This window comes from Acidithiobacillus caldus ATCC 51756 (assembly GCF_000175575.2).
In the GTDB taxonomy this organism is placed as follows: domain Bacteria; phylum Pseudomonadota; class Gammaproteobacteria; order Acidithiobacillales; family Acidithiobacillaceae; genus Acidithiobacillus_A; species Acidithiobacillus_A caldus.
On sequence record NZ_CP005986.1, the window covers coordinates 2,598,050 to 2,655,070 of the forward strand.

At 62.3% G+C, this 57,021-nt stretch carries 54 protein-coding genes and 1 pseudogene (2 of these 55 only partly in view); 12 read left to right on the forward strand and 43 right to left on the reverse strand.

What is annotated here, in order from left to right; translation table 11 throughout:
• The 3 genes and pseudogenes from rpmA to proB all read left to right on the forward strand — a co-directional run.
• Positions 1–253, forward strand: partial view of a 50S ribosomal protein L27 gene (gene rpmA / locus ACAty_RS12700; protein WP_004867503.1) — the 3' portion only. 8 nt of this gene lie to the left of the window's left edge; 253 of the gene's 261 nt are visible here — the last part of the coding sequence; its start codon lies beyond the left edge, outside the window; it ends in the stop codon at positions 251–253.
• 69 nt (positions 254–322) lie between these two features.
• Positions 323–1,445, forward strand: a pseudogene (gene cgtA / locus ACAty_RS12705) (Obg family GTPase CgtA).
• On the forward strand, positions 1,442–2,575 hold the full coding sequence (gene proB, locus ACAty_RS12710; RefSeq protein WP_004867508.1) for a glutamate 5-kinase: 1,134 nt from the start codon (positions 1,442–1,444) through the stop codon (positions 2,573–2,575). Before cgtA ends, proB begins: the two are co-directional and overlap by 4 nt.
• An 83-nt stretch (positions 2,576–2,658) precedes the next feature.
• Here the strand turns inward: proB and ACAty_RS12715 are convergent, their stop codons facing one another.
• The 7 genes from ACAty_RS12715 to ACAty_RS12740 form a co-directional block, all read right to left on the reverse strand.
• Entirely contained in the window at positions 2,659–3,891 is a 1,233-nt protein-coding gene (locus tag ACAty_RS12715; protein WP_038472323.1) for an OmpA family protein, read from the reverse strand.
• Between the two features lie 307 nt (positions 3,892–4,198).
• Entirely contained in the window at positions 4,199–5,041 is an 843-nt protein-coding gene (gene speE, locus ACAty_RS12720) for a polyamine aminopropyltransferase (RefSeq protein WP_004869222.1), read from the reverse strand.
• 99 nt (positions 5,042–5,140) lie between these two features.
• Positions 5,141–5,542 carry an adenosylmethionine decarboxylase gene (gene speD, locus ACAty_RS12725; RefSeq protein ID WP_004869224.1) on the reverse strand — a complete coding sequence of 134 codons (402 nt, stop codon included), beginning with the start codon at positions 5,540–5,542 and terminating at the stop codon, positions 5,141–5,143.
• Positions 5,543–5,779: 237 nt separating this feature from the next.
• Positions 5,780–7,045 (reverse strand): diaminopimelate decarboxylase, encoded by a 1,266-nt coding sequence (lysA, locus tag ACAty_RS12730; protein WP_004869226.1) that lies wholly within the window; start codon positions 7,043–7,045, stop codon positions 5,780–5,782.
• Complete coding sequence (gene lptM, locus ACAty_RS15965; RefSeq protein ID WP_004869228.1) at positions 7,042–7,197, reverse strand: LPS translocon maturation chaperone LptM; 156 nt, start codon at positions 7,195–7,197, stop codon at positions 7,042–7,044. The genes lysA and lptM overlap by 4 nt, the downstream gene beginning before the upstream one ends.
• A complete protein-coding gene (gene argH, locus ACAty_RS12735) occupies positions 7,194–8,585 on the reverse strand; it encodes an argininosuccinate lyase (RefSeq protein WP_004869230.1) in 1,392 nt (463 codons plus the stop codon). Before argH ends, lptM begins: the two co-directional genes overlap by 4 nt.
• A 55-nt stretch (positions 8,586–8,640) precedes the next feature.
• Complete coding sequence (locus ACAty_RS12740) at positions 8,641–9,240, reverse strand: cytochrome b/b6 domain-containing protein (RefSeq protein ID WP_004869232.1); 600 nt, start codon at positions 9,238–9,240, stop codon at positions 8,641–8,643.
• Between the two features lie 141 nt (positions 9,241–9,381).
• Between ACAty_RS12740 and ACAty_RS12745 the strand changes: the two genes are divergently transcribed.
• Positions 9,382–9,693: a hypothetical protein gene (locus ACAty_RS12745; RefSeq protein WP_004869234.1), complete on the forward strand. Its 312-nt coding sequence runs from the start codon at positions 9,382–9,384 to the stop codon at positions 9,691–9,693.
• Positions 9,694–9,719: 26 nt separating this feature from the next.
• Here ACAty_RS12745 and ACAty_RS12750 read toward each other — a convergent pair whose 3' ends face one another.
• The 3 genes from ACAty_RS12750 to ACAty_RS12760 are packed head-to-tail and all read right to left on the reverse strand — an operon-like array spanning position 9,720 to position 11,762.
• A complete protein-coding gene (locus ACAty_RS12750; RefSeq protein ID WP_004869236.1) occupies positions 9,720–10,652 on the reverse strand; it encodes a homoserine kinase in 933 nt (310 codons plus the stop codon).
• A gap of 31 nt (positions 10,653–10,683) precedes the next feature.
• Positions 10,684–11,025, reverse strand: coding sequence for a DUF2782 domain-containing protein (locus tag ACAty_RS12755; RefSeq protein ID WP_004869238.1), 342 nt, complete (start codon positions 11,023–11,025; stop codon positions 10,684–10,686).
• Positions 11,026–11,042: 17 nt separating this feature from the next.
• Positions 11,043–11,762 carry an LOG family protein gene (locus tag ACAty_RS12760; protein WP_004869241.1) on the reverse strand — a complete coding sequence of 240 codons (720 nt, stop codon included), beginning with the start codon at positions 11,760–11,762 and terminating at the stop codon, positions 11,043–11,045.
• 65 nt (positions 11,763–11,827) lie between these two features.
• Here ACAty_RS12760 and polA point away from each other — a divergent pair, with 65 nt between their 5' ends.
• Complete coding sequence (polA, locus tag ACAty_RS12765) at positions 11,828–14,512, forward strand: DNA polymerase I (protein WP_004869244.1); 2,685 nt, start codon at positions 11,828–11,830, stop codon at positions 14,510–14,512.
• A 6-nt stretch (positions 14,513–14,518) separates the two neighbouring features.
• Here the strand turns inward: polA and kch are convergent, their stop codons facing one another.
• Together kch and yihA are read right to left on the reverse strand one after the other, a co-directional pair.
• The gene (kch, locus tag ACAty_RS12770) at positions 14,519–15,787 is read right to left on the reverse strand and encodes a voltage-gated potassium channel protein (RefSeq protein ID WP_004869246.1); all 1,269 of its coding nucleotides are present in this window, start codon (positions 15,785–15,787) and stop codon (positions 14,519–14,521) included.
• A gap of 4 nt (positions 15,788–15,791) precedes the next feature.
• The gene (gene yihA, locus ACAty_RS12775; RefSeq protein ID WP_004869248.1) at positions 15,792–16,535 is read right to left on the reverse strand and encodes a ribosome biogenesis GTP-binding protein YihA/YsxC; all 744 of its coding nucleotides are present in this window, start codon (positions 16,533–16,535) and stop codon (positions 15,792–15,794) included.
• Positions 16,536–16,656: 121 nt separating this feature from the next.
• Between yihA and ACAty_RS12780 the strand changes: the two genes are divergently transcribed.
• Positions 16,657–18,516 (forward strand): cytochrome c biogenesis protein ResB, encoded by a 1,860-nt coding sequence (locus ACAty_RS12780; RefSeq protein ID WP_004869250.1) that lies wholly within the window; start codon positions 16,657–16,659, stop codon positions 18,514–18,516.
• Entirely contained in the window at positions 18,506–19,681 is a 1,176-nt protein-coding gene (ccsB, locus tag ACAty_RS12785) for a c-type cytochrome biogenesis protein CcsB (protein WP_004869252.1), read from the forward strand. Before ACAty_RS12780 ends, ccsB begins: the two co-directional genes overlap by 11 nt.
• 80 nt (positions 19,682–19,761) lie before the next feature.
• Here the strand turns inward: ccsB and ACAty_RS12790 are convergent, their stop codons facing one another.
• Positions 19,762–20,985, reverse strand: coding sequence for an MFS transporter (locus ACAty_RS12790; protein WP_004869254.1), 1,224 nt, complete (start codon positions 20,983–20,985; stop codon positions 19,762–19,764).
• Between the two features lie 41 nt (positions 20,986–21,026).
• Positions 21,027–21,419, reverse strand: a complete 393-nt coding sequence (panD, locus tag ACAty_RS12795) for an aspartate 1-decarboxylase (RefSeq protein WP_004869255.1) — start codon at positions 21,417–21,419, stop codon at positions 21,027–21,029.
• 229 nt (positions 21,420–21,648) lie between these two features.
• Between panD and ACAty_RS12800 the strand changes: the two genes are divergently transcribed.
• Genes ACAty_RS12800 through ACAty_RS12810 form a run of 3 tightly spaced genes read left to right on the forward strand, consistent with a single transcriptional unit; the run spans position 21,649 to position 26,316 of the window.
• Positions 21,649–23,940, forward strand: coding sequence for a plasma-membrane proton-efflux P-type ATPase (locus tag ACAty_RS12800; protein WP_004869261.1), 2,292 nt, complete (start codon positions 21,649–21,651; stop codon positions 23,938–23,940).
• A gap of 20 nt (positions 23,941–23,960) precedes the next feature.
• Positions 23,961–24,869, forward strand: coding sequence for an SMP-30/gluconolactonase/LRE family protein (locus ACAty_RS12805; protein ID WP_004869263.1), 909 nt, complete (start codon positions 23,961–23,963; stop codon positions 24,867–24,869).
• Complete coding sequence (locus ACAty_RS12810) at positions 24,862–26,316, forward strand: gluconokinase (RefSeq protein ID WP_004869265.1); 1,455 nt, start codon at positions 24,862–24,864, stop codon at positions 26,314–26,316. Before ACAty_RS12805 ends, ACAty_RS12810 begins: the two co-directional genes overlap by 8 nt.
• A 15-nt stretch (positions 26,317–26,331) precedes the next feature.
• Here ACAty_RS12810 and ACAty_RS12815 read toward each other — a convergent pair whose 3' ends face one another.
• Positions 26,332–27,729, reverse strand: coding sequence for a sugar porter family MFS transporter (locus tag ACAty_RS12815; protein ID WP_004869267.1), 1,398 nt, complete (start codon positions 27,727–27,729; stop codon positions 26,332–26,334).
• A gap of 611 nt (positions 27,730–28,340) precedes the next feature.
• On the opposite strand from ACAty_RS12815, the gene ettA reads away from it, so the two are divergent.
• Positions 28,341–30,008: an energy-dependent translational throttle protein EttA gene (gene ettA, locus ACAty_RS12825; RefSeq protein WP_004869268.1), complete on the forward strand. Its 1,668-nt coding sequence runs from the start codon at positions 28,341–28,343 to the stop codon at positions 30,006–30,008.
• 118 nt (positions 30,009–30,126) lie between these two features.
• On the opposite strand, the gene ACAty_RS12830 is transcribed toward ettA, so the two are convergent.
• The 3 genes from ACAty_RS12830 to ACAty_RS15555 form a co-directional block, all read right to left on the reverse strand.
• Positions 30,127–30,567 (reverse strand): hypothetical protein, encoded by a 441-nt coding sequence (locus ACAty_RS12830; protein WP_141738415.1) that lies wholly within the window; start codon positions 30,565–30,567, stop codon positions 30,127–30,129.
• A 98-nt stretch (positions 30,568–30,665) separates the two neighbouring features.
• Positions 30,666–31,406 (reverse strand): hypothetical protein, encoded by a 741-nt coding sequence (locus ACAty_RS12835; protein WP_004869271.1) that lies wholly within the window; start codon positions 31,404–31,406, stop codon positions 30,666–30,668.
• Between the two features lie 96 nt (positions 31,407–31,502).
• Entirely contained in the window at positions 31,503–31,856 is a 354-nt protein-coding gene (locus ACAty_RS15555; RefSeq protein WP_077272888.1) for a lysozyme inhibitor LprI family protein, read from the reverse strand.
• Between the two features lie 95 nt (positions 31,857–31,951).
• On the opposite strand from ACAty_RS15555, the gene ACAty_RS12845 reads away from it, so the two are divergent.
• The gene (locus ACAty_RS12845; protein WP_038472333.1) at positions 31,952–33,007 is read left to right on the forward strand and encodes an IS5-like element ISAtc5 family transposase; all 1,056 of its coding nucleotides are present in this window, start codon (positions 31,952–31,954) and stop codon (positions 33,005–33,007) included.
• Positions 33,008–33,141: 134 nt separating this feature from the next.
• Here ACAty_RS12845 and ACAty_RS12850 read toward each other — a convergent pair whose 3' ends face one another.
• The 25 genes from ACAty_RS12850 to ACAty_RS12970 all read right to left on the reverse strand — a co-directional run.
• On the reverse strand, positions 33,142–33,852 hold the full coding sequence (locus tag ACAty_RS12850; protein ID WP_004867526.1) for a hypothetical protein: 711 nt from the start codon (positions 33,850–33,852) through the stop codon (positions 33,142–33,144).
• Positions 33,853–34,465: 613 nt separating this feature from the next.
• On the reverse strand, positions 34,466–35,482 hold the full coding sequence (locus tag ACAty_RS12855) for a hypothetical protein (RefSeq protein ID WP_004867533.1): 1,017 nt from the start codon (positions 35,480–35,482) through the stop codon (positions 34,466–34,468).
• A gap of 158 nt (positions 35,483–35,640) precedes the next feature.
• Complete coding sequence (locus tag ACAty_RS12860) at positions 35,641–36,159, reverse strand: hypothetical protein (RefSeq protein ID WP_004867536.1); 519 nt, start codon at positions 36,157–36,159, stop codon at positions 35,641–35,643.
• A 79-nt stretch (positions 36,160–36,238) separates the two neighbouring features.
• The gene (locus ACAty_RS12865; RefSeq protein ID WP_004867540.1) at positions 36,239–37,234 is read right to left on the reverse strand and encodes a lysozyme inhibitor LprI family protein; all 996 of its coding nucleotides are present in this window, start codon (positions 37,232–37,234) and stop codon (positions 36,239–36,241) included.
• 26 nt (positions 37,235–37,260) lie between these two features.
• Positions 37,261–38,181, reverse strand: coding sequence for a pesticin C-terminus-like muramidase (locus ACAty_RS12870; RefSeq protein WP_004867543.1), 921 nt, complete (start codon positions 38,179–38,181; stop codon positions 37,261–37,263).
• A gap of 734 nt (positions 38,182–38,915) precedes the next feature.
• Positions 38,916–39,434 (reverse strand): hypothetical protein, encoded by a 519-nt coding sequence (locus tag ACAty_RS12875; RefSeq protein ID WP_004867548.1) that lies wholly within the window; start codon positions 39,432–39,434, stop codon positions 38,916–38,918.
• Between the two features lie 13 nt (positions 39,435–39,447).
• Positions 39,448–40,518: a hypothetical protein gene (locus ACAty_RS16240; RefSeq protein ID WP_004867551.1), complete on the reverse strand. Its 1,071-nt coding sequence runs from the start codon at positions 40,516–40,518 to the stop codon at positions 39,448–39,450.
• Positions 40,515–41,507, reverse strand: a complete 993-nt coding sequence (locus ACAty_RS14970) for a M23 family metallopeptidase (RefSeq protein WP_051620819.1) — start codon at positions 41,505–41,507, stop codon at positions 40,515–40,517. The genes ACAty_RS16240 and ACAty_RS14970 overlap by 4 nt, the downstream gene beginning before the upstream one ends.
• 121 nt (positions 41,508–41,628) lie before the next feature.
• Positions 41,629–42,420 (reverse strand): hypothetical protein, encoded by a 792-nt coding sequence (locus ACAty_RS12890; protein WP_038472340.1) that lies wholly within the window; start codon positions 42,418–42,420, stop codon positions 41,629–41,631.
• Entirely contained in the window at positions 42,417–43,259 is an 843-nt protein-coding gene (locus ACAty_RS12895; RefSeq protein ID WP_038472342.1) for a hypothetical protein, read from the reverse strand. Before ACAty_RS12895 ends, ACAty_RS12890 begins: the two co-directional genes overlap by 4 nt.
• An 8-nt stretch (positions 43,260–43,267) precedes the next feature.
• Entirely contained in the window at positions 43,268–43,762 is a 495-nt protein-coding gene (locus tag ACAty_RS12900; RefSeq protein ID WP_038472344.1) for a M23 family metallopeptidase, read from the reverse strand.
• Positions 43,763–43,927: 165 nt separating this feature from the next.
• A complete protein-coding gene (locus ACAty_RS15975; RefSeq protein WP_141738370.1) occupies positions 43,928–44,473 on the reverse strand; it encodes a hypothetical protein in 546 nt (181 codons plus the stop codon).
• 335 nt (positions 44,474–44,808) lie between these two features.
• Entirely contained in the window at positions 44,809–45,732 is a 924-nt protein-coding gene (locus ACAty_RS12910; protein ID WP_038472349.1) for a lysozyme inhibitor LprI family protein, read from the reverse strand.
• Between the two features lie 15 nt (positions 45,733–45,747).
• Positions 45,748–47,004 (reverse strand): pesticin C-terminus-like muramidase, encoded by a 1,257-nt coding sequence (locus ACAty_RS14975; protein ID WP_051620821.1) that lies wholly within the window; start codon positions 47,002–47,004, stop codon positions 45,748–45,750.
• Positions 47,005–47,051: 47 nt separating this feature from the next.
• Positions 47,052–47,990 carry a TadE family protein gene (locus ACAty_RS12920; protein WP_004869281.1) on the reverse strand — a complete coding sequence of 313 codons (939 nt, stop codon included), beginning with the start codon at positions 47,988–47,990 and terminating at the stop codon, positions 47,052–47,054.
• 42 nt (positions 47,991–48,032) lie between these two features.
• Positions 48,033–48,419, reverse strand: a complete 387-nt coding sequence (locus tag ACAty_RS12925; RefSeq protein WP_004869283.1) for a DUF192 domain-containing protein — start codon at positions 48,417–48,419, stop codon at positions 48,033–48,035.
• On the reverse strand, positions 48,416–49,429 hold the full coding sequence (locus ACAty_RS12930; RefSeq protein WP_004869284.1) for a type II secretion system F family protein: 1,014 nt from the start codon (positions 49,427–49,429) through the stop codon (positions 48,416–48,418). The genes ACAty_RS12925 and ACAty_RS12930 overlap by 4 nt, the downstream gene beginning before the upstream one ends.
• 1 nt (position 49,430) lies before the next feature.
• Positions 49,431–50,285 (reverse strand): type II secretion system F family protein, encoded by an 855-nt coding sequence (locus tag ACAty_RS12935; protein WP_004869286.1) that lies wholly within the window; start codon positions 50,283–50,285, stop codon positions 49,431–49,433.
• Entirely contained in the window at positions 50,272–51,996 is a 1,725-nt protein-coding gene (locus ACAty_RS12940; protein ID WP_004869288.1) for an ATPase, T2SS/T4P/T4SS family, read from the reverse strand. Before ACAty_RS12940 ends, ACAty_RS12935 begins: the two co-directional genes overlap by 14 nt.
• Positions 51,997–51,999: 3 nt before the next feature.
• Complete coding sequence (locus ACAty_RS12945; protein ID WP_004869290.1) at positions 52,000–53,508, reverse strand: type II and III secretion system protein family protein; 1,509 nt, start codon at positions 53,506–53,508, stop codon at positions 52,000–52,002.
• Between the two features lie 21 nt (positions 53,509–53,529).
• Positions 53,530–54,789: a Flp pilus assembly protein CpaB gene (cpaB, locus tag ACAty_RS12950; RefSeq protein WP_004869292.1), complete on the reverse strand. Its 1,260-nt coding sequence runs from the start codon at positions 54,787–54,789 to the stop codon at positions 53,530–53,532.
• A gap of 13 nt (positions 54,790–54,802) precedes the next feature.
• Positions 54,803–55,042 (reverse strand): hypothetical protein, encoded by a 240-nt coding sequence (locus ACAty_RS12955; RefSeq protein ID WP_004869294.1) that lies wholly within the window; start codon positions 55,040–55,042, stop codon positions 54,803–54,805.
• Positions 55,043–55,058: 16 nt separating this feature from the next.
• The gene (locus ACAty_RS12960) at positions 55,059–55,703 is read right to left on the reverse strand and encodes a hypothetical protein (RefSeq protein ID WP_004869296.1); all 645 of its coding nucleotides are present in this window, start codon (positions 55,701–55,703) and stop codon (positions 55,059–55,061) included.
• 22 nt (positions 55,704–55,725) lie between these two features.
• On the reverse strand, positions 55,726–56,670 hold the full coding sequence (locus tag ACAty_RS12965) for a hypothetical protein (protein WP_070114484.1): 945 nt from the start codon (positions 56,668–56,670) through the stop codon (positions 55,726–55,728).
• A 9-nt stretch (positions 56,671–56,679) separates the two neighbouring features.
• Positions 56,680–57,021 carry the final stretch of a hypothetical protein gene (locus ACAty_RS12970; protein ID WP_004869298.1) on the reverse strand. The gene runs 1,017 nt beyond the window's last position, so 342 of the gene's 1,359 nt are visible here — the last part of the coding sequence; its start codon lies beyond the right edge, outside the window — the gene reads right to left on this strand; the stop codon is at positions 56,680–56,682.

A 57,021-nucleotide genomic window follows, 5' to 3' on the forward strand; every position in this document is an offset into this window, starting at 1 on the left:
CAAGAAGGCAGGCGGATCTTCCCGCAACGGCCGCGACTCCGAATCAAAACGTCTGGGTATCAAGCGCTTTGGTGGCCAGGCCGTGATCGGCGGCAACATCATCGTGCGCCAGCGCGGCACCCAGTTTCATCCCGGGGCCAATGTCGGTATCGGCAGGGACCATACCCTCTTCGCCCTGAGCGACGGGATCGTTCAGTTCGAGCGCAAAGGCCCGCGCCATGTGCGCACGGTCAGTGTCGTCCGGGCGGACTGAGGCACCAGCCCCAAGCAAAGCCCATCACGCGGGACCCCGCCCCAGCTCACCGCGGGGCGGGGTTTTCTTATGAAATTCATTGACGAAGTGCGGATATTCGTGGCCGCCGGCAAAGGTGGTCACGGGGCAGTGAGTTTTCGTCGCGAAAAATTCATTCCCTTCGGCGGTCCCGATGGCGGCGACGGAGGACGCGGTGGCGACGTTTACCTCATCGCCCGGGAAAACCTCAATACCCTGATCGATTTTCGCTATCAGCGTCGCTACCGCGCCGAGAACGGCCACGGCGGTGCGGGCCGGCAGATGACCGGACGGGCGGGTAAGGATCTGGAGATTGCCGTACCCGTCGGCACCCTGGTCTTTGACGAGGACACCCGAGAACTCCTGGGCGACCTGCACAGCCCGGGTCAACGCCTCCTGGTCTGTCGCGGAGGGGCGCGGAGGGCACGGTAACCTCTGGTATAAATCCAGCGTCAATCGCGCTCCACGTCAACACGAACTGGGCGGGGCCGCGGAAGAGCGGCAGTTGCGCCTGGAACTTCGCCTGCTGGCCGACGTAGGGCTTCTGGGCTTTCCCAATGCCGGTAAGAGTACCCTGATCCGTGCCGTCAGCGCTGCCCGGCCCAAGGTGGCCGACTACCCCTTCACCACCCTACGCCCGCACCTGGGCGTCGTGCGTCTGGCCCTCGAGGCATCCTTCGTCATCGCCGACATTCCGGGCCTCATACCGGGTGCCGCCGAGGGGGCTGGTCTTGGCACCCGCTTTCTGAAGCATCTGAGCCGCACCCGTCTCCTCCTGCACGTTCTCGATATGGCACCGCCCGATCCCGATACGGATCCGGTCATGCAGTTTCATGAGCTCGAGGAAGAACTACGGCGCTATAGCCCGGCTTTGGCGCAGCGGCCGCGTTGGCTGGTGGTGAACAAGGCCGACCTGATGGAACCGGCAGCGGCCGAAGCGCAGTTTCGCTCCATCCTTCGCCGTCTGGACTGGCAAGGGCCCGCCTTCCTCATCTCCGCGGCGACGGGTTTTGGCTGCGCCGAACTCGTCCAACGGATCGGACGCGCCCTGCCCGAGCTGCCGCCGGCACCGGAGCCCAGTCGGGAGGTGGACTGGGGCGATGCCGACGAGGGCGAGAACGCCGAGTACGTCCTGGAAGACGCAGACTGGGACGACTGGGAAGCGGAACCATGAACGGACCGCGGACCGTGGGTCACCGCTGGGTGGTGAAGATCGGCAGCAGTCTCCTGACGAACAACGGTCTAGGCCTCGACAGCGCGGCCATTGCACAGTGGGTGCAGCAACTGCTGGTGCTGCACCGCGCCGGTCTGGAGCTGATATTGGTCTCCTCCGGCGCCGTCGCCGCCGGCATGGAACGCCTGGGCTGGACGCAACGTCCGGAGCGGCTGCACGAGCTGCAAGCCGCGGCCAGCATCGGGCAGGCCGCGCTGATCCAAACCTATCAAGACTTCCTCCATAAAGGCTCCGTCGTGGGGGCCCAGGTGCTCCTTACCCACGACGATCTGCGGGACCGGCAACGCCACCTGGCGGCCCGCGCCACCTTACGCACCCTCCTGGACATGCGGGTCCTGCCCATCATCAACGAAAACGACGCCGTCACCAGCAGCGAGCTGCGTTTTGGCGACAACGACACCCTGGCGGCCATGGTCAGCAATCTGCTGGAGGCGGATCTGCTGGTCATCCTCACGGATCAGGAAGGACTGTACGACGCCGATCCCCGCCGTCACCCCGACGCCCGCCTGTTGACTGAGGTCAGGGCCGGCGATCCTGCCCTTTTGGCGATGGCCGGTGGCGCGGGCACCGGTGTCGGCAGCGGCGGCATGCGCACCAAGGTCCTGGCCGCGGAACGGGCCGCCCGCTCCGGCACCGCAACCATCGTCTGCGCCGGGCGCCAGGAGAACGTACTCTTGCGCCTCTGGGCGGGCGAAGCCCTGGGTACCTATTTCCACCCCGCCCTGCCCAAACTTGCGGCCCGTAAACGCTGGTTGGCCGGGCAGCTGCGGCCCCGTGGCACCTTGCATCTGGACGCTGGCGCCGCCCGGGTCTTGCTGGAAAAAGGTTCCAGCCTCCTGCCCGTGGGGGTGCGCGCGGCCGAAGGAGATTTCCGTCGCGGCGATCTCGTCTGTTGCCTCGATCCCGAAGGCCAGGAAGTCGCCCGCGGCCTCATCAACTTCGACCTCGCCGAGGTCCGTCGGCGCCTTGGCAAAACGAGCGACGCCATCAAAGCCGAATTCGGCAACCTGGACGAGCCCGAACTCATCCACCGCGACAACCTCGTCCTAACCGCAACACGCAGCCAGTAAAGACCTCCACGCTCGCGTCCAGCCAGTGCGTACATTCCTAGACCGTCGGGCTGGGGGCAGCCCGAGCCGCCCCCCGACCCCGCCTAGCGGAAGAGTCCGTGCACCAGGCTGCGCACTCCGGAGCGGACTTCGTACTCCAGCTGGTCCTTGGCCGCGTAGCCCGCCTGGTTGGCGAGATCGCCGGCGGGATTGGGCACAGAGGCGCCAGTACCCTGCCGTGATCCTTGCATCTGCGGGACGCCGTTGTTGGCTGCGGCGGGGGCGGATGCGGGGACCAGGGAAAGCTGACCGGGAGCGGCGGCCCCTGGCGCGGTGCTGCTCGTCGCGGGGACAAAGCCGGGAGTGAGATTGACGACCTCAACGCGGCGATTCTTGGCGCGCCCGGCATCGGTGGCATTGTCCGCCACAGGCTGAGTCGCCCCGAGACCGCGTGTAGCAATACGGCTGGCGTCGATGCCCTGGGCCACGAGGGCTGCCTTCACGGCATTGGCGCGCGCCTCGGAGAGCTTTTGGTTGAAATCGGTCCCGCCAATGTTGTCCGTGTGCCCATCCAGGCCAATGAAGAGCTGCGGATTCTGGCGCATGGTCTGGGCGAGTTCGCCGACGGTTTTCAGGGCGTCGGGACGGAGGGTGGCCTTGTTGTAATCAAAGGGCAGGTGCATGTCGAACTTGCCCGGGCCCTGAAGAGCCGCGGTCATGCCGGCGCTGTCCACGGGCGTGAGGTTGGTGGTGACGAGCCCGGTCTGCATGGGCTTGGTCTGCACCGCAAATAAGCGCGTGCTGCCGTCCGTGAGGTTGATGAACACCACGGTGCGCACGCCATTGGGGGCGCGGTGCTCGGCCGTTAGGGCGCGAGCGGTATTGAGCCACTCATAGACGGTCTGTTCTCGATTATCCGTGGTACCAGCGGCGTTGACCGTGGTACCGCGCCACACCTCCACCTTGGGCAAACCGCTACCGATGCAGTTACCCGCCGACGCCGAACACTCCCAGCGGACCTTGAAGCCGGCATTCTGGAGCGCCTGGCGGAAATTGCTCATCATCTCCAGGGAGGAGCGTCCTTTGGGGTTGTAGTATTCGATATAGGTCACCTCTCCTTCCAGGTGCTCCGTATACGCGCGCCAGTTCTTCTCCGATTCGATCTTTCGGATGGGGATGTTGACTTCGTCAAAGGCCGAATGGCCGTAGGTTTCCATCTGCATCCCGGGATAACGGCTCAGGAAGGGCAGATCGGCGCCGGGCTCCCGGGCGAAGGCGGTAGTGGTCCCAAGGCTCAGAAAAAGTGTGGTGAGCAAGACAAACAGTAATCTCGGCATGGTACGCTCCTGAGTGTGCGATTGAGTGCGGAGGAGCGCACCAGCGTGGGCCAGCCCGAGGGGCTTGATGCGGACCTGCAGGAAAGGGGTCCCGGCGTGCACTCCGGACTCGGCCGGGACTCACCAGGCACCCCTCTGCTACCCACGGCCCGCGCACTCGGGACGCTGGACACGGCGACGCTCCTCTCCACTGAGGTGGATGTATGCGGACCAAAGGCCCGACGCTCAAGAGTATAGCCGACGATTGTTACACTATTATGACAGTCTCTGCCACGCGCCAGGGTCAACGGCCGCGTGGCCCATTCCATCAGGCTGAGGGTAGGAGGAAGGCGGGGGGAACCTGTGCGGCGGCGTGCAGATCGGCGTGATAGTAACGCAGCCCCGTCATGGCCTCGGCATCCTTGCGCCGGAAACTGTCGAGGGCAAGCCCGCGCCGCCCCAAGGTCGCGCTCCACCAGCCGGAGGGATAACAGAATTGTGGAAAGTACAGGCTATTGACGGCATCGAAGCCGGCCGCACCCATCCGCTCCTGGCATTGCCGAATCAACGGGGCGTGCAAGAGTGGCGACTCCGTCTGGGCAACGAGAATCCCAGGTTCCCCCAGGGCCCGCAGGCAGGCGCTGTAAAACTCCTCGGAGAAGAGGCCGGCGGCAGGCCCTACGGGGTCCGTAGAGTCGACGATAATCACGTCATAACTCCCCGCTACGGCCCTGCCCACCCAAGCGATGCCATCCTCAAAGAAAAAGTGGGCGCGCGGATCGTCGTTCTTGGCGCAAAGCTCCGGAAAAAACCGTTCGGCCACGCGGGTGACGCGTTCGTCCAGTTCCACCTGATCCACCCGCTCCACCTCCGGGTGACGCAGAACCTCGCGCAGCGTACCGCAGTCGCCGCCGCCGATGATGAGCACGCGAGCGGGCTTGGGGTGGCTGAACAGGGCGGGGTGACTCATCATCTCGTGGTAAAGAAAATTATCGCGATCGGTGAGCATGACCAGGCCATCCAGGGTCATGAGGGTGCCGAAATGCTCGGTCTCGAAAATCTCGATTTCCTGATATGGGCTCTGCTCACGATGCAGAACGCCGGTGACCTTCAGGCTCAGGGCGGCTCCGTGCTCCTCGTAACGTTCGCTGTACCAAAGTTCTGTGCGCATGGGGACTCCTCGTGGTGGCAGACGGCAACGATTGTGCGCAGCCCAGCGGAAAAAGAAAAGGCGGCCCACGGGGGACCGCCTGGATTCAATGGGTAAAGGTCAGGCGCAGAGTTGCGGCTTGACCCGCAGCTCATGGGCCGGAACGCCCATCATTTCCACCTGTCCGCGCTTCATCTCCATGGTGGAGACCTGCGCGGCACCAAAGGCCTCCTTGAGAAAACTCAAGGCATCCTCGGGCTGTATCACGTCACCGCAGGTAAAGACGTCTACCGCGGCATAACCGTACTCCGGCCAGGTGTGAATGGCCAGATGGGATTCGGCGACGATGACGGCGCCACTCACCCCATAGGGTGAAAAATGGTGAAAGGTCTGCGTCACGATGGTGCAGTTGGCTCGCCGAGCGGCCTCCAGCATGGCGTCCGTGACAAACTCAACATCCGACAAGGTACTGCTGTCGCATCCATAGAAGTCCGCGACGATTTGATGTCCCAATGAGCGCATCGGTGCCCCCCCTAACTAGCAAAAAAAGGTTAAGAAGCAGCTCCCGTGCACCCCCAGACAGTACGTGGTTTTATGCCCTACCTTGCTGGAACCGTCTAATCGCTCCCAGTCTTTTAAGGACTGACCCCCTTGTAGCTGCTTTCGGTGCCGTGGAAACAGAGCGGCCCACTATACACTTTTTGCACCCCGATGCAAGGGGATTGACCAAGGCCAATTCATGCCACCTGAGTGGATCGCTCAGGCGCAGGGCTCTTCGGCGGCCCACAGCTCACCCAGGGTCTCGCGGCGACGAATGACGCGGGCGTCGGTGCCGTGTACCAGGATCTCTGCCGCCCGCGGGCGACTGTTGTACTGGCTGCTCATGGCAAAACCGTAGGCGCCGGCACCGAGGATGGCCAGGACCTCACCCTCCCGAAGATCTGCCGGCAGGGGCCGCGCCTTGGCAAAGAAGTCGCCACTCTCACAAACGGGCCCAACCACGTCCATCGGTGCCTGCGCCGCCGCCCGCCGCTCGAGCGGCCAGATCTCGTGCCAGGCACCGTAAAGGCTGGGGCGCAGGAGATCGTTCATGGCCGCATCGACGACGCAAAAGGCCCGATTGCCATTGTACTTGCGGTACTCCACCCGGGTCAGGAGGGCGCCGGCATTACCCACCAGCGCCCGCCCCAGTTCCACCACCCGACGCACGGGCAGATCCCCCAGGGCCGCATCCAGGATGGCAGCGTAGTCGGCGGGCGTGGGCGCCTGCTCGTCGTGGTAGCGGATGCCGACTCCGCCGCCAAGATCCAGATGCTGCAGGTGGATGCCTTGGCGCCCGAGGGCTTCATAAAGCTGGACGACGCGCCGCGCCGCCTCAGCAATGGGTGCCAGGTCCAGCAGTTGCGAGCCGATATGGCAGGCTACGCCCAAGACCTCCAGATGGCGACTGCGGGCTGCGCGCTCATAAAGCAGCGGGGCTTCGGCCATGGGGATGCCGAACTTCGTTTCGCGCAGACCCGTAGCGATGTATGGGTGCGTCGAGGCCTCCACATCGGGATTGACGCGCATGGCAATGGGTGCGCGGCAACCCAGTTCCGCCGCCACCTGCTCGATGCGCGCAAGCTCCGCCGGGGACTCCACATTGAGGCAGTAGATCTCCGCCTCCAGTGCCCGTCGAATCTCGTCCCGACTCTTGCCGACGCCAGAAAATACGACGCGGGTGGGATCGCCACCGGCGCGCAGGACCCGGGCAAGCTCACCGCCCGAGACGATGTCGAAGCCCGCCCCCCACCTTGCCAGACGGTTCAGGATACTGAGATTGGCGTTGGCCTTCACCGCATAGCAGAGCGTGGTCTGCGGCCCAAGGGCGTGGGTGAAGGCGTGAAAGCGCTGGCGCAGATAACTTTCGGAGTAGACGTATGTGGGCGTGGCATAGCGCTCGGCAAGATCTGCCAGGGACAGGTCCTCGACACAGAGCTGCCCCCCCCCATGCAGAAGCTGCCGATAGTGAAAAGGGAAAGTCACGACGCCGCCGAGTGACTGGGGGATGCCGGATGCGCCGTATGTGGACTGGGCGTCGGCGGCAGCTGCAAAGGTGTTTTCCGGCCACAGCCGGCAAGCCCCAGCAACAGGCTCGACACCAGCAAAAAGCGTAGGAATGGGAGATCGCGCCTCACCGTCGCGCCTCCTGCTCCAGACGCTGCCGGGCCCGCGCGATGGCTGCACGCACCTGCGCCGGTGCCGTGCCTCCCAGATGGTTGCGGGCTGCCACGGAGCCCTCCAGACTGAGCACCTCCAGGGCCGTGGCGTCGATGGCCGGCGATATCGCCTCGAGGTCCGCCAGGGACAGCTGCTCCAGACCAACGCCCCGCTCCTGCGCGAGGCGCACGGCGCGGCCAACGACGGCGTGGGCGTCGCGAAAGGGCACCCCGCGTCGCACCAGGTAGTCGGCCAGATCCGTGGCTGTCGCAAAGCCCTCCAAGGCCGCCGCCCGCATCCGCTCCGGCCTTGTCTGCAGGCCCGGCAACATGCGCACCAAAAGAGCGAGGCTCATTTCCACCTCGTCCACGGCCGTAAAGAAAATCGCCTTGTCCTCCTGGTTGTCGCGATTGTAGGCCAGTGCCTGAGCCTTCATGAGTATCAGGAGCGCCACCAGTTGCCCCATCACCTTACCGCTTTTGCCGCGGATCAACTCGGCCACATCCGGATTCTTTTTCTGCGGCATGATGCTCGATCCGGTGCAGAAAGCGTCGGGCAAGTCGATGAAGGCGACGTTCGTGGACATCCAGTAGACCAGCTCCTCGGCCAAACGCGACAGATGCACCGCCAGGATACCCAGATCCGCTGCCACTTCCAGCAGAAAATCGCGGTCGGAAACGGCATCGAGACTGTTTTCGGCAAGGTGATCGAAACCCAGCTGCCGCGCCACATCCCAGCGATCGATGGGAAAGGTGGTACCCGCGAGGGCCGCCGCCCCCAGGGGCAGGACATTGACCCGTCGCCGCGCGTCGGCCAGGCGATCGCTGTCGCGCCGGAACATCTCCACGTAGGCCATGCAGTGGTGACCGAAGGTAATGGGCTGGGCCACCTGTAGGTGAGTCAGTCCCGGCAGGATGGTGTCGGCCTCGCGGCTGGCGAGATCCACCAGGACCCATTGCAGATCGTACAGGAGTGCGCGCAATCGATCGATGGCGCTGCGGACATAGAGGCGCATGTCGGTGGCCACCTGATCGTTGCGCGAGCGCCCCGTGTGCAGTTTCTTGCCCACATCGCCGATGAGCTCGATGAGGCGGCTTTCCACGTGCATGTGGATGTCTTCGAGCCGGTCCGTGAAGGGCAAGCTTCCGGCGGCAATCTCTTCCTCGATGCGCCGCAGACCGTGGACGATGGCACTGGCCTCGACCTCCGTCAGCACGCCCACCCGCGCCAGCATGCGTGCATGGGCGATGGACGCCTGAATGTCCTCGCGAAAGAGCCGCTGGTCCACGGCTATGGACGCCGTGAATTGCTCCACGAGGGCATCGGTTGCAGCGGCAAAGCGGCCACCCCAGAGTTTCTCGGTCATGATGGACTCCTGTTCAACGCCGCGACTATAGCGAAAAGCCTCACCCCAACGCCAGTCACCAGAGCCGGAAGATGCTCCAGATGGGTTCGCGCCGCAGGGCATGGAGGAGCGTCATGGCGACGTGCCCACACCAGTAGATCCAGACCACGAGATTACCCAGTTTATGCAGGGGTACGAGGGTTTCCAGAGCACGGCCGGGCAAGGCGCCGCCCTGGGGCAGGAAAAAGTAGATGGCAGAACCCGTCAGCGCCATCCAGGTAATGGCCAGAAGCCCCAGCCCGTGCACCAGCGCGGCCAAACCCGGGCGCGGTCCACCGCCGGGCAGCCTTCCCCGGGCAAGGGCAGCGAGATCGGCGAGCACGGGCTGCCAGGGGCCGCTCCAGGGAAAGAACTGGCGGCGAATACGGCGGTCACTGGCGATCCAGAGCCACTGCCAGAGGATGAAGAGGGCAGTCATCAGACCGATCCAGGCATGGGCGTTGAAGAGCAGACCGCCGAGACTGCCATAGTCGGCATGCTCCCACTGCGGTGTCATCCACAAAGACGACCAGATCTGCCAGGTCACGCCAAAGGCGATCCCGGCGTGCAACCAGCGGGCCTCTCTGGGCCAGGCAGGCGGCGGTATCTGCGTGGAATCCTCATCACCCTGCACCATGACCACTCCTATCCATGTGCTGTCCTCACGTCCCATAAAACTCCAGGTCCGACACGGTGGTGCCATCCGTACGCCGCCCTTGGCAAGGTTGGCGATGCGCGCTATAAACATACCCATGAATCTGAATTTTTGGGAGCGGGCATGATCTGGCTGTACTTGGCAAATACCCTCCTCGTCTGCGCCATCGTCCTCGCCGTTCTCTTCCCCAGCGCCACCCGCAGGTTGCTCATCCACCTCGGCCTGTGGTCCAGACTGCAAACCATCGACACACGCCGCTTCGCACTGGCCGTGGAGCGCCTCGGTATCTTTCTCATGGTCGCCGCATTGGCGCTTTTTGCTTCCATCCTGAGCGGCAGTCACCCGGCCGACTGGTCCTTGCCGGCAGCGGAGGGGTTGTTCTTTGGCGTGGCCCTATTTCTGGCCGGCTACTGGTCGCGCCCACCTTCCCCCTGAGCGCGTGCAGAGCTGCCAGACCGCGATCAGCAAAACTCCCGCCGGCATGCCAGGATGCGCCGGTACTCCTCCGGATCGCGGCACTCCGTCATCGCCCCCGGGCGCGGAAAGTGGCGGGCCTCCAGACGTAACAGCCAAAAACGCAGGGCCGCTGCGCGCATGTAGGGAAACCACAAACCGTGCTCTGCGCGTTCGATGGGACGGATTTCTGCATAGGCGCGCCAAAGCGTTGCGGCCCGGTGCTTGTCCAGACTACCGTCGGTGAGGGAACACCAGGCATTGGCCAGGATCGCCAGATCGTAAAGCCAGGCATCATCGCCGGCGTAGTAGAAATCGATCACACCGGATATGGCATCGTCCTGAAAGAGGACGTTGTCCGGAAAGAGATCGGCGTGGATGACTCCCCCGGGGACTTTATCCCGGGGCCAAGCCTTCTGCGCTTCCAACTCCTCCACCAGCAGGGCACGCTCTGCCGGGCTCAGCTTGGGGCTGAGACGCCGTGCGGTGTGCTGACACCAGAACCAGCCGGCCGGGTTCGGGTGGCGCTCGGCAAAATCGGCACCAGCCAGGTGCATTCGCGCCAGCAGGGCGCCAGCCGCCGCTACCTCACTATCGCTCGGACGGCGTTGGACGATAGACGCACCCGGCAGACAGTGGACGATGGCCGCCGGTTTGTCGCAGAGCTCGCGGAGAATCGTGCCATCGCGGGCGTGCACCGGCGCCGGGCAGGGAATACCCCGTTGGCTCAGCCATTCCGTGACGTGCAGGTAGTAGGGAATCTCGGCCGCGGGTAGGCGCTCGAAGAGGGTAAGGACATAACGACCGGAATCGGTCTGCAGAAAGAAATTGCTGTTTTCCGTGCCGGCACCGATCCCCTCCAGAGCCTTCGGGACCCCCAGGTCGTAGTGGGACAGAAACTCGGCCAGGGCCGGTGCGGAAACATCGGTGTAGACGGACATGGGCCCCCAAAATCAGTGCAGATGCCGTGCGTCACCAGCGAAAAATGACCCAATGGGGCACGCTCAGGTCGTTGATGTCCTTCTGGGGCACCTGGGTGAATTCGCCGCTGCCGCTCTTGTCCACCAGATAATAGGGTGGGAAGGGCTTGGGCGGGATGACCTTGATCATATACACCCGTCCGTTGACCTTGTACTCCTCGATTTGGGAGCCTTTGGGGACCTTGAGCTTGGCCTCTGGACCCGTCGCGGTGGACGGTGCGAGATTGGGGAGGTCCAACTTGTGGATGTTTTCGGCAGCGCTTTCCGCCGCCCAGGTGTTGCCGCTGACGGCTGCCAGACTGGCGATGAGTACGGACCACAGGATGCGTTTCATGAAGGGATTCCTCGCGCCTAGAGGTTGAGTAATGCTTCCGCCTCGGCGGCGGAAGGGGCAAAACCGCGCTTCTCGTAGTGATCAAAGATGGCCGCGACCACGGCGTCGGCATCGTCGATGACGGTAACCAGATCGAGATCCTCGGCGTTGATGGTGCCACCGGCGAGCAGGACATCCCGCCACCACTGAATGAGGCCATTCCAGAAACTGGACTCCACCAGGATGATGGGCATACGCCGGGTCTTGCCCGTCTGTACCAGGGTCAGACATTCGGCCAATTCGTCCAGGGTGCCAAAGCCGCCGGGCATGACCACGTAGGCGGCCGCATACTTCATGAACATGACCTTGCGCGAGTAGAAATGCTCGAAGGACAGGGAAATATCCTGGTACGGATTGCTGTGCTGCTCGTGGGGCAGCTCGATATTGAGCCCGATGCTGTAGCCCGTGCCACGGAAGGCCCCCTTGTTGGCCGCCTCCATGACCCCCGGCCCGCCGCCGCTGATGACCGAAAAGCCGGCGTTGGAGAGCTTGGTGGCGATTTCCTGGGTCTTGCGATACCAGGGATGCTCCGGATCGATGCGGGCGGACCCGAAGATGCTGACACAAGGCTCCACGGCCGCCAGCTTCTCGTAACCGCGCACGAACTCGGCCATGATCTGGAAGATTTTCCAGGCTTCGCGGGTGAGGCGACTTTCGCCACCGTCGCGTAAACGTTCCGTCTCCAGGTGAGGGCGCATGCTGACTTCCGTGTCCAAGAATGGGGCTTTCCCGTATTATGTTACAAATTCTAGGAGATGTCCCGATGCCCACTGCGCCACGCATCCTGGTGGATGCCTCGAGCTTTCTCTATCGTGCCTTCCACGCCCTGCCCGATCTGCGCGCGCCCGATGGCCTGCCCACGGGGGCCATCCTGGGGGTGGCCAACATGCTGCGGCGGCTGCAGCGGGAGTATCCCCAGAGCGAGATCATCGTCGTCTTCGATGCCCCGGGCAAGACCTTCCGCGATGCCCTCTTTGATCAGTACAAGGCGCAGCGTCCGCCCATGCCCGAGGAGATGCGTGCCCAGGTGGAATTACTCCACCAGTGGGTGCGCGCCATGGGACTACGACTTCTGGTCGTTCCCGGCGTCGAGGCTGACGATGTCATCGGCACCCTCGCCCGGGCAACACCGGTCCAGACACCCGTCATCATCGCCACTGGCGACAAGGATCTGACCCAGCTCGTGGACGAGCACACCACCCTCATGGACACCATGAAGGGAACCCGCACCGATCTTGCCGAGGTGCGGGCCCGCTTTGGGGTCGAGCCAACCCAGATTGCCGACTATCTGGCCCTGGTGGGCGACAAGGTGGACAACATTCCGGGCGTGCCCGGAGCCGGGCCCAAGACCGTTGCCAAGTGGCTGCAGCAGTATGGGGACCTGGATGGGATCCTCGCCCATGGGCAGGAAATACCCGGCAAGGTGGGAGAATCCCTCCGTGCCGTTGCCGAGATCCTGCCGCGTAGCCGCGAACTGGCCCGTATCCGCTGCGATGTGGAGATCCCTCCCGCAGAGGCCACGCCGCCCGACCCCGCCACCTTGCGGCGCCTGGCCGAACGCCTCGGTTTCCAGCAATGGTTGAAGGATCTGCCCGAGCCGTCCGGACCCTCTACCCCCAGCGCGGATCCCGTGCGACGCGAGAACTACCGCGCCATCGTCCACCGTGAGGAGCTGGCCCGGCTCCTCGCCACCCTGGAGCAGACCGAGCGCGTCGCCATCGATACGGAAACCAGCTCCCTGGACCCCCACGCCGCAGAGCTGGTGGGCTTCTCCCTGGCCTGGTTCGAAGGCGATCGGACTCGGGCCGTCTACGTGCCCCTGGGCCACCGTGAAGGCAAACAGATCCCAAGGGATGTGGCACTGGCCCTCCTGGGCCCCTGGCTCGAGGACGGCAGCAAGGCCAAGCTCGCCCAGAATGCCAAGTTCGACTGGCAGATTTTTTGGGCCCAGGGCTTGCGACCACGTGGACTTGCGCGCGATACCCTGCTGGAGAGCTATGTCCTGGACAGCACGGCGGCCCACGACCTCGACAGCCTGGCGGAGCGCTACCTGCAGCACCGCAATATCTCCTACGCCGAGCTGACGGGCAAAGGCCGGCAGGCGCGCAGCTTTGCCGCCGTCGATATCGCCAGCGCCACGGCCTACGCCGCCGAGGATGCCGAGGTCTGCCTGCGGGTGGACGCCCAGATGTGGCCGCAGATCCGCCGACACGAGGGTCTCGCCCGGGTCTTTCGCGACATCGAGATGCCCCTGGTGGAGGTTCTGGCACGCATGGAGTGGGCGGGCGTACGCATCGACGTGGATGTCCTGAAAAGGCTGAGCGAGGAGCTCGACACCCGCATGGCCACCGTCGAGTCCGAGGCCTTCGCCGCCGCCGGACAGCGCTTCAACCTCAACTCCCCCAAGCAGATCCAGACCATCCTTTTCGACAAGATGGGCCTGCCCGTCCTCAAAAAAACCCCGGGAGGCCAGCCCTCCACCAACGAGGACGTCCTGGCGGAACTGGCCAAACAGGCCGATCTGCCGCGCCTCATCCTCGACTACCGCGGCCTGGCCAAGCTCAAGAACACCTACGCCGACGCCCTACCGCAGATGATCCAGGAGCGCACTGGTCGCGTGCACACCCATTATCACCAAGCAGTGGCCGCCACTGGACGCCTGTCCTCCAGCGATCCCAACCTGCAGAACATCCCGGTCCGCAGCGATCTCGGCCGGCGTATCCGCCAGGCTTTCGTGGCCGAGCCCGGGCACCTGCTGATCAGCGCCGATTACTCCCAGATCGAGCTGCGCATCATGGCCCACCTGTCCGGCGACGCCGGCCTGCGCCAGGCCTTTGCTCGGGGCCTCGACATTCACCGGGCCACCGCGGCAGAGGTCTTTGCCATTCCCCTGGAGCAGGTGACTCCCGAACAGCGACGCGCCGCCAAAGCCATCAATTTTGGCCTCATCTACGGCCAGACGCCCTATGGGCTGGCACAACAGCTCGGCGTCGGCCAAGGGGAGGCCAAGGCCTACATGGAACGCTATTTCGAACGCTACCCCGGGGTCCGGGAATACATGGAAAACACCCGCCGCCTTGCCCGCCAGCAAGGCTATGTGGAGACCCTGTTCGGGCGCCGCCTGTATCTACCGGAAATCCGCTCCCAGAATCCGGCGCGGCGCAATTATGCCGAGCGCGCGGCCATCAACGCCCCCATGCAGGGAACGGCGGCAGACCTCATCAAGCTCGCCATGATCGCCGTGGACGCCTGGCTTCTGGCGCAGACGGACCACGGTCGGATGCTGCTGCAGGTGCACGACGAGCTGATCCTGGAGGTCCCGGAAAAGGCGGTGGATGCGGCTTGCCAGATGCTGCGGGAGAAGATGGAAGGGGTGGCGGAACTGGCCGTTCCACTCACCGTGGGCCTCGGGGTGGGCGCCAATTGGGACGCCGCCCACGGCGACTGACGCGGTTCAACCTTTCTTGCCGCCGTTATCCGTCTCACCACTGCTGAAACGGAACATCCGCATCACGGCATCGCTGTCCAGGGTTTCGCCGTTGAGGGCCATGGCCAAAAGCTCCCCACCCATCACCTGAGGGGCGATGATCATGTCCGGTTGCACCCGCCGCACCCGGCCGAGGTTCTTGCTGTCGTTCACCGCAGCGACGGTCTTGGCATTGCCCTCCAACTCCTTGACGGCAAGCACGACAAAGGCGTTTTCGGAGTCGTCGGCGCGCAGGGCGAGCACGGCGATGGCATTTTCCGCCCCGGCACTGCGCAGCACCTCGGTATCGGCGGCATCGCCAAGGATCAGGTCGTCGCTTTGATAGATGGAATCCTCTGGGGGATGGCCAACGATGACCACCACCGGCAGCTGGCGACTTTTCAACTCGCGGTAACTGTTTCGAGACAGGGGGGTATCGCCGACGATGATGTAGTGGTTCTTGCGGATCATGGGTCGAGCCTCTCCTTTCAGGGCGGCCTGCAGGCGGTTGTGCACGGCCGGAACGATGATGGCGGACAATGAGGTGGCAAAGACGGTGATGCCCAGGACGATGAGGGATACCACAAAAATCCGGGCTTCGGGAGTGATGGGGACGATATCGCCGTAGCCCACCGTGGACATGGTCACCACAGAGTAGTAGAGGGCCGTGAGCAGGCTGTGGATGGGCGGCTTGAAATCGGCCCCCAGAATATAGGCACCAAAGACCCCATAACCGATGACCAGCACCGCGCCGGTCAGCGCGAACAGGGTTCCCGTGGCCAGACTGCTGTAACTAAAGTGTTTGCGGAAAAGCCACAGCATGGCCATGAGCAAGGCATTGTAATAGAGCAGCAGGGTCGGATGGCTGGGGTGGCGAAAAAGCCCATAGCTCAGGATGGCCCCCGTGAGCACCAGCACCAGCACCCAGGCAAAGCGGGAGCGGAACAGAAGTCCCACGGACATGATCAGGAGTACGATCCCGGCGGCACCTACGGGGATACCGCGGAAGGCATCCAGAAGGAAGCTCTGGGACATGTGCGCGAGACTGCCGTTGTAGCGCAGACCCAGGATATGCTCCAGCGCCGGCAGGATGTTGAGGATACCCAGAAGACCGACGGCTGCAGCGATGGGCCAGTGCGGATACCAGAGCGACAGGTGCAGGCGATTGGCCCAGCGGCTTTGGCGGCTGCGCCAACGAACCCGCCAATCGGGGCGCAGGACGTGCCAGGGATGTTTATGATTGAACTTTACAGTCATGTTGCTACTCAAAGCCCGCAGTTGTAGCGTTGCGGTCCTGGCTTTTTCCTCCCTGGCCAGGTCCCGAGCCCTCCCCTCCCTTTGAGGGCTCTGACTTGGCCCCGGTCTCCACCGGGGTCTCTTTTTCGTAGGTTCGGGCGAGCAGCCAATGCAACTCCTCGAGACCCAGTCCCGATTGCGTCGAAAAACACTGCAGGCCCACTCCCTCGAGGGCCGGGTTGCGGCGGGCCTGGGCCAGCGCGTGTAGCGCCGCACCGCGGCTGAGTTTGTCGGCCTTGTTCAGGAGGGCGTGCACCGGTCGCCCACAGTGCCGGGCAAAATCCAGCAGAGCAAGATCGTGGGACCCCAGCGGATGGCGGATGTCCATCACCAGTAGCAACAGACGCAGACTGGTACGGCGGCGCAGGTAGTCCTCCAGCAAATCCCCCCAGGACAGGCGCAGCGCGTCAGGCACCTTGGCGTAACCGTAGCCTGGCAGATCCATGAGCCTTTGCCCGGGATCCAGATCGAACACATTGATGGCTTGGGTGCGTCCCGGCGTCCGGCTGACGCGGGCAAGACCACCGTGACCGGTGAGCAGATTGAGCACGGACGATTTACCGACATTGGAGCGGCCGGCAATGGCCACTTCGGCCCCATCGTCCGCCGGCAGTTGGTCCATGCGGGTCACGCTCGTACTAAAGCGCGCCCGCCGCAGCGGCGAAAAGCGGAAGGCTTTGGCCATATCCTTGGGATTGGTACGTTCCATGCTTAGAGCATAGTCGTCGGCGCTTGTCACTGGCAATCGCGGATGTTCGGATTCGGGACTTGTGCCAGGGGGCGCGGCCTCCTAGACTGGCCGACGTTGCGCTACAAAAGGGGAGGGGATTTTGCAAGCGCAGACCGATATGATGATGCGACAACGCTCGCCGTGGCGGTTGCTCGGTTCCTTTTTGGGGTCCATGCGTCTGGCCGTGAGCCTGCTGGTCTTGCTGGCCATTGCCTCCATCATTGGCACCATCCTCAGCCAACAGCAGCCCTACAGCAACTACGCCGTGCAGTTTGGTCCCTTCTGGTTTGCGGTATTCCGCACCTTGGGGCTCTACGACGTCTACCGCACCGCCTGGTACACCGGCATCGTCGCCTTTCTGGTGCTGTCCACCGCCACCTGTGTCACCCGCAATACGCCCCGGATGTTGCGCGATATCCGCGAGTTTCCCCTGCGTCAGCGCGAGAATGCCCTACGGGCCCAGCCCCACGTTCTGGAGATGGTGTCGGCACAGGACCGCGACGCGCTGACCGAGCGCCTCGCCACCCTGCTACGGGCCTCGGGTTTTCGTCCTCGCCTGCTGGAAGAGGGCGACTCCCAGTACCTGGCGGCGCGCAAGGGCAAGTACCACCGCCTCGGCTACTTCCTCACCCACATTGCCATCATCGTCATCTGTGCTGCCGCCCTCTACAACGCCGACATTCCCGTCAAGTGGGCGGAACTCACCGGCAGTCTGCGCCCAGCCACGGATTTCGATCTGCCCCTGTCCAAGATTCCGGCCTCTGCCTTCATGCCCGTCCACAACCCGGCGTACCGCGGCATCATCACCCTTCCCGAGGGACAGACGGCCGACGCCGTGTTCGAACTGGCGGGTAACGGCTACCTGGTCCAGCCACTACCCTTTCGCATCCACCTGAAAGCCTTCCACATCCAGTATTACTCCACCGGCATGCCCAAGGACTTCGTTTCCGACGTCGTCCTCTACAGCCCCCAAGGGAAGGTGCTCAAGGAAGGGGCCATCCGCGTCAACCACCCCATGTCCTACGATGGGGTGGACATCTATCAGTCGAGTTTCAGCGACGGCGGTTCCCTGCTCACCATGCGCTCCTACCTGCTGGGGGCAGCCGATGGTCACAGCGGCGAACTGCAGGGCCGGGTGGGACAGACCCTGAAAGCGGGCAACTCCGGCTATTCGGTGCAGCTGAAAAACTTCGACCTCTACAACATCGTCCCGCGCAGCGCCGTGGGCGAACCGCGCGACCCCAGGCATCCCACCGTCAATCTGGGCCCGAGCTTCACCTATGTGGTGCACGATCCGCAGGGCGGCGGAGCGGAGATGAAGACCTACATGCAGCCCATAACCCGCGATGGCCAGGGATTCTTCGTGCAGGGTTACCGACGCAGCCTTGGCGATGCCTACCAGTATGTCTACATACCTACGGGGCCGGCGGGCAGTATCCATCTGTTCATGGCCTACCTTGCCGCACTGCAACAGGCCGCCAAGGAAGGGGCAAACGCCTCACCGGCGCTTTTTTCGGCGGTCTTTGATCGGGTGGCTGCCCGCGCCGCGCCCGAGTGGACAGCCGCCCAAAAGGAGCGCTTCGTCGAGGCCAGTCTCCAGGCCCTGGCGAGTCTGCACGACTACCCCGTACCCTTTGTCCTGACCCTGTCGCAGTTCGATCATCGCTGGGCAGCGGGCCTGCAGGTGACCAAGTGGCCTGGCACCACGCTGATCTACTGGGGCTGCGTGGCCTTGGTGCTGGGCATCTTCATCCTTTTTTATCTGCCCCAGCAAAAAGTCTGGGCGCAGATCCAGCGGCGTGCCGATGGCAGCAGCAAACTACTGCTGGGCGCCGGTACCGATCGTAACCGTCTCGACTTTGCCCGACAGTTTGCGGGGTGGCGCGCCGCACTGGAAGCTGCCGGTGCCCAGCCCATTTCCGCTCGCGAAACCCATGAGGAGGTTCACCATGGCCCATAGTCCCGTGGAAAGCTATGCCCTGCCGTCGTCGCCCCAGCCCCGATCCTGGACCGCCATCCTGCGCCAAGAGGCACCCTGGGTCGGCGCCCTGACCCTGGCCGCTTTGGCGATCCTGCTGCGCTACGGCCACGACTTCGGCTACTGGCAGTACGTCGTCCTTGCCAGCTGGTACGCCGGACTGCTCACCGCCGGAATAGCCTGGCGCCCCCTGCAGTGGGCGACCATCGCGGCAGTCTTACCCGCCCTACTTGCCGTCTGGCTCTACAGTGACGGCCAGACGCCCGCCGACAATCTACTCCTGCGCTACGTACTGCAGGGGGTGGCAGCGGTCTACTGGATGTCGCTGGCACTATTGGCAGCGACGGCGACCTACCTGGCCTATGTGGTAACGGCGCGGGAAACCTTGGGACGCCTGGCATCGGCATTGACCTGGGTGGGTGTGGTCTTTGGCTTCATTGGTCTTGGGGTGCGCTGGCGCGAGACCTATCTGGGCCATCCCGACTGGGGGCACATCCCCGTCAGTAACCTCTGGGAGGTCATGGTGCTCTTCTGCGCCTCCACGGCCTTGTTCTGGCTGTACTACGAACAGCGCAATCGGGCCCGCGCCCTGGGGGCCTTCGTGATGCCGCTGGTGGCCATGGGTGTCGGCTTTCTGCTGTGGCTGACCCTGGCGCAGCACATGGATCGGATCGAACCACTCATCCCTGCCCTGCAGAGTTTCTGGATGAAGCTGCACGTGCCGATGATGTTCGTGGGCTATGCCAACTTCACCATCGCGAGCCTGGTGGGCCTAGCCTACCTCCTCACCCAGCGTTCGCAACGGCGGGGTGGCAGCTTGGCCCGCGTCCTGCCCAGCCTCGAGGTGCAGGATGAGGTCATGTACAAGGCCATTGCCCTGGGTTTTCTTTTCTTTACCGTCGCCACCATTCTTGGCGCCGTCTGGGCCGCCCGGGCCTGGGGTGGCTTCTGGTCCTGGGATCCAAAGGAAACCTGGGCACTCATCGTCTGGCTCAACTATGCCGGCTACCTGCACGCGCGGGTGGTGAAAGGCTGGCACGGCCGCAGCATGGCCTGGTGGTCTTTCATGAGCCTGTGGGTGGTGAGCTTCTGTTTCCTCGGCGTCAACCTGTTCCTGTCGGGCCTACACTCCTACGGCAAACTCTGAGGGAAAGTACCATTACGGGAGCAGGCCTCACCGGCTAAAAGCACTATCCGGCAAGGTTTGGGATGTGACGCGAGGCAGGATCAGCTGCTGGAGCCAGTTTTACGGCCATATTTCCGAAAGAAACGCTGGAACAGGAGGAGGTAGCTCCCTTGCAGGGCCGCCGCGAGCCAAAAAGGCCAAGACAGCAGGCCGGCCTCGAAGAAGAGACCGGCAATGCTGGGGCCGATGGCCCGGGGGGCTTGGACGGAGAGGCTGTTGACGGTAGCCGCAAGTCCTCGGTGATGAGCGTCCACCAGTCCCAGGAAGAGGGCCTGTCGTGACCCGATACTGCCCTGGTTGAGGGCGGCGCGGAGAATGTAGCAGGCAATGGCAAGCCAGAAGGTGGGCATCCAGGGAATGGCCAGAAGCAGGAGCAGACCGGCAAGTCGCATACCGACGACGGTATCGATCATGCCAAAGCGGTCCACCAGACGGATGCCCAGCAGGGAAAGAAGGGCAGCACTCAGGAAGGCCAGGGCCATACCGCCACCGATGGCTGCCGGCCCGACGCCGAAGCGCAGATGGAACCAGTAGGCCATGAGCGGGCCGACCATACCGATGCCAAGCCCATTGAGGCTATTGACGCCAGCAAAACCCAGGAGCACCCGCCAGGGGCGAGGCTTCGGCCGCTCACCTTCCGGGGATGAGGTGCATTGCTCCGGATCTTTGGGAGCTCTGGAGCGCTCCTCGCGGGCGCCGGCCAGGAAGAACACGCAGAAAAATGACCCCAGCAGAACGATGACGAAGAGCAGACGATAGCCCGCGGTCAACGGGATGGCGGGCGCCAGCCACTGGGGCACCGCGCCCAGGGCAGCGCCCACGGCCATACCCAGTAGCCCAACCGCCGTATTGGTGTGAAAGACCCTGCCCCAGTTCGATCCCTCCGCGGCCCGGGAAAGCCACGACTGCTCCGCCGGGGCAAAGGGTCCGGCGCCGCCGTTGGCACCACGACCGAAGGCGCCCAAAATAGCGGCCAGGCTGAGCCAGACCGTGGCGGTGGTCAACAGGGCAATGCCGGCAGCCAGTATCTGCACCGCCTCGTAGGCCAGCAAAAAACCCTTGGCACCCAGCCGATCGCTGGCCGGGCCAACGATGAGCGTCGCCAGGGCACCCAAAAGAAGGCTCGCCGAGTAGAGTCCGCCAATGGCCACCGCCGACCAGTGCAGTGCATGCAGGTACAGCGCAAAGTCGACGACGAGCGCCCCCTGGCCGACGCTGCGGGCAGCGCGCGCGGCGATGATGCGTTGACTTGCGGTAAAGGCCAAGACGTTTCAGCGACTGGGACTACGCCGCAAAGGCGCGCCGATCATGCCGGCGCAGCAATGGCCAATCCTGGCGTCGCCGCCGCGTCGCGCGGGCGGTTTTCGCCGTCGACGTAGACCACGCGAGGCAGAAACCCCTCCGCCTCGTCGGCCGGAACCTGGGCATAGGCGGCAATGATGAGTAGATCACCCAAGGAAACCCGCCGTGCCGCCGCACCGTTGACGGAGATGACACCACTTCCCGGTGCTGCGGCAATGGCATAGGTGCTGAAGCGCTCGCCGTTGTGGACATCGTAGATGTGGATCTGTTCGAAGGGCAAAATCCCCGCCCGCTTCAACAGTTCCTCATCGATGGCGCAAGAGCCTTCGTAGTCCAGCTCCACCGCCGTGACGCGCACGCGATGCAGCTTGGCCTTGAGCAGGGTGAGCTGGATCACCGCCGGTCTCCGTCACCATCCCGCCGACGCGACAGGCGATGGACACCCCAGGCCACAAGGATCATCACCACGGGGGTACCGACCATGACCACGACATCTCCCCAGACACTCAACATGCGCCACCTCCCTTACAGACCCTTATGTTACCCCGAGCCGCAGGCGACGGAAACAAAGGAGCATAGGATGGTTCTATACTGAGACCTATGACGCGTCGCAGATCGAGTGGATCATGAGTGAAAATGCCTGTATCGGCCTCAGCAGTGCCGAGGCCGCAGCACGCCTGCAAAAGTTTGGACCCAACGCCGTACAGGAAGCGGCTACCCATCCCCTGCTCACCTTCCTCCACAAGTTCTGGGCGCCCGTGCCGTGGATGCTGGAACTGACCCTGGTGCTGGAACTGGTCCTGGCCAAATGGCCGGAAGCCATCATTATCGCCCTCTTGCTCATTTTCAATGGCATTCTCGGGTTCAGCCAGGAACAGCGGGCACAGAAGGCCCTGGAACTGCTGCGCGAGCGCCTGCGGATAGAAGCGCGGGTGCGCCGTGATGGCAAATGGTGCAGCATCTCGGCGACGGAGCTCGTGCCCGGCGACTGCGTTCACATACGGTTGGGCGATATCGTACCTGCGGACATCCGGCTCACCGAGGGACAGATCCTGGTGGATCAATCCGCGCTCACGGGCGAATCCCTGCCCGTGGATCGCAAGGCGGAAGACACGGTGTACTCCGCCTCCACGGTCCGCCGGGGCGAAGCCACCGGCGAGGTGACGGCGACCGGCGCCCAGAGCTACTTCGGCAAGACGGCGGAGTTGGTGCGCGGCGCCGGAGCCAAGAGCCACCTGGAGATCCTGGTGCTCGCCATCGTTCGCTACCTGGTGATCATGGATGGACTTCTGGTGGCCGCCATCCTCGCCTACGCCACCTGGATGCAGATGCCGCTGGCCGAAATCCTGCCCTTCGCCCTCATCCTGCTGGTCGCCTCGGTGCCGGTGGCACTGCCCGCCACCTTCACCCTCGCCACTGCCCTTGCCTCCTTGAGTCTTGCCCGTCAGGGGGTGCTCGTCACCCGCCTCGCCGCCATCGAAGAAGCCGCGGCCATGAGCGATCTCTGCAGCGACAAAACCGGAACCCTCACCCAGAATCGCCTGCGGGTGAGTGCGGTAGAGGCAGGACCGCGCCAGCAGCGCCAGGAGCTTCTGGCCATGGCGGCGCTGGCCAGCGATGAAGCGACCCAGGACCCCATCGACCTGGCCATCCTGGATGCCGCCAAGGCAGAGGGCGCAACTCCCCCGCAGCGCCAGGATTTCATTCCCTTCGACCCCTCCAGTAAGCGCTCGGAGGCCGTTTTTGCGAAAGACGGCCAACGCTGGCGCGCGCTGAAGGGTGCGCCGCAGGTGATTGCCGCACTCTGCCAGGGAGTCCATTGGGAGAAAGCGACGGAAGAACTGGCCAGCAGCGGAGCCCGCGTGCTTGGCGTCGCCGCTGGCCCAGAGGGCTCACCCCAATGGCTGGGTCTCATCGGTCTGGCCGATCCTCTGCGCGAAGATGCCGCGGATCTCATAGCCAAGCTCCAGAACTTCGGCGTGCGGGTGCGTATGGTCACCGGCGATAGTCCAGCCACTGCCGCCCATGTGGCCAAGGAGCTTGGGATCCCTGGGCGCACCTGCGACCGCGAGGCCATCCATGAGGACTGCGGCGTCTATGCCGGAGTCTTCCCGGAAGACAAGTTCCACCTCGTACAGTCCCTCCAAAAACAGGGGCATATCGTCGGCATGACGGGCGACGGCGTGAACGACGCGCCAGCACTCAAGCAGGCGGAAATGGGCGTAGCCGTGGAGAGTGCCACCGACGTTGCCAAGGCGGCGGCGAGTCTCGTCCTTACACAACCCGGTCTGCAGGGCATCCTCACAGCCGTCGAAACGGGTCGACGCGTCTACCAGCGCATGCTGACCTACACGCTCAACAAGATCGTCAAGGTTTTTCAGGTGGCACTCTTTCTGAGCCTCGGCTTTTTGCTCTTTCACGATTTCGTCGTCACCCCACTTTTGGTCTTGCTGCTGCTCTTTGCCAACGACTTCGTGACCATGTCCCTGGCCGGGGATCACGTCCGCCCCTCGCCGCGACCCGATCGCTGGGATGTGCGCAGCCTCGTCTGGTCTTCCCTGGTCGTGGCAGGGGCCTGGCTCATCTACATTTTTCTGGTGTACGGCGCCGGTATCCTGATGCATCTGTCCCTGCCCGCGCGGCAGAGTCTCGATTTTCTGGGCCTCGTCTTTTCCGGCCTGGCCAATGTCTTTATGGTGCGGGAACGCGGCCATCTGTGGGCTTCGCTGCCAGGGCGATTCCTGCTGTGGGCAAGTCTTGCCGATGTGCTGGTGGTCTCATTGCTGGCAAGCCAGGGCTGGCTCATGGCGGCCCTGCCGCTTCCCATCATCCTGGTCCTGCTGGCGGCCACCGTGCTTTTCACCTTGCTGCTGGATCAGATCAAGGTTCCCCTCCTGCGCCGCTTGAATCGCGCCTGATCCCGAGAGAGACAAAGCCCATGGAGACCCCGCAAGATACGGTACGCGAGCTTGGCGAAGCCGAGGTCGTTTGGCCCCTGGGCGCCATCCTGGGTGAGGGTCCCCTGTGGTCACCGCGCCAGGAAGCGGTCTACTTCGTGGATATTCTCGGCCAGAAGATTGCCGCTTTCTGGCCCGCGAGCGGGACAGGGCGCTTCTGGGAGCTGGACGAACCCTGCACCTGGCTGGTGGGGTATGCAGACGACACCTGCTTCCTTGCCGGTCTGCGACGCCAGATCGTGACCCTGCGCCTTGGGGAGCGCGGCGTCCACTTGCAACGGCGCTTTCCCCACCCGGAGGGGGAGCCGGTCAGCAATCGTTTCAACGATGCCAAGGCCGATCCCTGGGGCAGGGTGTGGGCGGGGACCATGGACGACCAGGAAAAAAATCCCACAGGCGCCCTGTATCGCATCAGCGGAAAGAGCATGGCCCGCGTGGATGCGCCTTACATCGTCTCCAATGGCCCCGCCTTCACGGTCGACGGGCACACGCTCTACCACAGCGACAGCGCCCTACGTCGCATCTTTGCCTTCGACCTCAGCGCGCGCGGCGAAATCCGCGACAAACGGCTGCATATTCAGTTCACCGAGCTGGATGGCTATCCCGATGGCATGACCGGGGATACCGATGGCGGGCTCTGGGTCGCACACTTCGGCGCCGGAAAAGTGACGCGCTTCGACAGCAAAGGTCGGGCCACCGACTGCGTCCGGCTACCGACTCCCCAGGTCACCTCCGTGTGTTTTGGCGGCGCAGGGCATCGGGACCTGTACATCACCACCGCCGCCCGCGATCGGCGAGACGATCCTCGTGCCGGTCACCTCTACCGCCTGACGGTACCGTACCGCGGTCTGCCACACCATCCGTACCGCCGCCATCCCCGCCATGACTGACACCTGCCGAGTCGTCGACATCGCCATCGATGTGGGCACGAGCGTGCTGAAGGTCGCTGCCGTGGATGGCGAAGAACGGGTCCTTGCCCAAGGGCGAGCCGATATTCCCCTCCTGCGTCCCTCTCCGGGTGCCGCCCTTCAGGATGTGCAGGTGATCGAGCATCTGCTCCGGGGCCTGCTCCAGGCCCTTGCCGACGATCTGGGAGAAACGCATCGGGTGGACAAGATTGCCTGGAGTTCGGCCATGCACAGCTTGTTGCTCGTGGATGCCAAGGGCGCTCCCCTCGGTCCGGCCTATACCTGGCTCGACGGACGGGCGGCCGCGGTAGCCCGGGACTGCTGGGACCACGGCCCGGGCCGTAACCTCTATGGGCGCACCGGTACGCCCATACATCCCCTGTCGCCCCTCATCAAACTGCGCTGGCTGCGACAGACCGGGGCGCGGGATCTCGCCGCTGCCCGCCACATACTGTCCATCAAGGAATGGCTCTGGTGGCGCTCCTTTGGCAACTACGAGGTCGACTATGCCACGGCCAGTGCCTCGGGCGTATTGGACATCCACCGCGGCGACTGGAGCGCGGCGGCTTTGGCCTATGCCGGCGTGGACGCGGAACAGCTCTCAAAACTGGTGACCCGCGAGTGGCAACGCCCGCTGCGTCGGGAGGATCCCATTTTTCCACCCCAGTGGGCTGGCGCCTGTGCATGCCTGGGCGCGAGCGATGGCGTTTTGGCGCAGTGGGGCATGGGCGCGCTCACGGAAGACATCCTCGGCGTATCGCTAGGGACCAGTATGGCCGTACGACGCTACTCCCCGCTCCCACGACTATCCCGCCGCACGCGCAACTTTGCCTATCGCGTCGATGACCATCACTGGTTGGTCGGGACCGCCAGCAACAACGGCGGACCAATGCTGGATTGGGTACGCCGATATAGCTTCGGTGCCGATGTCGGCTTCACCGAGGCATTGGCCGCCGCCGCCCGCGCCACCCCATCGTCATTGCTCTGCCTGCCCTTCCTGGCTGGCGAGCGCGCTCCCCTGTGGCGTGCCGACGCTCGTGCTGCCTTCCTCGATATCGACACCCGGGATGGCCCCGCCGAATTCCTGTACGCCGCCGTGGAAGGCCTTTTTTTCACCCTGCGCTGGTTGTACGAAGACTTGCAAGGGCAAGCACCTCGCCCCGCACGCGCCATCATCGTCAGCGGTCACCTCTTTCACTCAGCCTGGGCTACCCAGCTCCTCGCCAACATCCTCTGCCTGCCGGTACGGGTAGCTGGGGGCGCCGATGTCGCCCTCCTCGGGGCGATACGCTGGGCCCGGAATACCCCGCACAGCGCCCGACGGGCGGACGCCTCCACCGAGGACTGGAGTTTTTCTCCGCGGCCCGAAGCGCGTACCGAGGAACGCTACGCGCGTTTCCGAAAGGCCGCCCAGGCCCTCTATACCTGAGCGACTTGTCTTGCATCAATCCGGCTGAGCATCCAGGTGGCTTTCGATCTGCTCCAGGCTGCGCCCTTTGGTTTCGGGCACGATCCACAAGGTAAAGAGAATGGCCAACACCGTCATCGCGCCGTAGAGCAAAAAGGTAGGCCCACGGCCGATGGCCAGCAAGAGATCCAGAAAAACTCCCGAAACCACCATGTTGGACACCCAGTTGGCAATGGTGGCAATGCTGGCACCACGGCCGCGGATGGCCAGCGGGAAGATTTCCGCGATGAGCAACCAGAACACCGGTCCCAGACCAATGGCGAAGAAGGCCACAAAAGCCGCCACCATGATGACGATGAGGTAAGCCAGCGCCCCATGCAGCTCCACCATGAAGCCAATACCGATGACGACGAGGCTCACGAGCATACCCCACAGGCCCCAGAGCAACAGCTTGCGCCGCCCCCAGGAATCCATCAGACGCATGGCCACCAGGGTCATGATGACGTTGACGGCACCGACGCCCACCGTCGCCAGGATCGACACCGAGGCCGACGACAGTCCGGCATCCTGAAAGATCGTCGGCGCAAAGTAGATGACCGCATTGATACCCGTGATCTGCTGGAAGATGGCCAGACCCACGCCGATGATGAGGGGCTTGCGCACGTCCTTCTGCAAAAGGCGTGACCAGGGCGCTGCCCGCCTGCCCTCCTCCACCACATCCTTGTGGAGTGCCGCGAGTTCGGCGTCCACATCGCTGCGACCGCGCAAGAAGCGCAGGGCCGCGCGCGCTTTTTCCAGGAGGTTATGTCCCGCCAACCAGCGCGGACTCTCGGGCAGGATGAACATGCCCACCAGGAGAACCACACCCGGAATGGCCCCCAATCCCAACATCCAGCGCCAGCCATTGGTCACATCCGCCAGGGCATAATCCACCAGATAGGAAACAAAGATCCCAAAGGTGATGTAAAACTGGTTGATGGTGACTATGGCGCCACGCCAGTGCGCCGCCGACACCTCCGCCAGATACAGGGGCGTCAACATAGAGGAAACGCCGATGGCCGCCCCCACCAGAACGCGTCCGACAAAGAGCACCGGCACACTCTGAGCGATGGCCGCGAGTAGGGCGCCAAGAACAAACATCAAGGCGGTGATGATGAGCACCGTGCGGCGACCGAAGGCGTCGGAAAGTGCTCCGGCAAAGGCCGCGCCCACTGCCGCTGCGCCCAGGGCAATGGCCACGAAGAGTCCCTGCAAGGTGGAGTCCAGGTGGAAGGTATCCCGCAAAAACAACAGCACCCCGGCGACCACGCCGGTATCGTAGCCAAAAAGCAGACCGCCAAGTCCGGCAACGACGGCGATGAGAACGAAACGAAAATCCTTCTTTGGAGCTGGCAGCGTCTCCGATCCTGCCGCCGATGGTATGGTAGAATTCATGTTCTAGCTCCTTGACTGTCCAGCTGATGCGACAGTAGCTTCATTGCGCAAAGAAAAACCCGCGAAACCAAGCGCCGCGGGGGGATGTGATGGATTCCTGTCCGCCGCAGCAATCCATCGGAAACTTGGCCACAGATAGCCCAACAGAACCCAAAACAGCCATCCACTGGCGCGGTTGACTGTCTTTTGCCATCCATGGTGCGGAAATGAGGGGGGTGAATGTGCATTTGCGTCGCCTCCCGACGGCGCCCTTTGTTTAGGTATAGTTCGGCCTCACACCGCCTGCAAGGAGGACTGACGGATGGAATGTCCCATCCACTGGTCGCCGAGCCTGGCGGGTTGCCTGTGGTCACCCAAGAGATTGCCGCAAGAGGATTTGCAAGGTCCCTTAGCGTCTGGCCCCGGGGCTGGATCTTCGTCCTCCTCCTCTTCTTCCTGGGCCTGGCGGGCGCCCTCCTGCACAGCTCGGGGGGGGACGGGCTTGGCTGGACTCAGCTAAAGGGATCGACCCGTCCACAGTACGACCGCCTCTACAGGCGCTCTCGGCAAATCTGGGGCCGACGCAGGCTTTGGGATACAATGGGCCGAGTCTAACGGAGAACACACGTCCCATGGCCCAGTACGTTTTCACCATGAATCACCTGAGCAAGGTCGTCCCGCCCAAGCGGGTGCTGCTCAAGGACATTTCCTTGTCGTTTTTCCCCGGCGCCAAGATTGGCGTCCTCGGCCTCAACGGCGCGGGCAAGTCCACGCTCCTCAAGATCATGGCCGGCGAGGATCGTCAGTACGAGGGTGAAGCTAGCCCCATGCCGGGGCTCAAGATCGGCTATCTGCCCCAGGAGCCCCGCGTCGATCCGGACAAGACGGTTCGGGAAGTGGTGGAGGAAGGTCTGGGCGAGATCCTCGGCGCCCAAAAGGCTCTGGATGCCGTCTATGCCGCCTACGCCGAACCCGATGCCGACTTCGACGCCTTGGCAGCGGAACAAGCGCGGCTCGAGGCCATCCTCGCCGCCGGTGACGGCCACCAGGCGGAACAGCAGATGGAGATCGCCGCCGATGCCCTGAGGCTTCCCCCCTGGGAAGCGCGGGTGGGGCCGCTGTCCGGCGGCGAAAAGCGGCGGGTGGCGCTCTGCCGCCTGCTCATCAGCCGTCCCGACATGCTCCTCCTGGACGAGCCCACCAACCACCTGGATGCGGAGTCCGTGGACTGGCTGGAGCAGTATCTGCAGCGCTTTCCCGGTACCGTGGTCGCCGTCACCCACGATCGCTACTTCCTGGACAACGCCGCCGAGTGGATCCTCGAACTCGACCGCGGCCAGGGTATCCCCTGGAAAGGCAACTACTCTTCCTGGCTGGAGCAAAAAGAAAAACGCCTGGAGCAGGAAGCCAAGACCGAGGCCGCCCGCATCAAGGCCATGAAGCAAGAGTTGGAGTGGGTGCGGCAAAATGCCAAGGGCCGGCAGAGCAAGAGCAAGGCGCGATTGGCACGTTTTGAGGAACTCAGCTCCTACGAATACCAGGCCCGCAACGAAACCCAGGAGATCTTCATCCCCGTGGCCGAGCGCCTGGGCAATGAGGTCATCGAGTTTCGCGATGTGAGCAAAGGTTTTGGCGACCGCCTGCTCTTCGAGCATGTGGAGTTCAAGATTCCGCCGGGCGCCATCGTCGGCATCATTGGCCCCAACGGCGCCGGCAAATCTACCTTTTTCCGTCTGATCACTGGCGCCGAGCAACCGGACAGCGGTGCGGTGATCCTCGGCCCAACGGTACAGCTCGCCTACGTAGACCAGTCCCGCGAAGCCCTGGATGGTCGCAAGAATGTGTGGGAGGAAATCTCCGGCGGCTTGGATATCCTCAAGATCGGACGCTTTGAGATCCCCTCTCGCGCCTACTGCGGCCGCTTCAATTTCAAGGGCGCCGATCAGCAGAAGCTCGTCGGGCAACTCTCTGGCGGCGAGCGCGGCCGCCTGCATCTGGCCAAAACCCTCCTCACCGGCGGCAACGTGCTCTTGCTGGACGAGCCCTCCAACGACCTCGACGTCGAAACGCTCCGCGCCCTGGAGGACGCCTTACTGGAGTTTGCCGGAACCGTGCTGGTCATTTCCCACGATCGCTGGTTTCTGGACCGCATCGCCACCCACATCATTGCCTTCGAGGGCGACGCCCACGTCGAATTCTTTGCCGGCAACTACCAGGAGTACGAGGCCGACAAGCGGCGTCGGCTGGGCGATGAAGGTGCGCGACCGCACCGCTTGCGCTACAAGCCCATCGTGCGTTGAATACCAGGATCACCCACTCAGCCCCCCTGGGTGGGCGCTCCGGACCGCGCCATCGTGGTGCCAAAAGCCGACCGTCGGAGCACAGATGGGCGCATACCGGCAGAATCCGTTCCCTTTTTTACGGTGAAGCAGTTATTCCCAGAGCCCGCAACAGCGCCACGGTGTGATTGAGGGACAGGGTCTGGTTGGGATTGCGGCATTCGGAACGTTGCACCTTGCCGTGCATCTCTTGCTCTAGAATCGACGGACCGCGCAGAGGATCGATGAGGAGTATCTGCCGCCCGTCCCGAAGAAACTCGAGACTCGCGTCGCCGTTTGGGCTCATCTCGTAGCGCAGTTTCGTTCCCCCGCCTCCTGCGGCCAAAAGCTCCATGCGCCCTGCCTTATCGGCGCGCAGCACCTGGAGCCGCTCCGCGCCCTGGCCTTTGGCCGCAAGGCAGAGCGCCACCCTCTGCCGCGGTAAGCGACACTCCCACAGGGTAAGGGCCCCGGCGCCGCAGACTCGCGATGGCGGGTAGGTATCGGCAGAAGATGCTGCAGGCGTCTTGTTGGCGCTCATGAGCGTGCCTTCCGCCCACGCGGCCCCGGCGACGAAAGCCCCTCCCAGGACAGCCAAGAGCAACACGGGACGGATTAGGAAGGGGGGCCGAGCTGGTCTCATCGGACACGCTCGTAAATCAGAAAGCCATCCACATAATATTGCACCAACATCCCGCCTCGGGTTGGCTCCAGCAGGCGCACGAGGTGCCCTTTGCCCGCGCAGCGATTGGCAAAGCCGATGAGCAGCCATTGAGAGTCTTCCTTTCTATCGGTATCTGGCCGAAATAGCGGTTCCAGTGCCTTTAGCTGCTCGCGGCTCAGCGGCTTGCCATTCCAGGTTTTCAATCTGCCCTTCTTGAACTCCTCCAGGCTGGTATCTCCGTCCGCAAGGTAAGCGCCGGTCACCGACCAGCCCGTTTGGCTGTAGCCTCGGGGCGGTATTTCCAGCGGTTCCCAACGCGATAAATCTGCAGCTGGCTTGGCGGGGGTGCAGCCCTCGGTCCCGTATTCGGACATCAAGACCTTCGGATCCTTGCCCTCCAGCACAATCCGACCCGTTTTCCCCAGCACTTCCTGGGGCGCGTCTTTGGCCAACACCTCGAATCCATAGGTGGCGATGACCCGCCACTCGCCCGCCACGAGCTTGCGAATGGCCGCAGCGTCCTTTGGATGGGCGATGATCGTCCGGATGAGGGGCGGAAGGGGGATCGATGGGCGCCAGCCGCCGTCATCACCGCCATCGGCCCCGTGGGCTGGAGGCGAAACGATGATGATAAACGCCGAAAACAGCGCGAATCGCGCGAAGCGCGCCCGCCTCCATCCTCGGGTGAGAACATCATTGGCCTTTTTTGTACCCATCCCGCTCTCCTTTACGATAGACGCTCCGCAGGAACCAGAGATCGGCCACATTTGCGCACTGCGGCGGATGTTCTCGTCTGCCCGTCCAACCTGTGTTTAGCTCGCGAGTTGTTCCTCGATGCTACCCCACATATCGTCTAACTCTTTGGCGCGATACTGGGTGAGGCGCGCCTTGACGGCATTCACCTGGTCCGGCGCCAGGGTTTGGGCAAAAGCGGCGAAAGCATCGCGGTATCGTAACCATGAGCGTTGCGCCTCGGTCAACGCCCCGATTTCGCACGGCTCTGGATTCAAAGACTCCCTGCGCCTTTCAACCGCCTTGAGTTCCTGCCTCAATCGGCGGTAGGCGACATTCAAACCCTTATCCGCCCGGTCGAAGCCCACTTGGCTGTGGCACGATCTCTTGGCAAGGCATACAAGAATCCGAAGCGTCTCCTCCTTTTCATCCATCTCCTTAGAAAGAGTAAAGCCATACAGTTGTTTTAAGAGGCTGCTGAAAAAGTCGATGGTATAATGGGCAAAATGGCGCAGCGGGAGTTGGGAAGATGCGTGGAGCCAAGGTAGAGACCCAAGGGTTGTTCAGCTACGTTTCCCCGGAGCAACGGGTGCCCCAGGATCATCCGCTGAGAGCGATCCGGGCTATCGTGGGTCGCTCCCTGGCGGAGATGGATAGCCACTTCAGCACGATGTACTCGACCTACGGTCGCCCCTCCATTCCCCCGGAGTTTCTCCTGCGGGCACTACTGCTGCAGGTGTTTTACAGCATCCGCTCGGAACGGCAGCTAATGGAGCAACTCAACTACAACCTGCTGTTCCGTTGGTTTGTCGGTTTGGGAATGGACGACGAGGTCTGGGTGCCCACGGTCTTCACCAAGAATCGGGATCGATTGCTGGATCACGGGACGGTGCGGGAATTCTTCCGCTCCGTACTGGAACAGGCCCGCGGCCAGAATCTGCTTTCCGAAGAGCATTTCTCCGTCGATGGTACGCTGCTGGAGGCCTGGGCCTCGCAGAAATCCTTTCAGCCCAAGGATCCCGAGGATCGTAGCGGTGGTGGCTCCGACTTCCGGGGCCAGGAGCGCAGCAATGAGACCCACGCCTCGGTGACCGACCCCGATGCCCGGCTGTACAAGAAGGCTCCCGGAGAGGCGTCCCGTCTGGCCTACCTGGGTCATGTGCTAATGGATAATCGGCATGGATTGATTGCCGGGGAACAGGTGACCACCGCCGATGGCACGGCAGAAGTGGATGCCGCTACCCAATTGGTGGACGATCTGGGCGGGAACCAGCGCATCACCCTCGGCGCAGATAAGGGTTATGACCGCCACGGCTTCGTCCAGAATCTCCGGGATCGGAACGTGACCCCACATGTAGCGCGCAAGCGCAAAGGCTCGGCCATCGACGGGCGCACCACCCGCCACGCCGGTTACGCGATGAGCATCCACGTTCGGCGGCGGATCGAGTCCATCTTCGGCTGGATGAAGACGGTGGGAGGGATGCGGAAAACCCGATTCCGTGGTTTGGAACGGGTCGGTCTGCACTTTTCCTTGGTCACTGTCGCCTACAACCTGGTCCGCATGGCGCGACTGGGAGTGGCTTGATGGGATTCGTGCGTCCGGAATCCGTTCAAGGGCTACCCAAATCTGAGAAAAACAACAAAACAGCTGCGCCCGCGCCTGTTTCCCGGGGTCTTTTGACCGAATATCCCGATCAAAAGAGATTTTTCAATATTTTTTCAGCGACCTCTTAAACCCATCGCTGTAAACGGCGTAACGCAATCGTGCGATTGAAAATGTTCAAACTCTTCCCGTAAACGGGTAAAGGCTTTACGGCTTGCCGGCGGAAGGGTCACTTGATAACGTTTGAGAAAGGCCTCGACTTCGGCCTGAAACTCCGCCTGTGCGCGATCTTGCTCGTCTATTGGGGAGCTCACAGACCCATGGCCGCTCCCATACAAATCAAAGTATTTGGGCAGGATATGACCGTATTCTTTGACCTGATCAAGAAAAAATTTGACGTTTTTCGCAAAATCTGCAGAATCTTCATCGGGGAATGCCTGTTGGGCAAAAATGCCCGCAAGTTTCAAGTCTTTTGGGGCACCGCCCAGGCCGTTGGCATACAGGTTGGCAAGTATCTCCGCTGGGTTATTATCCCAGTCTTGGGTGTTTTCAAAGCAGCCTTTCGGGCACACCCGCTGCTGTGCTTTGGGCGGGCAGAGCTTGAGAGCTTTTGCGTACTGTGCCAAAGCACAGCGCCGCGCCTCGGCAAAACGCCGCTCGCCATTGGGCAGCACGGAATAATAGAGCTTAACGGGATCGCAATGGGGCTCCCCGCGCTGTTCCTGCAGCGCCTTGCAGGCCTCGGCCACAAAGGACGATGGCAGGGCGCTGGCCCGCGCGTGGGGAATGGTCAGAAGTAAGCAAAGAAAGACCGCCAAAAATGCCATCCCTCGTCCTGTACAGCCTCTCAGACCCCCTTTCTCACCAGGGCCCCATTGTCGGCAGCCGCGGGGATGGAGCCCGATCTGGAAGGCAGGATTCGCCACCTTTCCAGAGTTCCCAACCAACCCAAACGAAAAAACCCCTTCCCTATCGTTGACGCGCAGCATCCACAAGGAGTATCCCTCATCGCTCAACCTCTACCGTCCTATCCCTTACACGATGCGTCCATCAAGACGCTTCACTTTCTGAAAAGACGCTGTAACAACGAAACCGGTTGCCGAGGTGGCCAGCGCTCGGCAATGCGCGGCGAACGCTCTCGTTACATCGCGCGATGCTCGCCGCGCAGCAGCACCCTGGAAATCCGGACAAGCTCTTTCTTTGGGCCCCATGACGCACGCTCCCTCGATTTTCGCTACACTCTAGCACGTCCCGGGCTGCTTTTCCCTCTTTTGGGGCACAAAAAAAGGCGGGGGCATATGGGCAGGGATGAACTCAGCCCCCGTGCCAGCGCCAAAAGCAGCAGCCCCAGTCCAAGGGCGCTCCATCCCTTCATCCAGATCATTCTTGCCTCCTAGCGATGGCCACCCAAAGCCCGACGGCCGAACCGGGCCCGGGCCCTCATTGGCGGAAGAGCTCGGGCGAGGGGATCGCGCCCGTCACCGGGGGGAGGGCCAGGGAACAGCGCTCCAGTGCACCGCGACAGGGCAGCCGGTAGGCCGTCACCGGCAGGGGATACCGCGTCCAAAGGCGGCAGGCCTCGGCCTGGGCTCCGCTACAATCCACGTTCATCCCCAGGGCATCCGCCGCCGCCCACCCCTGCAGGGGGGCCAGCAGCGTCGGCAACGCCTTCGGGTCGCGCAGGAACAAGCGGATGCGCCCTTCCTGGGGCAGCCGCCTCTGCTCCGCGCCACGATTGTAGATATCGTCCACCAAGGCCAGGGCGATGACTCGGCCGTCCATCGCGCTGAAGACCAAGGTCTGCGTCTGCGCGTTGTGGGGCTCAAAGCCCCAGATGATGTTCAGGTCCCCCGGCAAAAAGGTGCGCGGCAGGGGGTGAATGGCAAGCCCGCGCAGGGCGCGCTGCTCCAGACTTTCACCACCCGACACGCGCAGCTTGCCGTCCGCCCCGAGAAAGGCGCGCAAATCCTGGGGACCAAAGGGTCGCCCGGTGTACTGCTCTTCGATACTCGCTATCTGCCACAGCCGAGCTCTCATGACCCGAAGCACGCAGGGGCCATGGTCGCCGCAGGCCAGCAGTTTTTTCTCGTAGGCTTGTTGGTCCCGCAGCAAGGCTTTGCAGTACGGCGTCCCCTCGCCCGCCTGCCGCAGGTCTTCCCAAAAACTCACCTTCAACGTGGTATCCAAAATCCGCAGGTTGTCCGTCCATTCCTTGGGTTTGTCGTTATCTATGGCCTTACAGACCGGCTGCCAAGGGGAGTTGGGATCACGCCGACACGACCCCCTGGGAGCCGCTGAATGCGCATCATAGATCGTTTTCGCCAGTTCCGGGCAATCGGCACGGGCGAAGGCGTCGTCCGCCCAGGCGGGCACGGCCAGGGTCGCGGCCCAGAGCGCCGGCAGCACCGCCCAGGATCGGACCCAGCGATGAAGAAACCGTCCAGAAAAGAAGCTCATCCGTCGTCTCCTGCAAAAATCGGGACATTCCACAAATCGATGCCGGAACGACGACCACCCACCGCCCGCACTTCCCATCCCTGCCTTTCTGTGGTTCACATCCGCTCCCTTCCGTGGGCTTCGAGGAGGTCCTCGAGACCCTCTTGCGCCATTCCCCCTCAGCGCTTGCCCTGGCCCGAGGCGGGTTTGGCGATGGCGAGATTTCTATCCTTGAAAATGTCCGTGCTATCGTAACAGGGCAATTTCCCCTGGGTAAATTTCCTTCGGAACTCCTCCATGGCCTTATCGACTCCCTCATCTTGATAGGGCCCGTTTGGGCTCCAATCCATGACCTGCCAGGTGGTGGCGTTCAGGATGTAAGCGTCGAAATAATCCCCACCGACCTCCGGATCCCCGCTGGGGACCGAGGCGTAGGCGACAAGGATGGCCTGGGCGGGTTTGCCGCAGTACTTCCCCGGGAAGGTGTGCGCGTCCAGGTAATAGCTGCTGGGCGGCATATCCGTGGTTTGTTTCAAATGCACAAGGAGCTTGTCGTCCTTGGACAAAGTCAACTCGTATTCGCCCCGATCCTGCGGATTGGTCTGGCGAATCTTGAGGACAACCCCTTCGCCCGCCGCGAGGACGGGCCCGGCGCAGCAGAGCAGGATCAGGAGAACAACCGCCATTCTTTTCATCATGAGAGCTCCCTTGTCAACAATCCCCCAAACCGGTGACGGCGCCTTGACTCGGCCATTCCTTTGCACCTGCCCCGCTCTCTCATTGCCAAAAGCTGTCGAGGGGCAGACTCGGCCGCAGCGGCGGAAGGGGCAGACGGCAGGCGGGCACATCGGCTTTTTGCTTGCAACTGAGGTCATAGGCCTCCACGGCAAAAGGCGGACTTCCCTCTTGGGCGGCGCGGCAGAGTTCGGCGTCCTTGGCGCAGTCGATATTGAAACCCAGACGATCAGCCAGGGCCCAGCTGGTGATGGCCGGCAGCACCACCGCCAGATCGGCCCGGTGAGGGACATAGATCCGCAGATTCTCCGCTTCCGTGCGGACGGAAGCATCGAGTCGACCGGCTCGGTACAGCCCGTCCGCCGTCACCAGGGCGAGAATCCGCTTCGCTTCTTTGGCTTGGGGGTTCAACACCCCCAGCGTCTGCACCGTGGCCGCGTGGGGCATAAATCCCCACTGCAGCTGGGTCTTCTCGTCCAAAGCCGCCGAACGCAGCGGGTAGATGGCCAAGCCCTGCAGCAAACGGTCCTTAAGGGAGCGCCCTTGCGCCGTCTTCCAGCCTTGGGTCATTCGCTCCATGGCGTCAAAGGGAAAGGCGACCTCGGTTTGTCTGCTCAAATCCAAGAGCACCTCTAGCCGCGCTTTCTCCACCCGCACCATGCAGCGGATATCCTGGCCGCAGCGGTCTCGCTCCTCCAAAAAAGCCTTTTGTTCGGCGATCACCCGCTGCTGCACAGCGCTACCCCGCGGTAGATTCCGCACGAGCATGACGTAGCCGCCGTACGTTTGGCCGGCCAGACGAGCTGCTTCGTTCACCAACTTGTCGGCCGCCGAGCCTCGCTTCACGCTGTGTTCCGCCTGACAGATCGCCCTGCGGGAGGCGCGCCCGGGCTGATGCTCCTTGCCCGTCTCGTCACCGTACGGACAGACCAGATAATCGTCGGAGGTATAGGGCAGCTCCGCCGCCCCAAGCCCCCGTGCCAGCGCCAAAAGCAGCAGCCCCAGTCCAAGGGCGCTCCATCTCTTCGTCCAATTCATCTCTCCCTCCTAGAGATCACAAGACATCAGCAAGCGCCGCCGTTCTCGGGCCAACCGCGATCCAGAGCTTTCCCCAGCAGCGCACCCAAGGCTCGACGGCGGCGCACGTAATCGACACTTTGGTAAGCCCTATTTGGGCCCACGTCGAGGGTGTTGCTCTCCAACTCTCGACGTAATTGTGCCCACTCCCCTCGGTAAACGTGTTGCCAAAACGCCCGGGTGTGGTCGGAGTCGTCCTTGGTACCAAAAGCCCAGGTCCAGTCGATGATCGTCGTCTGCACTTCGGCGGGCAATTGGTAAAAGTTGCCGACGCCATTGCGTTGTTTCTCTTGATACTGCCCAGCAACCGTGGGCGCGTCCCGAAAGATGTGGGTGTCGCGCAGGAACTCTGCCTCTTGATCACTAAGAGCGAACTCGGGTTTGGCGACCAAGGCTTCCATGGCCGCCCTTCCCTCCAGGGCCTTCCCTGGACCGCGGGCAAAGAAGGGTCGCAGTCGTCCGATGAGATCCTCTAAGTTCATGCCTGCCGGCAAAGCGCCTTTCTCCCGGATATAGGCCCGCGCGGCATTTCGGACATCGTATTCGGAGTGCTGGCCAAGATCGTATCCGGTATCGATGGTCACGCCACTGTGTTTGATTTTGTGCAGATTCCGATCAAAGACCGCCCAGTCGACCACTTTTCGCTCCTGGTCCAAAAAGAGGCCCTTTATGGGCTTCGGTATCTGATGGACACCGTCTGGATCCTTCTCCACGAGGTAGACTCCGGGGATGTAGGGGAGAAGCGTGTAACCCTCATACTCGCGGGTAAAGTCTTCGAGGTACTTAAGACCCGGAGCACAGGCACCTCCGCCCAGACACCCCCGATCGGGATTGATGGGCATGCGCTTGTTGGGATCGGCGAGGTCGGCGGCGGTGAGGTAGGTGTGGCTTTCCGGGTGCGGGCTCATGCTCTTCCAGTTGAGGAGTGTGGGCCCGTGGCCGGGTCCGCCGTGGAATCGACGGCCAGATACTCGGCCTGGTAACGATTGAGGCAAATCCATGGCGCTCCAGATGCTCAAAACATGCGCTCGTCGTTCGGACCACTTTGACAAAAGTCCATTTGATCGCCGAAGCCGATACCTTCAGCAAAGACGGTCTCTCGCGCATAGCCTGCCAATCGTTCGCCAGGATCCCGGATTTACTCACAATGTACGCTTTGTCTACCCCCAACGCGTTCACGTTACGAATAAACGATCCAATATCGCGAATATCCGCGGGATTTTCGACAACGGCAATGAGGCGCTTACAGCGCAGCGCACGCACCCGTGTTGCCCGCTGCCGCAGGGACGGGCGACGTCCATTGGAATTCGTCATCGGACTGCTCCCAGCGAAAAAGGCGCTGTAACAACGAAACCGGTTGCCGAGGCGGCCAGCGCTCGGCAATGCGCGGCGAACGCTCTCGCAACATGGCGTGATGCTCGCCGCGCAGCAGCACCTTGGAAATCCGGACAAGCTCTTTCTTTAGGCCCCATGACGCACGCTCCCTCGATTTTCGCTATGGTCTGGCACGTCCCGAGCCGCTTGTCCCTCTTTTAGGGCACGAAAAAACGACGACGGCATAGGCATGCCTCTCTGTGGTCCACATCCGCTCTCTTCCGTGGGCTTCAAGGAGGTCCTCGAGACCCTCCTGCGCTCTTCCCCCTCAGCGCTTACCCTGGCCCGAGGCGGGTTTGGCGATGGCGAGATTTGTCCCTTTGAGAATGCGCGTGTAATCGAGACAGGACCATTTCCCCTGGGTAAATTCCCTTCGGACCCTTTCCATAGCCTTATCGACCCCCTCACCTTCATAGGGCCCCATTGTAGCGATGCTCATGGCCTCCCAGGTGGTGGCGTTGAAGATGAACATGTCGAAATAATCCCCGACGGCATGCGGCGCCCCGCTGGGGCCCGCGGCGTAGGCGACAAAGACGGCCTGGGCGGGTTTACCGCAGTACTTCCCCGGGAAGGTGTACGCGTCCAGGTAATAGCTCCTGGGCGGCATCTTCGTGTTTTCTTCCAGGTGCACAAGGAGGTTGCCGTCCTTGGACAAAGTCAACTCGTATTCCCCCCGATCCTGCGGATTGGTCTGGCGAATCTTGAGGACAACCCCTTCGCCCGCCGCGAGGACAAGCCCGGCGCAGCAGAGCAGGATCAGGAGAACAACCGCCATTCTTTTCATCATGAGAGCTCCCTTGTCAACAATTCCCGAGATCGGTGACGGCGCCTATACGCAGCCATTCCTGTTTGCGCTTCTTCGAGTTGATTTGTCCGCCGTTGACTTTTTTCGTAACGGTTTCGATCAGGCCTTCTTGCGTTGCCCGGGGTCCGGAACTGTATCGGTCCATTGTTCCACCGATATCGGCATTGATCCAGTACGCAACACTCGCGTACGCCGCGTGCTCGGGTTCCATCAAAAGCTCTGGCTGGGCCTCGTAATCGACGCGCTCGTGCCCTGGCGGCAGCAACCGCTCGTTGGTTGTCTCGCTGGCCGCCTTGTAGTTCGACCGAAAGGTCACTTGAATTGGGCCCCGCCCACGATAGCGCCAGCCGTCCGCATCGACACCAACGCCTGGTCTGTTTCCATATCTGTCGCCATACGCATGTCCTGCGATCGATACTTGATCGGCCGCATGGTTGGGCAAGGCATCGATTTCCGCCTTGGTCTTAAGCCCCAGCCTATCACGAATGACGAGACCAAGCTTCCGATCGCCCAATCGATCCTTTGGTACGCTAGAGACAGGTTGATTGGCCAGTGAAAGTAGTAATTTCATGTCCCTCTTCACTTTCGGATCGATTCTACCGAATCGCAATGCCTGCTCTGCGGTAAATCGCATGCCCCAGTTATTCTTGATGACATACGGTGTGTAATTCAAATTTTCCTCTCTAACAAGCGTTCCACCCGTCTCCTCGCTCACCTGGGCCAGGAACATGCGAAGTTTCGTTGGTGTATTGAAATGTCGGGCGCTCCTTGGGTCCTCCAGGGCACGGTTCAGCGCCGTCTTGAGGGCATCCCGAGCTTCCGGTGATGCATTGGGCAGCGATTTGACCAGCAGGTCGTCGTCCACCGCGGTCACGGCGGTCGATGTCGCGCAAACCGGTTCCGTCAACCGCGCATTCCCTTCCCGCGCCTTGCCCCCACCGGTCCCCTTGACCTGGCCGTGAGCCACGCCGATACAGTTACGATCGGGATTGATGGGCATGAGCTTACTGGGATCGGCGAGGTCGGCGGCGGTGAGGTAGGTGTGGCTTTCCGGGTGCGGGCTCATGCTCTTCCAGTTGAGGAGTGTGGGCCCGTGGCCGGGTCCGCCGTGGAATCGACGGCCAGATACTCGGCGTAATGGAGGCGAGGGGCGGCGGGGCTGTTGGCATCGGCGCCGAGCTTACCCAGGACGGTGCCGGGGGCGACCGCTTGCCCGACCTTCACCGCCGGCTGGTCGAGGGAGCCGTATTCCGTGTAGGCCAGGCGACCGTCCGATAGGGCGTGCTCCAGGACCACGCGGTGTTCCTCGGGGGAACTCGCGACGACCCGGCCCGGATAGACGGCCTTCACGGGCGCGCCGGGTTTGGCCTGCAGGTCGACGCCAAGATGGATCTCGGCGCCCGGGCCGGCGCCATCGCCGCCCGTGGCCACGGGGGCTGCCGGGGTTGCCTCCGGCCCGAAAGGGGTCACGAGAGCGTTGGAGCCGGCAATGTCCCGAAAATCCCGACAGTGGTCGAAACCCGCCGCATCGTGTTGCACCCGTCCTGCGCACTGGAGAGCGAGTTGCTCACGGGCCCCGGCACCGCTCGCCGCCGAGGCGGTGGGCATCTGACAATAATACACGGGGCTGAAGGTAGACCCATTCACCGTGCCGCTGTACACCTTTTGGATTTTCGCTGGATCCCATTTGTTGTCGCTGTCGAGATCAGGGTGCTGACCGCGGGCGCAATTCAGACCGGTAGCGTCGTCGTCAAGTGCTGCTTGAAATGCGTCGTAGCCAACTCCACTTTTTCGCAACCGTTCCGTCAGCGCGAAAACGTCCGTGAGTTCTCCGCTGCCCCCAATTTCCGCACCATAGATACTGTTGTCCCCGCCTCCCCGATGCTTAGCAAAATACGCACGAATACTCTCCAAGTTAAAAGCCGGCGGGTTCAGCGCGAGGGTCGCGCCGCCTATCGTGACCGCAGACACAGCGATGATCCCCGCCTTTCGCCAACGCCAACCCGCGGGGGTGGTATCCGGCTTGGGCGCAGGTTTCCGCTTAAGCTTAGGCATCGTTCATCCTCCTTGCACCTTTGGCCACGACATCCTCAACAGCGAATCACCAAGATCCCACATCCTCTGCCCGATCCGGGCGTGCCCTCGGCCAGGAGGACCCCACTCGGGGACTTCCCGGCTACATGTCCGGCGTGGTGTTGCGGCAGCGCAGATGGCGAAGCTGCGATGGCGGCAGGCGCATGCCGTCGTATTCCGGGGGCAGGGGCACGTAGGGACGGGAGTCGATGCGCGTCGAGCCGTCCTCGCCGTCGGCGTAGAAGTAGACCTTGGTCTTGGTCTCGGCCACCAGAGGGGCGGCAACACTCCAGGCCGCGATGACCGAATCCGGCTCCCGCTGCAGATACCCGCAGTCTTTCTCGCCGGGCTTGCAGGCATGCGCCCAGCCCAGGGCCGTGATTTGGATTCGATGCCCGTCCAAGAGACGGCGCAATTGGGGATCGGAACCCAGGTAGCGGCAGTCGTCGGAGTAGAGGATCTGCTTGGCGTCCAGGGGCGGGGCATAGGCGTAGTAGGGCCCGGGGGACCTGTCGTTCAGGATTTGGGGGCTCCCCTGCCGGCCCCGGGCGAACTCCGGCTGGCGATAGTCCACGAGACCGGTCTTGGGGTTGATGAGGCGGCGCAGGTCCGCCGGGGGAATGGGCTCCAAACGCAGCAAATAGCGGCGCACCATCTCCGGGGACAGCGGCACCGGCTTGCCACCGGTAAACAGCGCCCGCCCGTCGGGAAAAATCTGGAAGACGCCATATTCCAATCCCTCCTTCTGAACGACATTGGGCAACGGTTGGGGCAGGGGCTTGCCATCGAAAGGGGTGGACGCCGACGCGACCGCACTCCAGAGGGCCGCCAACGCCATCAGCCTGGCTACGGTCCGGCCCGTGCCCACACGGGTGAAGATGGGGATGATGCTCATTTGCCCTCCTGCGCTTTTTGCTCCTGCTGCTCTTGCTCCAGCTCCCGGACGGCTTCCTCCGGAAGGTCCGGTGGGTCGTCGGGATAGTCCTCCTCCAAGATCCATCCGCGACAGCGCAGGTAACGCCATTCGGAGCGGGGCAGTGGGCGCAACACCACGCCCTCGCGCGAGGGAAAGAGGTGGGGCACAAGGGCGGCAAAGGCGACTTTGGAAACGTAGCGTTGACTGTAACCGCAATCGGGAACCCCACCCTCCGCCTTTTCTTGGGCGGTGCAGGCCCGCGTCCAGCCGATGGCGGCGATACTGAGGTCATGCGCCTGGATTTTGCGCCAGAGATCCAGGTTGGGGCCGTGGTACTCACAGTATTCGCAGCCCACGAGCTGTTTGCTGTACTCATCCATGAAGGGCGCGTAGTAGGGACCGCGGCGATACGCCGCCCCCCCCTTTGTCACCAGCAATGGCTGCTTTTCCACGGCGATCCTGCGCTTTTCGGCGTCGGCCATGTCCATGCCTTTACCGTCTTTGGTGAGCAGCCACCGCTGTTCCTTGAGGGGAATGGGGTCGAGGCGGCGAAAATACCGGCGGATCGTTTCCGGCGGCAAATCCACCCGCATGCTGCGCGGCCCTTCCAATTCCCAAGGGGCATACGGGGCATACGCATGGAAATAAAGCCTGCCGTCCGGGTACAAGTACAGGCCCACTTGCAGCCGGTCTACATCACCCGCACGGTAGCCGTAGGTAGCGACCTCGTCGGGCACGAGGCTCGGAACCGCTCCTTGGGCGCCACCCCATCCCCAGATCCCCGCCACCACGAGGCAGGCGAAGATCCCGTGTCGCATCGATTTCCTCATATCTTTACCTCTGATTTTGGTGCCTCAGGTACCCCTTTCGGCTCCGCCTTCGGGAGCGGAATTACCACGGCAGCCTGGATGCAGCCCCTATCGGGGTTGATGGATACGGCATAGTTGACGGGATGGCCTCTATTGACGGGCTTACCTTCCTCATGGCCCTCCCATTTGGTGAACTGCGGCATTCCCGTGCTTTTGTTACCGCCCCCTACCGCCCCAAGCCACTCCGCATAATGGAGGTGTGCAGGGTAGTGGCGTGGACCTTCCTTTCCGCGGGCACCCGATTGTCCAATCACCTCGCCCGCATGCACCACTTGGCCATAAGTTACCTTGGATATGTCTAAATGGGTGTATTCCGTGTAGGCCAGCCGCCCATCCGCAAGCCGTTGCTCAAGAACGACGGTTCCAAAGGTACGATCGCGCAGCTCCAATGGAGAGGCACCCTTCCGCAGCCGTTTCCTGGTCAGAATAGCCCGCATTTTTACGATGCTCATTCTTGTCTCCTTTCGACGGTATCGAGCACTCATAAAATAAATTACAAAGGTAGCAAGGGGTTACTCGCTATGACAATGGTACCTGTTCGACCAACCCACCTTCTGGAGGGTGCGCCGATGAGGTTAGGCTAGGGCTTGTCTAGTTCCAGGGGGAGCAGTTGATTTCTAGCTCCCCGAGTATACTCCAATTGTTTTCATTATCTCCATGGTGAAATTTAAGGACAGGGTTTGATTACCCGAAGCGCAGATCTTTCGTTGCGTGCCTCTCGAGCCAATTTGCTCATAGATCGAGGCTCCCCGTAATGGGTCGATGAGCACATAGCGACTGTTTTTATTATAAAACTCGAGACTCGCGTCGCCATTAGGATACGAGGCGTACGATAATTTGGTATCGGTACCACCACGCGCAAGAAGTTTGTTTTTTCCGGATTGCTCAACATCACGCAAACTTAAGCTCGCTGGACTGACTTGTCTGGTTTCGAGGCAAAGCACAACGGTTTGCCGCGGCATCTCACACTCCCAGAGCGTTACGTTACCGCTGCCGCAATACCGATTTCTTGGAAGGTCATCCGTAGGTATTGACAACAACGACGATGCCGCCATTGCCGTAGAGAGAAGCAGTGGGGAAACCCCCGCAGCAAACAGTAAATTCCCAGACATTTTAATCAACCCCCTTTCATTTTTGCCAAAATTCCTAATGCTACTAAACATTACGAGTCTCCAAGCCAATCCATTTCATTAGCTCGATGCTAACCTCGGCCATCTGTTTACACAACTTGTAAAACTTAGTACCCAATATCCTCCTTGTGGAGTTTAAACGATCGACTAACGCGTGTCTGTCTTTACCATTCACCAGACCAGTTACCGCGAAATTAATCTGCGACAAGATTTTCCCCTGCTTGACCAGGCCATCGACCACGGACCCGATACCGCGATCAATCCAACATGGGATGGACCTCCGTCGTGGGTGGGTCCCTCGATGCTGGCATCGGGGACCGCAGCGACCGCTTTGGCCATTGGCAACGGGAATGGCTGTCACCCGCGCGCTACTGGGTGAAGAGCGCCACGCTGGGGCCGGGCGTTAGTGTGCTCGGTGCACGCTGGGCACAGGCGCGGACGGATTTTGCCTTGCAGGATAGATTCACGATCTCCACGGCAACCTTGAGCGGCACCGGCCGGCAAACGGCTTGGTCTTTGCGGCAATCGACATTGAAGCCCGCCGCGGACGCGGCCACCCAACTCTGCACGATGGGAAGGATCTGGTCCCGATTTTGCCCGTCAGGCAAATAGACCCGCACGTTCCCGGACTTACCCTCACCCATGTACACATCATCGGCCGTCACCAGAGCCTCCACCTGCGCTTTCGGGCTGAGCACGACCATGGACTGAAGGATCGCCGCATGGGGAACAAAGCCCCAGACGACGCTGCGGCCATCGTCCAACGTCACCCGCGGCAGCGGCTGAAGGCCCAAGCCCTCCAGCAGTCGCTGGGTCAAGGATTCGCCTTCGGGCGTTGTCCAGCCTTGGCTCACGCGGACGATGGCTTTCACCGGCAGAGGCTGCTCCAACGCATCGCGCTGCCGGTGCAACTGCTGATGGCGCTCCTTTTCCACACGCAAAATACACTTGAGATCCTGACCACAGGCGTCGCGCTCGTCGTAATACCGCGCCTGCGCTTCGATCAAGGCTTTTTGCTGAGGACTGCCTTGGGGCAGAAGACTCGCCACATAGTGATACGCACCAGCCACGTACATGTCGTTGCGGAGCGCCTCAATTCTGAGTTTCTCCCCCGCGGGCGTCTTGTCCCCCGATTTATTACAAATCGCCTTGGCGGCTGGGCCTTGATTTTCCCTTCCCTGCCCAAGCCATCCGCACTGAATCTTGTCAAACGGCACCGACGCGGCCCAAGCGAAAGGACTACACAACAAACTGCTCCACACCAGCAGCCAGCGGATTTCTTTTTTCCCCATGACGTCACTCCTTCGTCAACACACCCCAGCCTTCTGCGGCCATCCCCGGTTTAAGGCTCGCCGCAATAATTTACCTCGCCCCCGTAATCTTCTACTATAAGAAGCCTCCTGCTTATCCGTTCTCGGAAAGACGCTCTTATCGGCTTTCTCCAAGGCATCCGCGAGCTCCTCCCACTTTCCTTCATAAACCATGGACCAAAAGTTCCGGCGCGTTATGGTCGCCTTTCTCGCTCCATTCGATATCGAGTGGATTTCATCGGCTGGCCCATAATTCCAGACAAAGTCTACCAAGACAGTCTGGACTTCGCTAGGAAGCTCTTTGTACGTTAAACTCGTCGTGTTGTAACGATCAAAGTTTCTTTCTGCTGCTGGCGCATATTTCTTTTCGAAATTCGCCAACTGAATCAGTTTAGCCTCGCTCCTTGTCAACCTCGGTTCATTACCTTTGATGGTGTTGAACGCCTTCCAACCTACTAGATGCTCGTCCATATACGGGGAGAGCTCATGGACTAAACCGTCAACATCCACGTTTCCGGGATTGCCGTGTTCACGAATGTAGGAATTGAGCGTCCTTTTCAGGTCTCCAGGCTTCTGATAAGCAAGGTCGAACCCGGTATCCACAGTAACCCCACTGATAAGCTGTGGCTTAATTTTTTTCACCAATACAGCATGTGTCGCTTCGTCATCACCCTTTATAGGTTTGGCAATATACCACCCTGGAACGTGACCTTCTAATACCAGACCACCCTCATATTTTGCCGTGAACTGCACATCGTATTTGTACGATTTCGTGCAATCCTGGGCGTTCGACGTTTCAGATGCATCCGACGCCACTGGCGAGGTCACTGGAGCCGTCGGAGCGTCTTTTTTACACTCCGGACGCATGGAGTCCATAGGAAAACAGGCCCGAGTGAACAAATCCAACTGATTCTGCCGCTTGTCGTAAGCGGCGGCGATACAGGCTTTATCCGCACCACAGGCGTCCCGCTCCTTGAGCCATTCGAATTGTCTTTTTTTCTGCTCCGCAACCAAACAGTCGTAGTTACCAGACTTGCTGAAGTGCTGGCGAAACAAAGCGTAGTCGCGACTGAGTTGATTGTCTTTGCGTTTCAGTTCCGGATCCGCACAGATCGCTTTCTCGGTGGGCGTGCTCGCTTTGCGGCAATCGAAGGCGGAAGCTGTGGTCGGGTCCGTCAAGGCCACGGCGAAGATCGAAAGTAACATGAAACTGCGGGACTGCGGCCCCGCGAGGGCTGTGATGGCGCGATTCATAATCAATTCCTCCAAAGATTCGCTTCAAGGCTCTGTGAAAATTGCCCTCAACCGCCGCAGGCGTAGGTCGGCGGCGGCGGGAGGTTCTCGCCGTAATCAGGAACGCCGGGATCCTCCGGCGGCAGCGGCTCGTAATCCGGCGGCTGCGACGGTGGATTCTTCGGCGGGGTGTAATCTTCATTGCCCCCGGTTCTGGGGGTTTGGAGATTGGCCACCTTTTGCAGGGCCTGCACGTTCGTGAAAGGCGTTTGCATGCGGAAGGTGGCCTCGGCGGTCAGGGGGAAGGTGGGCAAGTGGGAATGGTTGATGTCGGGTATAGGGTCAGAGCCGCTCTGGTTGGCGAAGACGCCTTGTCCGCCTTTGGGACTGCCCACTACACTGCCGCGGCCTTCGTTGTTGCCATCGAATCGCGCCAAGAGGCGATCGATGAACGGCATGATGAGGGGGGCATGATAGGTGACACGGATCTTGAGAAGGTTGGCGTCCTGGACGCTGATCCCGCTCTCCTTCTTGAGCTCCGTCGAACGATAGCCCAAGTGACTTTCGGGGATACCCCAGCCCCAGTTACCGTCGGGAGTGAGCTTTTTGTTGCCGGTATCGTCGTCTAGAGGCAAGCGACCAAACTCTTTGTGGTCGTGGAAGGCTTCGAGGGTGGGACTCAGGATCTCGATCTGCGCCTGCCGTGCCGCTAACTCCGCCCGGGCTCGCCCGGCCAATAAGGCTCGTACATCCTGGCCATGGGTATACAGCGGCGTCAGACCGCGGGCGAGGCCCTCGCGCATGGCGGCCATATTGCCGCCGTGCAGCGCCCCGGCGCGGGCCGCTTCCTGGGCGGCCACCTCCAGCTGGAGACGCGCCTGGTAGAGGAGGCTCGCCTGCAGCGTTCCCAGAATCAACAACAGCACCACGGGTATGCTGATCAGAAACTCCACGGCCCCGGCACCTTTTTCCGCCGATGGGCCGATCACGAGATACGTACGCTCCATGTTCCACGCTCCTGCCTTGATCGTTTCCAAATACACCGTTGCCTACACCGCTAGGGGCGGGAGATCTGCAGCCATGGCATCGCGCCATTCCAGATCCTGACCCGGAGCCAGACCCAGGCGCTCGATGCTTCCTGCCGCCGCTTCCACCGTTGCTACGACACCTTCCTGTCCGGGCCAGGCCCAGCGCCAGGGCTGCAGGCCCTCCCGCAGCGCCAAAATCCTTCCGTGGGCATCCAGCCAGAGCAGATCCAGGGGAAAGCGCATCCCCCACATGTGCACACCAGCGCAAGGCGTAAGCCACAGGGCTTGCTCCGGCTCCAGCCGGTGCTTACCCAGAAGACCCCAGGCGCGGGACAAGGCATCGTCGGCGATGCGCGCCCGCGGCCAGAGGCACTGTCCGCCCCGCCAAATGGACCCCGGCCGACTCACGAGGCCACCTCCTGCACGTATTTCATGTAGATCACGAAGGTCAGGACGATGAACACAATGGGAAAGATGAACATGATGAGGGGTGCGAGCAGTTTTACGGGTGCCTCCAGGGCGGCCTTTTCTGCACGCAGGAAACGCTCCTCCCGGCGTTGCTCCGCCTGGGCCTTGAGCACGGGAGCGAGGCTGCCGCCCCGCTCCTCCGCCTGAATGATGGCGGTGACCAGACTGCGCAACTCCTGCATGGCCACCCGATCGCCAAAACGGCGGAACACCTCCACACGCGGCATACCGGAGCGCAAGTCCCGAAGGATGATCCGAAATTCGTTACGCAGCGGCCCTTCGGGCCCTTTGTCCACGGCAATCTGGATGGCACCGGTCAGGTTCAATCCTCCTTCCACCATGAGGGTGATGAAGTCAAGGTAAACGGGGAGATCCTTGAGGATCCGCTTCTGCCGTCTTTTGGCCTGCTCCACCAGCCAGAGGTCGGGATAAAAGCTCGTCAGCACCATCCCAAGGAGCGTAAATTCCCAACGAAATACCCCAATGGCGGCGTACACGAGCAGGGCGAAAAAGAGGGCAAACAGGGCCGAGAGGATCTTCAAGGCCATGAAGTCGCGGGGGGTGATGAGGTAATTCAAACCCGCTTTTTGAATGCGGGGGGCACTGCGATAGACAATTTTTTCTGGAATGAAGGCGACGATGGTCGAGTCGACGAAGCGCACCACCGGCCAGATACGCGCGAGACCCTTGGGCAGCGGATCAAAATAGTCTCGTGGCTGGGGCTCCACCGCTTTGGCCAGGGTCGCGATGCCGTATACCGAGCCCGCTACCACGAGGGCGACGAGAAGACCGACCAAAAGGTAGGGCAGCGATCCTCCACTTTGGGCCAGGGCGTCGAGTATCCATCCGCCGAGGAAGAACAGGGCGACAAGCACCACGAGGCCGCCTACGAGGTAGACGATCCATCCCCGGCGGTTTTTGGAGATCTGGTAGGAGAGACCATCGCTCATGTCACACCTCGATACTCACGATTTTGCGGATACCCCAATAACCCAGAATCTCCAGAACGATGGCGATGGCCAAAACCGCCCAACCCCGATAGGTGTCAAAGAGTGCTCCCGTCGCGGCGGGCTCGATGCGCAGGAGGGCCAAGATGATCAAGACCGGCAGGGCGGTCATGACGATGCCTTGCAATTTGCCCTGGGACGTCAACGCCCGGATTTTTTGCTCCATCATCAGCCGGCGACGCACCGTCTCACCCAGACGCTGCAGAGTATCGGCCAAATTACCGCCTACCTCGCGGTTGATACGCAGGGCGGACACCACGAGGTCGAAATCCTGGGAGCGGACCCGCTCCGCCAGGTGGCTCACGGCCTCCTCAAAAGGCACCCCCAGTCGCTGCTCGCGCACGACGAGGGAAAGCTCCTGATTCATGGGCGGGCTCATGTCCTTGGCCAGGCCCTCCAGGGTTTGCCCAAGATTGGCGCCACCGCGCAGGGCGGAGGCCATCATCAGGAGGGTATCGGGGAGTTGGTCGTGGAGGCGCAAAAAGCGACGTTTTTTTAAGTAAAGCAATACATAGCGAGGTGCTATGGCCACCAGCAGGGCCGCGACCACCACGATGGGCACCGAGGGCACGAGAAGATAGACGAGCAAGGGAACGAGGAATAGCGCCGCCACATTGAGCCGCCACAACACCGCGGGATCGGCAAAGATGAACATGTCGGCCAGACTACGCCGGGTTTCCTGGGTAAAGACCGTTCGCTGGCGCCCCAGGGTTGCGTGGGTACCTTGCACCGCGACGAAGAGCAGCACCGATACCGATAAGAAGATGAGCGCCGCAAGGCCCAGTTCAGAGGCGCTCATGCTCGGCCTCCAGGAACAGGCTCATGTCTACGGGCAAGCCGCGCTCGCGCATTTCCTCGTAAAACTCGGGTATGCTGCCACTAGCCCGGAAGGTTCCGCGCACCTTGCCATCGGGTCCAAAGCCCTGCTGTTTGAAGTAAAAGAGCTCTTGGAGCTGAATGACGCCGCTCTCGGTACCCGTGACCTCAACGATGGCCGTGAGCTTGCGCGATCCGCAGGAGAATCGCGTGATCTGCACGATGATGTCGATGGCGGAAGCGATCTGCTCGCGGATAGCGGCGAGGGGCAACTCCATCCCCGCCATCATCACCATCACCTCCATACGGGAGAGCATATCCCGGGGACTGTTGGCGTGGGCCGTGGTCAGGGAGCCGTCGTGACCGGTGTTCATGGCCTGGAGCATGTCGAGGGCCTCGCCGCCGCGGCACTCGCCGACGACGATGCGGTCCGGACGCATACGCAGGGCATTGCGCACCAGCTCCCGGATGGGGATTGCACCCTTCCCCTCGACGTTGGCCGGGCGGGCTTCCATGGAAACCAGGTTGGGCTGGTAGAGCTTGAGCTCAGCGGCGTCTTCTATGGTGACCACGCGCTCATTGGGCGGAATGAAATTGGACAACACGTTGAGCAAGGTGGTTTTACCCGAGCCCGTACCGCCGGAGATGATGATGTTCTTGCGCTGCTCCACTGCCACCCGCAGAAATTCGGCCATACGCGGTTCCACCGAGCCAAAGCCGATGAGGTCCTCCATTTGCAGGCGCTTTTTGCTGAATTTTCGGATGGTGATGTTGGCACCTTTCAAGGCCACGGGCGGGATCACCGCGTTTACACGGGAGCCGTCGTGCAAGCGCGCGTCCACCAGTGGAGAGCTTTCGTCGATACGGCGGCCGATGGGAGCGACGATGCGGTCGATGATGTTGCGCACGGCCTGTTCACTGCTGAATACCGTCGGTGCCGGCTCCAGTCGCCCGCGCCGCTCGATGAACACCTCATCAAAGCGGTTGACCATGATTTCCGTGACCGTCTCGTCCGCCAGCAAGTCCTCCAGCGGACCCAGACCCACCGCCTCGTCCACGACTTCCTTGATCAGCCGCTCGCGGTCCAGTTCGGGGGGCAAACGCATGCCCTGCAACACCTCTGCGGCAAGGTTAGAGACGAACCGCTGTAGGTCCTCACGGCTCATGCTGGAAAGATCCATACGGCGCAGATCCATCTGCGCCCGCACGCGCTCCTCGAGAGCCGCACGCCAACGGCTCCACTGTGGGTCGATGACATTTTTTTCCACACGCACTGGCGGCTGAGGCGCGGTCGCCGCTACTAGTGGAGCAACCGACGCGAGGGGCGACCCTGCCGTCTGCGCCGCCGGTGGCGCCGCAGTAGCCTCCGTGACCGCCGGTACCGCTGCGCTGTCCGCAGCCGCCGGCTCCGGCTGTATACGTAGAGTCACGCCGGCTACCTCCACGACGTCCTCGGGACGCAGGGGTCCGTACCAGCGCACCTTCTCACCATTGACCGAGACCGCCGCGAGCGGACCGACGGCCTCGACGTAGGGACCATCGGCGCGGCGGACGATACGCGCGTGCTCTCGACCGATGTTCCAGCCCTCGAGGCGAACGTGGGCCTCGGGGGAGCGACCGATGAGACAGACACCGTCGTGGGGCCGCACCACCATGGGACCGTGCTTTACGTGTTCAGCGACGACGCGAAACATGGCTTACTCCTTATCGGATGGCATTGCTGCCGGGGGCTGGGTCACGACCAAGGGCAGTGACGGCTTGGGTGCCGGTACTGCCTGGGTCTCTGGATAGGGGGTCTTGGAGCCGAGGGTGCGATCCACGGCATCCCGTGTGGTCGAGCCCTTGGGCAAGGTGTTGCGGTACTCGTCTTTCATCTCGACCGCCTGAGAAACCTGGCGGATGTTTTCGAGCGAAGCAGCGCTGACCACCCGCGGCGTGACCAAAATGACCAGATCGGTATTACCCGATTGAAAGTTGGTGGACTTGAAAAGATTCCCCAGGATCGGAATGTCGCCGAGCCAGGGTAGTTTCGAGACATTCTTCGCGGTCTTGGGATTCACCAGCCCCGAGATCACCATGGTCTGGCCGTCGCCCACGTTGATTTCCGCGTTGCTGCGGCGCGTGATGAAACCCGGCACAGTAAAACCGTTCAAACTGACACTGGTGGCCGGATCGATATCCGAGACATCCGCCAACACGCGCATGGACACATTGTTGTCATCGTCCACGCGCGGCTCAAATTCCAGTTTGATGCCGTAGTCCTTGTAGGTTACGTTCTGAAAGGCAGCGTTCCCGGCAGCCAGCGCCTGGAGGATGGGCACCTGACCACCGGCCAGAAAATCGGTCCTGCCGCCGCTGCGGGCGCTGAGCTGAGGATTGGCAATGAGGTACGCATCGCCGTTGCTGAGCGCAAAGTTGATGGTGGAGAGCACGCCCGTGATGATGCCGAAGTTGGTGGTGCCGGCGATGGGTCGGGCCAGATTCGCTAGATCGATGGCGCCATTGAGACTCCCAAGGGGAGGCGTCACCCGGACGCCCGTACCCGCCACGGGAGGCTGGGTGAGATCCTGTCCCAAGGGAACGGTGGCGACGTTGCGCGGGCCGACGAAATCCTTGCCGAAGGCCGCGAAGGGTCCGGGGATCTGCTTGCTCCAGTCCACGCCAAAGTTTTCCAGGACACTTTTGCGGATCTCCAGGATGTTGACATCCAGCCAGACCATTTTTTCCATGTCGAAGGGCGAAGGGGTGGCCAAGACTATGGTCTTCGGATAAAGCGCCTGGAGCGCCCGGACGCGCGCCAGTGTGGTGGGCGCAAGGTTCTTGCCATCGACCACCACGTGATCGCCTACGACGCGTATTTTGGCCGGGCTCTTTTCGGCGCCCATCAGCTCACGCATCTCCTCGGCGGCCCGTCCGACGTTCTTGGGTGCCACCAAGACGCGATAGGCCGCCTCACTACCGTCCTTGAACCATACCCGCAGACTGGTCTCGCCCTCGGCATCGCCCAGGAGCAGGAGTTCGTTGCCGTCCACCACGGTCGTGCTGAGCACCTTGCCATCGCCAATGGCGACGCGCTTGACGGGTTTGGTGGGAATGACCCGCACCTGCCCGGCATAAAGGTCGATGGTGCGGTCTTCCGCCGCCTGCGCGGGTATGGCCATGGCAATGGCGACGAACAGGGGCAAAATTTTTCCTCTCAACTTCATGATCGTTCCTTTATCGAGCTTCTACGGCCGCAGTGCGGGCGGATAGGACGGATTGACGCTAGGCAGCAACTGATCCACGGGTACGGGCCGCTGCTGGTTCCCCCCCGAATCGAGACGCGCTTGCGGCGGGAATCCACCGCGGCGGCCCGGCAGGGGCCCCTCGGCAACGCGGCGCAGATTGCGCACATCGAGGCGCGGGGTGAGCTGGCCGTTCTGGCTGGTGCCGCCAACGATGTACTCGATGGCATCGGCGGCGTAGAGCGGGCCCCCCGGACGGGAACGAATGCCGAGAACGTCGCGCACGGTATAGACCTTGGCGGGAGTGACCACCTTGGAATCGTGGCTACGGAGAACGAGCTGCAGCTCACCCACACGCTTGGCCATGACCAGCTTTTGAATCTGCTCCGGGCTCAGCGCCACGGTAACGGTGTTGAACTGCACCGGTTGACCGCGCTGGGCCGGATCGTTGTTGATGTTGGCCGCCGAGTCGTCCGCTACGGTGCGTGTACCGGTGGCGATGATCTTGAGATCGTGTTCCAGGTAGCGAACCGTTTCCTTGGGCAGCCGGCTCTCTGCTTCACTGGGACCCGCCCGAAAAATGAGGGGACCACCTCGCCGCTCCGCATCCACAAGCGAGAGACCATCGGGTATACCGCCCGGGCCTGCGCCAAACGCACCCTCCGCACCGTCCTCCATGCCCGGCAGTGAAACACGGCGGGATCTGGACCCATCCCCCGCCGCCTGCCCGTCAGCACCCCCACCGGCATAGAACCAGAGCACATCCACGTGATCGCCGGGCTGCAGCAAGCCGTCCAGCGTGCTGACGTTGTCCACCGTAAACGTCATGGCCAACTTGTCTGGGTCAACGATATCGGCCAGGGTACGCCGTCCGCTCAGGTAGGAAGCCAGGATCGGACGGCCCTGCAGCAGGGGGACGTTCACCCGGTGCCCAGCGTACTGGTCGAAGGTCTCGGGGGTGATGACGTCGCTGGGCGCCGTGTCGGCGGGAATGGACCGGGCGGCCACCATACTGAGGTCCAGAATGGTTCCCGGCGCGATATCCTGCACGGGAACGACGGCTTTTATGGTGCTGTTCTTTTGGGATGCGCGCAGTTCGGCCAGGGCGGCCTCTTCGCGCGAACGCAGGGTGTGCACCGCAAGGTAGGTGGCGCCCAGACCGGCCAGAATGGCGACGGCCAGTATCAACCAGCCGCCAATGGCGCGGGCGGGCTTTTTCTGAACGGTTCCGGGTTCAAACTCCGGGGGCAATGGGGTGGCCACAGAGACTCCTCTTTCAGTTGGGACCAACGACGGGCTGCGCAGCAGCCCAGGAATAGTCGGCGTAGGCGCCGCGCAGAGCGACGGAGAGCTGGGTCAGCACCGAGGCCTTGTCCGGAAGCTTGCCGGGGACGATGGACGGTATGGGGGCGAGGAGGATCACCACGACGGCCAACAACACCACCAGGTACTCCACCATGGACTGGCCGAGCTCTCCCCGAACCGCACAGGCCAACGATGTCTTTGGGTAACGCATACGCTCTCCTCCGTAACTAACGATTCTGCCAAACGATGACCGCCCTGCTGCCCCCGGCGGATCCTGCGGGGAAAGCCACATCCAGAGACTCCTTGGGCTTGCGCAGGCTCAATCGTCCCAGCTTCTCGCTGAGCGGAGCGGTCGGCTTCCAGCCCCGCGCCTGCGCCTCCCGCAACAGCGCAGTGCGCAGCTGCGGAACACTGAGAAGGCTATCCACCATGAGCACGCGACCGCGCAGGTCGCCATCCCGACTCTCCAGGTCGGAGACGAGCTCGGCACCGTCGGGCAGGGGCGTGGGCAGCGGACTTTGCCGCGGTTTGGCATCCATGCGCAGGGTCGAGATCTCGCCCACGATCCGATCCCCCTCGCGACGCCATTGCACGGTCTGGGAAAAGGGCTCATGGATACAGGACCAAAGCTGCTTCATGCCCAAGCTGTTCTCCTGAAAACGGCCCCGTTCACGCTGGCAGCTGCGCTCCATCTCCTCGCGAAAGCGGCGCTCGCTCACCACTCCAGACACGAGCCCGATTCGGACGGGCACCCCATTAAGGCGCATCTCGTCGGCAATGGGCGTGACCTGGAGCCCGTCGGGCATCGGCCAGAAGGGCAGGGATTCGGCCAGCGCTCCGGCAGGTACCGCGCTGACCAACGCTGCGGCCAAGATAGCGACTCCCCAACGCATATCACGGTCCTTTGTAGGGGGGTATGGCGGGCGTCGGTTGGAGGCGGTCGCCGAATTGGATGGACGTATCGACCCGCAAATCGTTGGCGTGTTCGTCGTCCACAACAAAATCCTTCACCTCGTTGAACAGACCGCCCAAAGGTAGCCCCAAGTAATAAAGTGCCTTGGCGGCACCATAAAAGGGAATCTTTCCGCGCGAGGCGAGGTCCAGCTTGCTCATGAATCCTTGGCGAAGCAGCCTCTCCTCTTCCTGTTCCCCATTTGCGGTCCACGCATCCGCCAGCACGGCCGCCTGCGCTTTGAATTGCAGGGGATTGCCCAGACCCACCTCACGGAAGATACGTTGCGGCAGGCCCGCAGCAGACACCGTCACCGAGGTGACGGTGGGCCCGGTCATCTCCATGGGGTTGCCCGCCAGCCTGTTCAGAGCGTTCATGGCGCGATTGGCCCAACCGCCGTCAAAGGCTTCCTCGCGGGTGTTGACGGTGATGTTCTCTTCCCTTTTGACGAGAAGGGGCTCGCCGTCGTGCTTGCGCAACAGAGGCTCGTCGCTCGAACCCTTGGCAAGATCGGCGGCGGCGGCACTGCCCGTGACGGCGGTTAAGCGCTCGGCACGTCCACCGAAGAAGCGGATGCGCACCTCATTGGCAAGATCGGCGTCAGACTTGAGGGAGACCCAGTCCCGGTTCTTTGGCGGCGTCGCTGGGGAGACGACACGCTCCCAGGCCGCATAGCGGGCCGCCTCGATGGCGCGGTCTTGCAAATAAGCCCATTTCCCCACATAGATTCCCAAGATGAACAGCGGTACCAGGATAAAGCCCGCTACCACCACGGTTTCCGTCAAGGCCTGGCCCCCTTCGCCTTTGGCAATACGGCCCGCGTTCCACCGATGTCGCCTTGGTATCAAGGATTCTTCCTGTGTGTTCGCCTTATCGGCCAAATTCATGCGCATGGTTCACCCCCAGAAGGACTGCAGACGGCGAGCGATATAATCGGCATAGGTTCTGGCATAATCCGCTGCCCGCTGCGCGGCTTCGCCGACACCCGCGAGCAGTTGGTCCACATAATCAATGGACTGCTTAGAAAACCCCGCGCGTGAAAGGGCCGACCGCATTTCCGCTCGAAGTGCAGGTGTCGTCTCGCCGTACGCTTTATCGGCTGCGGCCGCCTCGAGCATGAGTTCTTTGGATTTTTCCAAGTGAGCGCGAAAATGAGGCGCTTTTTTCGCCGCTTCCCGGAGCTTGCGCTCCTCCAAGGCGTTCCGCTCCGCCACGATCTGCTCCGGCGTCATGTTGCG

Excerpts from the sequence above, each read along its gene's own strand:
- proB (WP_004867508.1), top strand. The coding sequence starts at position 1,442 with ATGAACGGACCGCGGACCGTGGGTCACCGCTGGGTGGTGAAGATCGGC.
- ACAty_RS12715 (WP_038472323.1), bottom strand. The coding sequence starts at position 3,891 with ATGCCGAGATTACTGTTTGTCTTGCTCACCACACTTTTTCTGAGCCTT.
- speE (WP_004869222.1), bottom strand. The coding sequence starts at position 5,041 with ATGCGCACAGAACTTTGGTACAGCGAACGTTACGAGGAGCACGGAGCC.
- speD (WP_004869224.1), bottom strand. The coding sequence starts at position 5,542 with ATGCGCTCATTGGGACATCAAATCGTCGCGGACTTCTATGGATGCGAC.
- argH (WP_004869230.1), bottom strand. The coding sequence starts at position 8,585 with ATGACCGAGAAACTCTGGGGTGGCCGCTTTGCCGCTGCAACCGATGCC.
- ACAty_RS12740 (WP_004869232.1), bottom strand. The coding sequence starts at position 9,240 with ATGGTGCAGGGTGATGAGGATTCCACGCAGATACCGCCGCCTGCCTGG.
- ACAty_RS12745 (WP_004869234.1), top strand. The coding sequence starts at position 9,382 with ATGATCTGGCTGTACTTGGCAAATACCCTCCTCGTCTGCGCCATCGTC.
- ACAty_RS12750 (WP_004869236.1), bottom strand. The coding sequence starts at position 10,652 with ATGTCCGTCTACACCGATGTTTCCGCACCGGCCCTGGCCGAGTTTCTG.
- ACAty_RS12755 (WP_004869238.1), bottom strand. The coding sequence starts at position 11,025 with ATGAAACGCATCCTGTGGTCCGTACTCATCGCCAGTCTGGCAGCCGTC.
- ACAty_RS12760 (WP_004869241.1), bottom strand. The coding sequence starts at position 11,762 with ATGCGCCCTCACCTGGAGACGGAACGTTTACGCGACGGTGGCGAAAGT.
- polA (WP_004869244.1), top strand. The coding sequence starts at position 11,828 with ATGCCCACTGCGCCACGCATCCTGGTGGATGCCTCGAGCTTTCTCTAT.
- kch (WP_004869246.1), bottom strand. The coding sequence starts at position 15,787 with ATGACTGTAAAGTTCAATCATAAACATCCCTGGCACGTCCTGCGCCCC.
- yihA (WP_004869248.1), bottom strand. The coding sequence starts at position 16,535 with ATGGAACGTACCAATCCCAAGGATATGGCCAAAGCCTTCCGCTTTTCG.
- ccsB (WP_004869252.1), top strand. The coding sequence starts at position 18,506 with ATGGCCCATAGTCCCGTGGAAAGCTATGCCCTGCCGTCGTCGCCCCAG.
- ACAty_RS12800 (WP_004869261.1), top strand. The coding sequence starts at position 21,649 with ATGAGTGAAAATGCCTGTATCGGCCTCAGCAGTGCCGAGGCCGCAGCA.
- ACAty_RS12805 (WP_004869263.1), top strand. The coding sequence starts at position 23,961 with ATGGAGACCCCGCAAGATACGGTACGCGAGCTTGGCGAAGCCGAGGTC.
- ACAty_RS12810 (WP_004869265.1), top strand. The coding sequence starts at position 24,862 with ATGACTGACACCTGCCGAGTCGTCGACATCGCCATCGATGTGGGCACG.
- ACAty_RS12815 (WP_004869267.1), bottom strand. The coding sequence starts at position 27,729 with ATGAATTCTACCATACCATCGGCGGCAGGATCGGAGACGCTGCCAGCT.
- ettA (WP_004869268.1), top strand. The coding sequence starts at position 28,341 with ATGGCCCAGTACGTTTTCACCATGAATCACCTGAGCAAGGTCGTCCCG.
- ACAty_RS12830 (WP_141738415.1), bottom strand. The coding sequence starts at position 30,567 with ATGAGCGCCAACAAGACGCCTGCAGCATCTTCTGCCGATACCTACCCG.
- ACAty_RS12835 (WP_004869271.1), bottom strand. The coding sequence starts at position 31,406 with ATGGGTACAAAAAAGGCCAATGATGTTCTCACCCGAGGATGGAGGCGG.
- ACAty_RS15555 (WP_077272888.1), bottom strand. The coding sequence starts at position 31,856 with ATGGATGAAAAGGAGGAGACGCTTCGGATTCTTGTATGCCTTGCCAAG.
- ACAty_RS12845 (WP_038472333.1), top strand. The coding sequence starts at position 31,952 with ATGCGTGGAGCCAAGGTAGAGACCCAAGGGTTGTTCAGCTACGTTTCC.
- ACAty_RS12850 (WP_004867526.1), bottom strand. The coding sequence starts at position 33,852 with ATGGCATTTTTGGCGGTCTTTCTTTGCTTACTTCTGACCATTCCCCAC.
- ACAty_RS12855 (WP_004867533.1), bottom strand. The coding sequence starts at position 35,482 with ATGAGCTTCTTTTCTGGACGGTTTCTTCATCGCTGGGTCCGATCCTGG.
- ACAty_RS12860 (WP_004867536.1), bottom strand. The coding sequence starts at position 36,159 with ATGATGAAAAGAATGGCGGTTGTTCTCCTGATCCTGCTCTGCTGCGCC.
- ACAty_RS12865 (WP_004867540.1), bottom strand. The coding sequence starts at position 37,234 with ATGAATTGGACGAAGAGATGGAGCGCCCTTGGACTGGGGCTGCTGCTT.
- ACAty_RS12870 (WP_004867543.1), bottom strand. The coding sequence starts at position 38,181 with ATGAGCCCGCACCCGGAAAGCCACACCTACCTCACCGCCGCCGACCTC.
- ACAty_RS12875 (WP_004867548.1), bottom strand. The coding sequence starts at position 39,434 with ATGATGAAAAGAATGGCGGTTGTTCTCCTGATCCTGCTCTGCTGCGCC.
- ACAty_RS16240 (WP_004867551.1), bottom strand. The coding sequence starts at position 40,518 with ATGAGCCCGCACCCGGAAAGCCACACCTACCTCACCGCCGCCGACCTC.
- ACAty_RS14970 (WP_051620819.1), bottom strand. The coding sequence starts at position 41,507 with ATGCCTAAGCTTAAGCGGAAACCTGCGCCCAAGCCGGATACCACCCCC.
- ACAty_RS12890 (WP_038472340.1), bottom strand. The coding sequence starts at position 42,420 with ATGAGCATCATCCCCATCTTCACCCGTGTGGGCACGGGCCGGACCGTA.
- ACAty_RS12895 (WP_038472342.1), bottom strand. The coding sequence starts at position 43,259 with ATGCGACACGGGATCTTCGCCTGCCTCGTGGTGGCGGGGATCTGGGGA.
- ACAty_RS12900 (WP_038472344.1), bottom strand. The coding sequence starts at position 43,762 with ATGAGCATCGTAAAAATGCGGGCTATTCTGACCAGGAAACGGCTGCGG.
- ACAty_RS15975 (WP_141738370.1), bottom strand. The coding sequence starts at position 44,473 with ATGTTTAGTAGCATTAGGAATTTTGGCAAAAATGAAAGGGGGTTGATT.
- ACAty_RS12910 (WP_038472349.1), bottom strand. The coding sequence starts at position 45,732 with ATGGGGAAAAAAGAAATCCGCTGGCTGCTGGTGTGGAGCAGTTTGTTG.
- ACAty_RS14975 (WP_051620821.1), bottom strand. The coding sequence starts at position 47,004 with ATGAATCGCGCCATCACAGCCCTCGCGGGGCCGCAGTCCCGCAGTTTC.
- ACAty_RS12920 (WP_004869281.1), bottom strand. The coding sequence starts at position 47,990 with ATGGAGCGTACGTATCTCGTGATCGGCCCATCGGCGGAAAAAGGTGCC.
- ACAty_RS12930 (WP_004869284.1), bottom strand. The coding sequence starts at position 49,429 with ATGAGCGATGGTCTCTCCTACCAGATCTCCAAAAACCGCCGGGGATGG.
- ACAty_RS12935 (WP_004869286.1), bottom strand. The coding sequence starts at position 50,285 with ATGAGCGCCTCTGAACTGGGCCTTGCGGCGCTCATCTTCTTATCGGTA.
- ACAty_RS12940 (WP_004869288.1), bottom strand. The coding sequence starts at position 51,996 with ATGTTTCGCGTCGTCGCTGAACACGTAAAGCACGGTCCCATGGTGGTG.
- ACAty_RS12945 (WP_004869290.1), bottom strand. The coding sequence starts at position 53,508 with ATGAAGTTGAGAGGAAAAATTTTGCCCCTGTTCGTCGCCATTGCCATG.
- ACAty_RS12955 (WP_004869294.1), bottom strand. The coding sequence starts at position 55,042 with ATGCGTTACCCAAAGACATCGTTGGCCTGTGCGGTTCGGGGAGAGCTC.
- ACAty_RS12965 (WP_070114484.1), bottom strand. The coding sequence starts at position 56,670 with ATGAATTTGGCCGATAAGGCGAACACACAGGAAGAATCCTTGATACCA.